This window comes from Vibrio sp. 661 (genome assembly GCF_033339315.1).
In the GTDB taxonomy this organism is placed as follows: domain Bacteria; phylum Pseudomonadota; class Gammaproteobacteria; order Enterobacterales; family Vibrionaceae; genus Vibrio; species Vibrio alginolyticus.
The window spans coordinates 1-57671 of sequence record NZ_JAWOUJ010000009.1 but is presented as its reverse complement, the minus strand read 5'-3'; the positions used below and the strand labels follow the sequence as shown (position 1 = coordinate 57671).

51 protein-coding genes and 1 pseudogene (1 of these 52 running past the window's edge) are annotated in these 57671 nt (G+C 44.8%); 30 read left to right on the top strand and 22 right to left on the bottom strand.

All coding sequences use genetic code 11. The features are described 5' to 3' along the window. The 12 genes in view from R7P69_RS15765 to R7P69_RS15710 are tightly spaced (at most 15 nt apart) and all read right to left on the bottom strand, a layout consistent with a single transcriptional unit that may run on beyond the window. On the bottom strand, window positions 1–1983 hold the 5' portion of the coding sequence (locus R7P69_RS15765) for an MMPL family transporter (RefSeq protein WP_238952243.1). 360 nt of this gene lie to the left of the window's left edge; 1983 of the gene's 2343 nt are visible here — the first part of the coding sequence; it begins with the start codon at window positions 1981–1983; its stop codon lies off the left edge, out of view. After that, on the bottom strand, window positions 1955–2575 hold the full coding sequence (locus R7P69_RS15760; protein WP_054575209.1) for a LolA family protein: 621 nt from the start codon (window positions 2573–2575) through the stop codon (window positions 1955–1957). The genes R7P69_RS15765 and R7P69_RS15760 overlap by 29 nt, the downstream gene beginning before the upstream one ends. Beyond that, window positions 2575–3021 (bottom strand): acyl-CoA thioesterase, encoded by a 447-nt coding sequence (locus R7P69_RS15755; RefSeq protein ID WP_054575208.1) that lies wholly within the window; start codon window positions 3019–3021, stop codon window positions 2575–2577. Before R7P69_RS15755 ends, R7P69_RS15760 begins: the two co-directional genes overlap by 1 nt. Then, complete coding sequence (gene hutH, locus R7P69_RS15750; protein ID WP_053815764.1) at window positions 3021–4574, bottom strand: HAL/PAL/TAL family ammonia-lyase; 1554 nt, start codon at window positions 4572–4574, stop codon at window positions 3021–3023. The genes R7P69_RS15755 and hutH overlap by 1 nt, the downstream gene beginning before the upstream one ends. Beyond that, window positions 4558–6264, bottom strand: a complete 1707-nt coding sequence (locus tag R7P69_RS15745) for a glycosyltransferase family 2 protein (protein ID WP_005382283.1) — start codon at window positions 6262–6264, stop codon at window positions 4558–4560. The genes hutH and R7P69_RS15745 overlap by 17 nt, the downstream gene beginning before the upstream one ends. Continuing rightward, window positions 6257–6625, bottom strand: coding sequence for a 3-hydroxyacyl-ACP dehydratase (locus tag R7P69_RS15740; protein ID WP_017634794.1), 369 nt, complete (start codon window positions 6623–6625; stop codon window positions 6257–6259). The genes R7P69_RS15745 and R7P69_RS15740 overlap by 8 nt, the downstream gene beginning before the upstream one ends. Before the next feature lie 10 nt (window positions 6626–6635). Beyond that, entirely contained in the window at window positions 6636–8036 is a 1401-nt protein-coding gene (locus R7P69_RS15735) for an AMP-binding protein (protein ID WP_158173735.1), read from the bottom strand. A 4-nt stretch (window positions 8037–8040) separates the two neighbouring features. Beyond that, a complete protein-coding gene (locus R7P69_RS15730; RefSeq protein ID WP_104978906.1) occupies window positions 8041–8601 on the bottom strand; it encodes a hypothetical protein in 561 nt (186 codons plus the stop codon). Then, a complete protein-coding gene (locus tag R7P69_RS15725) occupies window positions 8601–8858 on the bottom strand; it encodes an acyl carrier protein (RefSeq protein WP_005382279.1) in 258 nt (85 codons plus the stop codon). The genes R7P69_RS15730 and R7P69_RS15725 overlap by 1 nt, the downstream gene beginning before the upstream one ends. Before the next feature lie 15 nt (window positions 8859–8873). Further along, complete coding sequence (locus R7P69_RS15720) at window positions 8874–9134, bottom strand: phosphopantetheine-binding protein (protein ID WP_005382278.1); 261 nt, start codon at window positions 9132–9134, stop codon at window positions 8874–8876. A gap of 13 nt (window positions 9135–9147) precedes the next feature. Then, window positions 9148–9915, bottom strand: a complete 768-nt coding sequence (locus R7P69_RS15715) for a lysophospholipid acyltransferase family protein (protein WP_064353718.1) — start codon at window positions 9913–9915, stop codon at window positions 9148–9150. Next, entirely contained in the window at window positions 9912–10640 is a 729-nt protein-coding gene (locus R7P69_RS15710) for a beta-ketoacyl synthase chain length factor (protein WP_054865733.1), read from the bottom strand. Before R7P69_RS15710 ends, R7P69_RS15715 begins: the two co-directional genes overlap by 4 nt. A gap of 76 nt (window positions 10641–10716) precedes the next feature. On the opposite strand from R7P69_RS15710, the gene R7P69_RS15705 reads away from it, so the two are divergent. From R7P69_RS15705 to R7P69_RS15645, 13 genes are all read left to right on the top strand, one after another. Next, on the top strand, window positions 10717–11115 hold the full coding sequence (locus R7P69_RS15705; RefSeq protein WP_005382272.1) for a hypothetical protein: 399 nt from the start codon (window positions 10717–10719) through the stop codon (window positions 11113–11115). A gap of 27 nt (window positions 11116–11142) precedes the next feature. Continuing rightward, window positions 11143–12210 carry a class I SAM-dependent methyltransferase gene (locus R7P69_RS15700; protein ID WP_053307501.1) on the top strand — a complete coding sequence of 356 codons (1068 nt, stop codon included), beginning with the start codon at window positions 11143–11145 and terminating at the stop codon, window positions 12208–12210. Window positions 12211–12217: 7 nt separating this feature from the next. Continuing rightward, entirely contained in the window at window positions 12218–13462 is a 1245-nt protein-coding gene (locus tag R7P69_RS15695) for an NAD(P)/FAD-dependent oxidoreductase (protein ID WP_017634790.1), read from the top strand. A gap of 210 nt (window positions 13463–13672) precedes the next feature. Next, a complete protein-coding gene (locus tag R7P69_RS15690) occupies window positions 13673–14413 on the top strand; it encodes a transglycosylase SLT domain-containing protein (RefSeq protein WP_080960101.1) in 741 nt (246 codons plus the stop codon). A gap of 99 nt (window positions 14414–14512) precedes the next feature. Beyond that, window positions 14513–15721 carry a DEAD/DEAH box helicase gene (locus tag R7P69_RS15685; RefSeq protein ID WP_005382264.1) on the top strand — a complete coding sequence of 403 codons (1209 nt, stop codon included), beginning with the start codon at window positions 14513–14515 and terminating at the stop codon, window positions 15719–15721. A 253-nt stretch (window positions 15722–15974) separates the two neighbouring features. Continuing rightward, window positions 15975–16637 (top strand): potassium channel family protein, encoded by a 663-nt coding sequence (locus R7P69_RS15680; RefSeq protein WP_005388291.1) that lies wholly within the window; start codon window positions 15975–15977, stop codon window positions 16635–16637. Then, the gene (locus R7P69_RS15675) at window positions 16634–18001 is read left to right on the top strand and encodes a TrkH family potassium uptake protein (protein WP_025766961.1); all 1368 of its coding nucleotides are present in this window, start codon (window positions 16634–16636) and stop codon (window positions 17999–18001) included. Before R7P69_RS15680 ends, R7P69_RS15675 begins: the two co-directional genes overlap by 4 nt. Window positions 18002–18361: 360 nt before the next feature. Beyond that, window positions 18362–21346 carry a M6 family metalloprotease domain-containing protein gene (locus R7P69_RS15670; RefSeq protein WP_238952244.1) on the top strand — a complete coding sequence of 995 codons (2985 nt, stop codon included), beginning with the start codon at window positions 18362–18364 and terminating at the stop codon, window positions 21344–21346. Window positions 21347–21518: 172 nt separating this feature from the next. Continuing rightward, window positions 21519–22331, top strand: coding sequence for a sugar transporter (locus R7P69_RS15665; protein ID WP_213871763.1), 813 nt, complete (start codon window positions 21519–21521; stop codon window positions 22329–22331). 176 nt (window positions 22332–22507) lie between these two features. Beyond that, on the top strand, window positions 22508–23977 hold the full coding sequence (locus R7P69_RS15660; RefSeq protein WP_238952245.1) for a protein adenylyltransferase SelO: 1470 nt from the start codon (window positions 22508–22510) through the stop codon (window positions 23975–23977). 212 nt (window positions 23978–24189) lie between these two features. After that, window positions 24190–25188, top strand: a complete 999-nt coding sequence (locus R7P69_RS15655; protein WP_017634784.1) for a TRAP transporter substrate-binding protein — start codon at window positions 24190–24192, stop codon at window positions 25186–25188. A 70-nt stretch (window positions 25189–25258) separates the two neighbouring features. After that, a complete protein-coding gene (locus tag R7P69_RS15650) occupies window positions 25259–25933 on the top strand; it encodes a TRAP transporter small permease (RefSeq protein ID WP_005384308.1) in 675 nt (224 codons plus the stop codon). A 3-nt stretch (window positions 25934–25936) separates the two neighbouring features. Beyond that, the gene (locus tag R7P69_RS15645) at window positions 25937–27298 is read left to right on the top strand and encodes a TRAP transporter large permease (RefSeq protein ID WP_005382255.1); all 1362 of its coding nucleotides are present in this window, start codon (window positions 25937–25939) and stop codon (window positions 27296–27298) included. A gap of 33 nt (window positions 27299–27331) precedes the next feature. Here the strand turns inward: R7P69_RS15645 and R7P69_RS15640 are convergent, their stop codons facing one another. The 3 genes from R7P69_RS15640 to R7P69_RS15630 all read right to left on the bottom strand — a co-directional run bounded on the left by R7P69_RS15640 (window position 27332) and on the right by R7P69_RS15630 (window position 30740). Further along, a complete protein-coding gene (locus R7P69_RS15640; RefSeq protein ID WP_021034161.1) occupies window positions 27332–27514 on the bottom strand; it encodes a hypothetical protein in 183 nt (60 codons plus the stop codon). A gap of 78 nt (window positions 27515–27592) precedes the next feature. Continuing rightward, the gene (locus R7P69_RS15635; protein WP_005382254.1) at window positions 27593–28930 is read right to left on the bottom strand and encodes a sigma-54-dependent transcriptional regulator; all 1338 of its coding nucleotides are present in this window, start codon (window positions 28928–28930) and stop codon (window positions 27593–27595) included. 4 nt (window positions 28931–28934) lie between these two features. After that, on the bottom strand, window positions 28935–30740 hold the full coding sequence (locus tag R7P69_RS15630) for an ATP-binding protein (protein WP_238952246.1): 1806 nt from the start codon (window positions 30738–30740) through the stop codon (window positions 28935–28937). Window positions 30741–30779: 39 nt separating this feature from the next. Between R7P69_RS15630 and R7P69_RS15625 the strand changes: the two are divergent. The 8 genes and pseudogenes from R7P69_RS15625 (at window position 30780) to R7P69_RS15590 (ending at window position 40204) form a co-directional block, all read left to right on the top strand. Then, window positions 30780–30992 (top strand): annotated as a pseudogene (locus R7P69_RS15625) (hypothetical protein). A 274-nt stretch (window positions 30993–31266) separates the two neighbouring features. Continuing rightward, on the top strand, window positions 31267–32574 hold the full coding sequence (tig, locus tag R7P69_RS15620) for a trigger factor (protein ID WP_005382251.1): 1308 nt from the start codon (window positions 31267–31269) through the stop codon (window positions 32572–32574). Window positions 32575–32679: 105 nt separating this feature from the next. Further along, the gene (gene clpP / locus R7P69_RS15615; protein ID WP_005382347.1) at window positions 32680–33306 is read left to right on the top strand and encodes an ATP-dependent Clp endopeptidase proteolytic subunit ClpP; all 627 of its coding nucleotides are present in this window, start codon (window positions 32680–32682) and stop codon (window positions 33304–33306) included. Between the two features lie 70 nt (window positions 33307–33376). Next, window positions 33377–34657 carry an ATP-dependent protease ATP-binding subunit ClpX gene (gene clpX, locus R7P69_RS15610; protein ID WP_005382345.1) on the top strand — a complete coding sequence of 427 codons (1281 nt, stop codon included), beginning with the start codon at window positions 33377–33379 and terminating at the stop codon, window positions 34655–34657. A gap of 130 nt (window positions 34658–34787) precedes the next feature. Then, window positions 34788–37139: an endopeptidase La gene (gene lon, locus R7P69_RS15605; protein WP_005382343.1), complete on the top strand. Its 2352-nt coding sequence runs from the start codon at window positions 34788–34790 to the stop codon at window positions 37137–37139. 191 nt (window positions 37140–37330) lie between these two features. After that, window positions 37331–37603 carry an HU family DNA-binding protein gene (locus R7P69_RS15600; protein WP_005382341.1) on the top strand — a complete coding sequence of 91 codons (273 nt, stop codon included), beginning with the start codon at window positions 37331–37333 and terminating at the stop codon, window positions 37601–37603. A 201-nt stretch (window positions 37604–37804) separates the two neighbouring features. Beyond that, on the top strand, window positions 37805–39664 hold the full coding sequence (gene ppiD, locus R7P69_RS15595) for a peptidylprolyl isomerase (RefSeq protein ID WP_042524021.1): 1860 nt from the start codon (window positions 37805–37807) through the stop codon (window positions 39662–39664). Window positions 39665–39919: 255 nt separating this feature from the next. Then, window positions 39920–40204, top strand: coding sequence for a ComEA family DNA-binding protein (locus R7P69_RS15590; protein WP_031777211.1), 285 nt, complete (start codon window positions 39920–39922; stop codon window positions 40202–40204). Window positions 40205–40302: 98 nt separating this feature from the next. Here the strand turns inward: R7P69_RS15590 and rrtA are convergent, their stop codons facing one another. Beyond that, window positions 40303–40854 (bottom strand): rhombosortase, encoded by a 552-nt coding sequence (rrtA, locus tag R7P69_RS15585; protein ID WP_005382331.1) that lies wholly within the window; start codon window positions 40852–40854, stop codon window positions 40303–40305. A 3-nt stretch (window positions 40855–40857) separates the two neighbouring features. Here rrtA and R7P69_RS15580 point away from each other — a divergent pair, with 3 nt between their 5' ends. After that, entirely contained in the window at window positions 40858–41472 is a 615-nt protein-coding gene (locus tag R7P69_RS15580; protein WP_238952247.1) for a tRNA-uridine aminocarboxypropyltransferase, read from the top strand. Between the two features lie 6 nt (window positions 41473–41478). Here the strand turns inward: R7P69_RS15580 and R7P69_RS15575 are convergent, their stop codons facing one another. The 3 genes from R7P69_RS15575 to R7P69_RS15565 all read right to left on the bottom strand — a co-directional run bounded on the left by R7P69_RS15575 (window position 41479) and on the right by R7P69_RS15565 (window position 44706). Continuing rightward, on the bottom strand, window positions 41479–42801 hold the full coding sequence (locus tag R7P69_RS15575; RefSeq protein WP_017634779.1) for an anti-phage deoxyguanosine triphosphatase: 1323 nt from the start codon (window positions 42799–42801) through the stop codon (window positions 41479–41481). A gap of 15 nt (window positions 42802–42816) precedes the next feature. Next, complete coding sequence (gene yfbR, locus R7P69_RS15570; RefSeq protein WP_017634778.1) at window positions 42817–43401, bottom strand: 5'-deoxynucleotidase; 585 nt, start codon at window positions 43399–43401, stop codon at window positions 42817–42819. Between the two features lie 90 nt (window positions 43402–43491). Further along, on the bottom strand, window positions 43492–44706 hold the full coding sequence (locus R7P69_RS15565; RefSeq protein WP_005382322.1) for a pyridoxal phosphate-dependent aminotransferase: 1215 nt from the start codon (window positions 44704–44706) through the stop codon (window positions 43492–43494). A gap of 217 nt (window positions 44707–44923) precedes the next feature. On the opposite strand from R7P69_RS15565, the gene R7P69_RS15560 reads away from it, so the two are divergent. The 7 genes from R7P69_RS15560 (at window position 44924) to R7P69_RS15530 (ending at window position 52435) form a co-directional block, all read left to right on the top strand. Then, complete coding sequence (locus R7P69_RS15560; protein WP_005382321.1) at window positions 44924–46231, top strand: isochorismate synthase MenF; 1308 nt, start codon at window positions 44924–44926, stop codon at window positions 46229–46231. Continuing rightward, window positions 46228–47946, top strand: a complete 1719-nt coding sequence (gene menD, locus R7P69_RS15555) for a 2-succinyl-5-enolpyruvyl-6-hydroxy-3-cyclohexene-1-carboxylic-acid synthase (protein WP_136976370.1) — start codon at window positions 46228–46230, stop codon at window positions 47944–47946. Before R7P69_RS15560 ends, menD begins: the two co-directional genes overlap by 4 nt. Beyond that, window positions 47933–48760 carry a 2-succinyl-6-hydroxy-2,4-cyclohexadiene-1-carboxylate synthase gene (gene menH / locus R7P69_RS15550; RefSeq protein ID WP_005382319.1) on the top strand — a complete coding sequence of 276 codons (828 nt, stop codon included), beginning with the start codon at window positions 47933–47935 and terminating at the stop codon, window positions 48758–48760. The genes menD and menH overlap by 14 nt, the downstream gene beginning before the upstream one ends. Continuing rightward, entirely contained in the window at window positions 48753–49619 is an 867-nt protein-coding gene (gene menB, locus R7P69_RS15545) for a 1,4-dihydroxy-2-naphthoyl-CoA synthase (RefSeq protein ID WP_005382318.1), read from the top strand. The genes menH and menB overlap by 8 nt, the downstream gene beginning before the upstream one ends. A gap of 125 nt (window positions 49620–49744) precedes the next feature. Further along, a complete protein-coding gene (menC, locus tag R7P69_RS15540) occupies window positions 49745–50734 on the top strand; it encodes an o-succinylbenzoate synthase (RefSeq protein ID WP_138939404.1) in 990 nt (329 codons plus the stop codon). Then, complete coding sequence (menE, locus tag R7P69_RS15535) at window positions 50719–52146, top strand: o-succinylbenzoate--CoA ligase (RefSeq protein WP_238952248.1); 1428 nt, start codon at window positions 50719–50721, stop codon at window positions 52144–52146. Before menC ends, menE begins: the two co-directional genes overlap by 16 nt. A 100-nt stretch (window positions 52147–52246) precedes the next feature. Then, window positions 52247–52435: a hypothetical protein gene (locus R7P69_RS15530; RefSeq protein WP_017634658.1), complete on the top strand. Its 189-nt coding sequence runs from the start codon at window positions 52247–52249 to the stop codon at window positions 52433–52435. Here R7P69_RS15530 and R7P69_RS15525 read toward each other — a convergent pair. The 3 genes from R7P69_RS15525 to R7P69_RS15515 form a co-directional block, all read right to left on the bottom strand. Then, window positions 52432–53361 (bottom strand): YeiH family protein, encoded by a 930-nt coding sequence (locus R7P69_RS15525; RefSeq protein WP_137281813.1) that lies wholly within the window; start codon window positions 53359–53361, stop codon window positions 52432–52434. The genes R7P69_RS15530 and R7P69_RS15525 overlap by 4 nt on opposite strands. A gap of 114 nt (window positions 53362–53475) precedes the next feature. Further along, entirely contained in the window at window positions 53476–55350 is a 1875-nt protein-coding gene (locus tag R7P69_RS15520) for an MFS transporter (RefSeq protein ID WP_033906874.1), read from the bottom strand. Window positions 55351–55363: 13 nt separating this feature from the next. Continuing rightward, the gene (locus tag R7P69_RS15515; protein ID WP_005382308.1) at window positions 55364–55954 is read right to left on the bottom strand and encodes a TetR/AcrR family transcriptional regulator; all 591 of its coding nucleotides are present in this window, start codon (window positions 55952–55954) and stop codon (window positions 55364–55366) included. A gap of 392 nt (window positions 55955–56346) precedes the next feature. Here R7P69_RS15515 and R7P69_RS15510 point away from each other — a divergent pair, with 392 nt between their 5' ends. Continuing rightward, window positions 56347–57219, top strand: coding sequence for a Tim44 domain-containing protein (locus tag R7P69_RS15510; protein WP_005384268.1), 873 nt, complete (start codon window positions 56347–56349; stop codon window positions 57217–57219). The last annotated feature ends 452 nt before the right edge of the window (window positions 57220–57671 follow it).

Genomic DNA, 57671 nt, shown 5'->3' with positions numbered 1-57671 from the left:
GATTAATACCAGAAAGATCACAGCACTGGCGGCTGCCAATAGCTCCATGATTTTGATTCGGTATTCACCAAATAGGGTGGATATTTCTTCAGCTTTGTTTAGGTAGACAACATCAGACTGTGATTTGGCAAATGCCTTAACAACAACGGAGTCTTGCAATTGGTTTAACACCACTACCGTTGCCGATTTTCCTTTGATCTTACCCAAATGAAGAAAACGTACAGGCGCTGATACCGGGTTTTGCAAGTACTGTTCAACCGTAACAGGGATAAAGTCGGCGTCCATTTTGGGCTTTTTACTTAAGCCCAGCCCGGAAGTCAGTGGGCTGGATTGTGTCGCGTAAAGATCGCGAATCAATTGATAGTCTTGTTGCTGACGTTCCACTGAGCTCAAGTAGCGGCTCAGGCTCTGGTAGCTTTCGATGGTGCTGTCCGCTTTCCACGCTTCTAAAGTTGGTGTCAAAGACTCCAGCTTTTTCATTAGGTTTTCGTCATCGTCGGCGGTAACGACCAACATTTGCTGCGAAGATTGCATGCCACTGAGCGTCGTAATCAAGGTTTCTTGCTGCTTGAGATCGTTCGGCATCGTTTGCAGCAGACGAATGTCGTCATCGTAGTTCAATTGCAGCAAGAAAAAGCCACTCGCAACCACACATAACATCGGTAATCCGACTTTAATTCGAGGTTGATTCCAAAGCGTTAACCATTTCGCCAACAGTGATTGTCCCGGTAAAGTCGAAATGGAGCGCGATGGGTTACGAGCCAGTATCGGATACCAAGCCACCACGGTGATGTAAGCGGCAATCAGACCAATGGATGAAAACAGCGCAAGCTGCTGCAAACCAGGAAAGGGTGCCACTAACATGCCCAAATAGCCGATCAAACTGGTGATTAAGCCAAGTGTGATCGCTATGAAAATATGCTTTAACCCTTGCTCGCTATCCCATTCATTTCCCGCCGCAAGGCGTTCGGTTAGGTAGTGGAATGCGTAGTCGATAGACACGCCGATTAAACTTGCGCCAAACACTAAGCTGAACAGATGGACTTTTCCAAAAATCCACGTCGTAACGGACAACGCAACGAGCAAACCAATGGTGATGGAAAGCAGTGCGAGAGACAGTGGCATCACACTACGAAAGACCAACACGAACAATGCAATGATACCGAGCAGAGAGAACACACCGATGGTACTGATCTCCGATTTTGCACTTTGCGTACCAAAGTCGGCGTAAAATAGAACGCCTGTATGTGAGACTTCAGCGCCATATTTCTGCGCGACGCTTTGTTCTAGCGCTTGAATATCAGGGACGGCAAGCTGCCCAGTTAGGCTATAAGGCGAGTCTTTTAGTTCGGCAGTAATAAGCAAGTATTGAGCATCGTCTTTTTCGACGGACAGATAGCCGTTATCCAATCGGAAAGAGGACGATTGCTGGGTAACTTGGCTTAAATAATCACGAAATAGCAAGAAAGGATCATTTTGTAACTCTTGCCCAGTCACCCCAGAAAACGGGTTGTACAGAGACTGAATCACATGCTGCACTTGCTGTTCTGGATTTTGGCTTAAACGCTCTCGTTGTTCAGGCGTCAGCAATTGGAAGCGGTGCTTAAAGTAGTAACTCGCCCAAGCTTGCTGTTCTTGAGGTGAGATTTTTCCTACCACATCGCGAAAATGATTACTTTGGCGTAACCCCTTATCAAATTCAGCGGCCGCTGCAAAAAGGGCATTTTTGTCCGGCGCTGTGATCACGAAAATGACTTTGTCGCTCATACTTGCCGAGACCGACTCAAAGGCTTGCTCAGCCACCGGGTTTTGTTGGTTCTTCGGCAGCAGTTTTAAAATGTTGGTCTCAATCGGAGATTCTGCACTCCAAACCCATTGTTTGAGTAGCAACGCGCCCGCTAAAACAACGAGATTGAGCCAAACCAGAGCAAAGGTATGAGTGCCGAGACTGAGTTTAGAAACGGAATTGAGCGTCTTCGGCATCCGTGAGTTCCTGAGGTAGAGAGGTCTGGTTTGTAAACGTGATTTCGGTCTTATCGCCACGCAGCTCTTGTAGGGTTAGGCGATCAATGTGCGTTTTACCGGAAAGAGTGATGGATTGAAACACCGCATTTAATGGCGACTGTTTTGGCACTAAAACGAGCTGCCATTGATTGTTCTCAACTGAAAAATCGAGTGTGAATTGTTCTTGCAGTGCAGAAGTATCCCCGTGGAACACGGATAAAAACACATGACTAAAGTAGAACGCCATTGGGTTTTCTTGTGCAGAGATCGTTTTCGGTGCTTGGTCGGCAAAAGTCTGACGAAGTTTGTTTTCCGTCAATACCAAATTGACTGCGAAAGGTTCTGTTTGTTGCCACAACAAGCCATGTGTTTTGCTCAGTGTGAACTGACCTTTAGAGGTTAAAGGTTGACTAAACATTTCCAGATGACGCTGCTGCGTAAAATCTCCGCGTACGATTTCATGCTGAGACAACTGCTGTTGAAGCGATGCCAAATCCGTTACATTTACTGTCGGTGTGGCCAGTGCTGGAACAGAAAATATCAGCAAAAAAGAGAGTAACCACTTTTGCATTAGTCCAGACTCCCATGGTTGTGCCATTGCTCTACTTTATCTAAAAAGATTGCTGGAGAAACAAAGCACATCTCTTGCTTTTCAATGGATACGGCGACTTGCGTTGTATGCGCTTTGCACATACGTTGATTCGTTTCGGCGTCGTAAATCACGTAATCCACACGTAAGCGGTTTTCCCACTCAGTGAGTTGCGCGGTAATGCGAATGGTGTGATTAAACGGAATCGCCTTCACGTATTTAACGCGCGTGTCGATGATCGGCCACATGTACCCAGAGTCTTGCATATCGCGATAGCTGTATTGGATCTTTTCCATCAGCACACGACGCGCTTCTTCAAAATATCGAAAGAAGTTGCCGTGATAAATCACGCCCATCGGGTCAGCATCTTGGAATGAGGTGACCATAGTCACCTCCGCTTTTAATGGGTAGAGAACCTGCTCTTGCATTATACCTCCGCGTAGAGTGGCCAATGACGTTGCTGAATGCGTTCAATGAAATGGCGCAAATCTTGTTCCAATGGGCGATCTTCAATCACAAATTCAAACTCGTTCAGTACTGCGTCACGAATTACTCGCAAACTCTGACTCATGTGGTGTTCGTCCAATTCGTTATGACGGCGACGAATCTCAACCGCTTGAACGCTTGCTAGGAGTGAAGCCGCAGCAACTTGCTCTGTTAACTCAAGTACGCGTAAGCAATCACGAGCCGCAATGGTGCCCATGCTCACTTTGTCTTGGTTGTGACATTCGGTTGAGCGAGAAAAAACGCTCGCTGGCATAGTGTTTTTCAACGCTTCTGCCGTCCAAGCTGAGATACCAATCTGAACCGCTTTAAAGCCGTGGTTGATCGGTTTACGCTCGCCTTCTGCACCGGTTAAGTTAAACGGCAGGCCGTTATTGAACTTGTAATCCATCAGTTGCGCCATCTGACGGTCCAGCAAATCAGCTAAGTTGGCAATGTTCACTTTCAACGTATCCATCGCCATTGCGATATGACCACCGTAGAAGTGACCGCCGTGCAGAACGCGCTCGTTGTCGCCATCGATAATTGGATTGTCGTTGGCACTATTTAGTTCATTCTCAATCAATTGACGTAGCCAAGGCAGTGAGTCTTGCACCATGCCAATTACGTGTGGCGCACAACGCAGCGAGTAGCGATCTTGCAGTCGGTCGCTATTGCGTGGCGGACGCTCAGCATTGAGATCATCACGCAGCCAAGCCGCAACTTGCTGTTGACCAGGGTGAGGCTTTACCGCAAACAACGCTTCATCAAAGTGGAAGTCATTACCTTGCATACCCACAGAGACCATCGCGGTAATCTTGGTGCAAAGCTGAGCTAGGTATTCTGCGCGTTTGTAGGCAAGACAGGCGAGGGCAGTCATCACGGATGTACCGTTCATTAACGCCAAACCTTCTTTTGGTTTTAGGCGAATTGGCTCAATGCCCAGCTCTGCAAACACTTCTTGTGTTGGTCGCACATCGCCTTTGTAAAGCACTTCACGCTCGCCAATTAAGGTCGCCGCTAGGTAAGACAGAGGCGTTAAATCGCCACTTGCGCCCACCGAGCCTTCTTGTGGAATACGCGGCGCAATGTCGTGGTTGATAAGCGTAACGATTTGGTTCAACAGATCGTGAGACACGCCAGATACGCCTTGCGACAATGAACATAAACGGGTTGCCAGCACCGCGCGAGCTTGCTCATGAGAAAGGATTTGACCTAAGCCACAACCATGGAAGCGTGTAAGGTGCAACGGAAGTTCATCCACAAGAGCGGGTGGAATCGCCACAGTACATGAATCGCCGTAACCGGTAGTCACGCCGTAAATAACGCCTTCTTCTTTCAGTAATCGTTCCAGAAACGCCACGCCACGATCAATTTTCGCGGTAAATTCTGGCGAGGTGTTCATGTTTGCCTTTGCACCTTGAGCAATGGCAACGACATCTTCGATGGTTAAAGATTGGGCACCAAAAGTGATGTTGTGATTATTGTTGTTTGTCATGTGGCTGATTACTTAAAGTCCAGAAGTTAAAAAAGTTGTACCACTGTAACGGCGCTTGCAGTGTGTGGTGTTCTAATCTGTGGGCGTACTGTTGAACAACGTGTTCTAGTGCCTGCTGACGCTCCTTGCGCGGTAGCGTGATTTGGTCACTAAAGTGTTCAAAGTACACATTAAAATGCGGAGTGTTTGCTTCATCGTCGCGTAGGCCGAAGAGTAGATAAACCGGCGCTTTTAATACCGAGGCCAGCATGAATGGGCCTTGCGGAAATGGCGCTGGTTTACCAAGAAAATCTGCCCAAACGACACGATTTTCTTTGCTGGTAGAAGTGCGATCGCCAACGATCACCACCCATTCGCCTTGCTCGATTTTTTGTTGAAGCAGAATCGCGGTGTCTGGTCCCATTGAGCTGACTTGAATCAAATTCAGTTCCGAGTTTGGGTTTACCGCCTTCATTACCGCATTAAATTGTTCAGCGTGTTGGGTAAATACCAAGGCGTTGATTTTGACATGAGAGTGTCGACGACCAAGCGCGCGGCAGAGTTCGATATTGCCAAGGTGCGAGCCTAAAATGAGCACGCCTTGTTTTTTCTGCGCCATCTCTTCGAAATGATGCTGGCCGTGAATGGTTAGGTTATCGACGTTAAAGTCACCTTGCCAGGCAGCCAGTTTGTCGAGCATGGTTCGCCCAAAAGAAAGCAGATGATGATAGCTGTCCAACTGTTTTGGTAGTGCGATGCTCTGCTGCGTTGCGTAGTACTGCAAGTTTTGCAGGTAAACCTCAGACGCTTCACGGGCAGATTTACCCGTGAAGTGGTAGTAGCGCATGACTAATTTTAAAATCAGGTCAAACGCTTTTCTGCCGAACAAGCGGTAAACCGCGAGTAAGGTTTTGATGCCTAAAATCGTGCCTTGTTCTTTTCGTTTCGACCAGTGGGCATTACTGTCATCTGTGTTTTGGCGCTTTCTGGCGAGTAGCGAAGGAATGCGCGGCAACATGCCAAAAAATAGGCGAGTGTGCATCCAGCTTATCTTGACGTTGTCCCACAATGCGTCGAAGTGGGAAATGCCACCTTCAGGGTAGATCACGCGCGTTGGAACAAAATCAATGTCGACGCCTTCCCAATACATTCGCACTAGAATTTCGATATCAAAATCCATGCGTTTGCCGATGCTGTACTTGTTCAACACGGCGACCGTTTTCGCCACTGGGTAGGCGCGAAAACCGCACATGCTGTCTTTGATAGATAGTGACAAGGTTTCTATCCACACCCACACGTGCGTAGCGTAGCGACCATACAAACGGGATTTAGGTACGCTCTCGTCGTATATCGGTTGGCCCGAAATCAGGTTATCTGGTTTTGTTTCGCTGGCGCTGAGCAATTTCGGCAATGCTTCTAGGTCGTGTTGACCGTCTGCGTCGATTTGAATGGCGTGCGTAAAACCAAGTTGGTGAGCTTGATGTAGGCCTGCCATCACAGCGCCACCTTTGCCTTGGTTTTCTCTCAAACTAATCAGTTTTATCAGTCCTTGCTTGCTCAAAGCAGAAAGCGCTTGTTTGGTGTCTTCATTGCTGCCGTCGTCAACGGCCAGCACTGGCAAAGCGAAAGAGGATAACGACGCAACCACGTCTGCAATTGTGCTGCCGTGGTTGTAGCAAGGAATTAAAAAGCAGGGGCGATAATCACTCACGTGACTCACCCAGTTTCATTTTTCCTGACGAGTGAGTCACCAAGGTTTCACCGTTTGTCGATGTGTACTTAAAGGTCAATTTCTCGCGCTCATTGTCCCAAGATAGTGAGAGGCAAACGTCGGCGTTTGGCAGAATCGGCTCTTGAAATTTGATGACTTCCATTCCTTTAAATACCTTGGGAGTATTCAAATATTGAACGGCGTAGAACAGCGCCCAATCAATTTGAGTGACGCCGGGTAAAAGAGGGAAGTGATTGAAATGACCTTGGAAATCTAAGATGTCAGCATCCACTCGCAGCGACAGCTCCGCGGTATGGTCACTCACTTCAATATTCTGAATAGTTGGTTTTCTTTTTTCCATGTTACTAGCTTTATTGGAATAGTTTTTCAATTTCAGCAACTTGGCGTTTGCCTTGGCTGTTCAATGGAATTTCGTCGACCACTCGGAATTTTCTCGGGATAGCGATCGGTTCTAGCCAATTGCGCAGTGCCTTGCGAAGCTCAAGCCAAAATTTGCCTTTACCAAGTTCATTAAGCACATCGCTGCCTTGATCGTTAAGTACGATGATCGAGACTAACGTGAGGCGACCAGATTCTTCCATTGGGATCACCACGCTTTCTTGAACCCACGGCAATTGCTCTAAACGTTTTTCCACTTCGACAAGGGAAATACGCTTTTCTTCGACTTTGACGATTCGGTCAGTGCGTCCACGCAATTCAAAAGAAATACTATCATGGAAATAGCATTCATCCGCAGTTTGGTACCAAGTGTTTTCATCAATGTGTGGCGAGCGGAGCTTTAAACAATTTTCATGGTTAAGCTCGGCTTCAATACCAGGGAATAACGTCCAGGGAGTACTGGCTTCGTGCTGCTGACGGTAAGCGATGCCGCCGGTTTCTGTGCTGCCAAAAACTTCAATAGGAAGTGACCCAAACAACAACTGGCTGTGCTGCGCGGCTTGGTTTGGCAAGGGACCACCAGAAGAAAATACGCACCGAATCGCAACCGGATTGTGCTCTTCACTGAGTCGTTTTAGTAACGCAGGGCTGCTTACTAGCGTGGTGTCAGCATCAGCGTGATGGACAATTTGCTCTGGGAACTCAAGGTTGTGTGCTGAAAATGGACGTGCGGAGCACAAAGGCCACAATACGCGGAACAGCAAGCCGTAAATGTGTTGATGAGAAACGGTGCTTTCAACGTGTGTGCTGGCAACCGTGTCGCCCCACAGGTTATCTAGAATAGCAACTTCGATATCGAGCTGTTTCAGCGTTTTTGCAATGGCTTTTGGTGTGCCGCTTGAACCCGAAGTAAATAGCGTTACTGGTATTTCTGCCAGGTTTAATTCACGCCAAAAATAAGGTTGTTTGGCCTCTGGCTCGTTAATCATGGTGGTTTCTAGCAATGATTGACCTTCGATCAAAAGCGAGCTCACCAATTCTGGAACCGAGACATCGGCATCATGCAGCAACAAATCGTAGTACTCACTGAGCTCTTTGAGTGCTTCTGGTTGGTAATTACCAGGTAATACAATGGATTTTCCTGCATAACAACAAGCAAAAAAGCCAACGGCAAACAGGTAGCTGTTGCCAAAACACAACGCAATGTTTTGCGTTGGTTGGGTTTCTAGCTGCTGAGTAAGTGTTGCGACGTGCTGCTGGAAATCACCCCACGTGATAACCGTGTCGCGATCGTAAGAGACTGGGGATTGCTCAGACCTCTCCGCGATGAACAAGGTCGCAAGGGAGGTAAAGCTCGAATACGTTGTATTCATACGATTAGTGTTCCTTTCGAACAAATTGACGCACGATCCATTCTCCAGCGAACAAGCCACCAGCAAGTAAGTAGCTGATGAGGCCGTTATAAAGCGTCCATATTTTTACTGGTAGGAAACAGGTATAGAGTGCAACGGCAGCGTTGAGCGTAAAAAAGGCGCACCAAACCATCGTCACTTTGCGAGTGTAAGCCACGCCACTAGCCGGAAGGTCGGGCTCTTGCAAGCGAGCAAGCCTCTCTATGAACGATTGCGGCTGTTTTAAGCTCAGTCCAAATACACACAGCATACATAAATTGACAACGACAGGGTAAAACTGAAGCCACCCATGTTGTTTAAACACCATGCCAAGCGTAATTAGGACAATGCCAACAGCGCCCGTAACGAGCGCCAAGAACTTAAACTCTTTTAGTGGGGTCTTATTTGCGACGAAAACACGCAAAAGTAACGCAGCAATTAACAAGCCCCCAACTAAGTTCAAGCCAAATTTATCTATACCGAAATAGACGGCGAAGGGGTAGGCAAACAGTACAATTGCAGACAGACCAGTCAGCAATTGGCGCATTAACTTTCCTTCAATAACTCAGTGACAGCGTTAACCACATCGTCAACGGTTCTTACTGCACTAAACTCTGCTGGCTTGATTTTTTTGCCAGTGACATTCTGTAGGTGTACGACCAAATCAACGGCGTCAATGCTATCAAGATCGAGATCTTGGTATAAGTGCGCATCTGATTGAATGTCGGCTGCGTCAATTTCGAACAGCTCAACAAGCGCATCTTTAACTTGTTCAAATACTTGATCTTTATTTACATCAGTCATGAATATACCTACAACTTATTCATTAGTTTGAGAAGAAACGTATTTCGCTAGATTTGCTACAGACGCAAAGTGTTCGCGCGTATTTGAGTCGTCGGCATCAATAACGATGTTGTATTGTTTTTTTATTGCGAGTCCAAGCTCAAGCGCGTCGATAGAATCTAAGCCAAGTCCATCACCAAAAAGTGGTGCATCCGTTTCAATATCATCTACGGTTAAATCTTCAAGGTTTAAAGCATCAATAATAAGTTGCTTAATGTCGTTGTGTAACTGTTCCACTGGGACCTGCTTATTAATAAAAGTTTTCTGGAAAAATGTTTTCAGCTAGGTGCTGTTGTAAGCGTCGCGCCGCTATTGTCGGCGACGTAGTTTGCTTTATAAAGGGGGTAATCTCAACTTTATCCTTAACTTCAACCCTGAAAAAGGGCTTTGTTGCCGGTACTTGATACCATTTTTTCTCTTTTGTGAGGAAACTTGGCGTTACCGTAATATGGACAACTCTTAAATCTCGTTCTGTTCTTACCGCAATTTGTGCTGCACCGCGTTGTAATTTCGGCTCTACACCTGGTGTTGTTCTTGTTCCTTCAGGAAATATAAGCAACACGTTGCCTTTGTTAAATCGTTCATCACAAAGTGCTAATAAATCATCCGGTGCTTCATTGGGAATATATCCGGCTGCTTTTACGATGTGCTTCATAAAAGGATTCGACCATATTGCCGATTTTACTAAACAGTCGCAGCGATTTAATTGTGAAGCAATGAGAACGTAATCGATTAAACTAGGGTGGTTGGCAACAATTAAACAATTACGATCTTGTTGAAGAATATCGGCACCAATAATTTGATAATCGATTGCGCCACTCAACTTCATCAATTTACAAAATGTGTTGAATGAATATCGAATCGCACCCTGAACTTTATATTCGCGTTCCGTTTGGTCTGAAACAAAAATACGAATGGTCGGAATAACAATGAAGCTCAGTACTAAACCACCTAACCCAAATACTGAAAAACAAAAGCCTGTTGCTAGCACACGCCAATACTGATTTAAGTGAATCATTTTTTGTGCCATTCCCAAGCTTGATGCGGAGCGAAAATAGTCCACTGGCTTTTATCTAACAAGTATTGTTGCAAAAATACTAAACCTTGAGGAAGAGGATGACCGGAACGTTCTGCGTTTATGGAGCTTTGTATCGCGAAATTGTCTCCATGAGAAAGTATTAAGCCAAGTCCAAACCCTTGGTATTGTTGGTTTTCATATTCTAAATAAGAGTCAGGCATAGGCTCATCAAAATCAACAAGCAGTACTTTTTTGTCAGGATTGTCGGACAAAAACAGCCATGCTTCTAATATTGCGCTTTGGAATGTGTTTTCTGCCGCAGCGATAGAAGTTAGGGGAATGGGTTGTTTAGTTGCGATAGTGGCAAGCCCTGCGGCGGTATTGTGCACCGATTGAGAAAAAGCCATCGGAGACGCCTCTTCTCCATTAATTATATCTTCAACTAGTGCGACGCTGCGATGCAGTTCACCATGACGGCTTGAAAATACAAGGTAATCAACTTGATGTTGATTAAGCATTTCGATTGCAGTTTGTACCGCCAGTTTACTGAGTGGGCTCATTCTTCTGCGCATCATCGCAGGAATATTTGCAACATTGATTTTGCCATCTTCTGGCCATTTTATCTCTGTTGCCCATTGTTTCCATTCATTGGATTCGGATAAACCGAATGAATTCGCTGTCCACGCATCAATATTGAACGAAATGTTGATCTTCGAGTTTGGCATATTGGGTTAAATTGTTTATTTTACAGCTCGATACAAATTGGGGTTGACCCAAATTCACAATAAAAAGGAAATTATCATGTCGCGTTTTAAGCTGTATGTCTCGTTATTATTAACTTTGCTTCTTGTTGGTTGTGGACGAGTACAACCTGTAATGAATGTGGAGGATACTCCAGTTGCTTATGATCTTCAAAATAAACAAGTAAAAATGGCCATAGTGCAATCAGCAACTAACCGAGGCTGGACGATCGAAGAAGTAAGCCCTGGTGTTCTTATTGCAAAAATCCACGTTCGTAAACACTCTGCAGAAGTAAAAATCCCATACAATAATAAATATTACTCAATTATTTATCTCAACTCAGTAAATCTCAAAGCAAGTGATGGCAAAATCCACCGCAATTACAATCGTTGGGTAAACAACTTGAATGTTGATATTCAGCGAGCTATTGCATTGTTGGGCAATCAATCTCAACAATAAAACTATTAATTGCAGTTAGGTTTTTCCGTGTTAAATCAAAATAATGACCCTTTTAATGCTTTTGAAGCGAAGACAGAAGCTCAGAAGTTATCTTTTGCACCAATCGTGTTCCAGACCGCCAAAACGCTTCGAGATTTAGGTATTTTAGCCGCTTTAGACAGCGCTGGCGCACAAGGCATGAGTGCCACAGATATTGCCGAGAAAACGGGAGTATCAGAATATGGTGTTAAAGTACTGTTGGATATGGCGATTAGTGCGCATATTGTTTTATGGGAACGACCTAACTATTCGCTTGCAAACCTTGGTTTTTACCTTCTTCATGATGGTATGACGAATGCAAATATGGATTTTACGGCAGATGTTTGTTACGCCGCGATGATGCATTTGACGGAAGCAATTCAAGAAGGTAAACCGTCAGGTTTGAAAGAGTTGGGCAATTGGGAGACCATCTATCAAGGTCTATCGACGTTACCAGAACAAGCCAAACAGAGCTGGTTTAAGTTCGATCATTTCTATTCGGATCGCTCGTTCCCACTTCTGCTTAAAGAGGTATTTGCAAGCAAGCCAAAGCATCTTGTGGATATTGGCGGAAATACGGGAAAATGGGCGATTCAGTGTTGTAAACATGACCCTGACGTTCAAGTGACGATTGTTGATTTACCGCAGCAATTAGAAGTAGCGATGAAGAATGTTTCAGAAAACCAGTTCGTCGAGCGTGTACGTCCATACCCTGCAAACATGCTTGATAAAGCACAAACATTGCCGGAGCATGCTGACGTTTGGTGGATGAGCCAGTTCTTGGATTGCTTTTCCCCAATTGAGATCCTCAATATCCTTAAAAAAGTTAAAGCCCAGTTAACGAAGGGAGATACTATTTACGTATTGGAGCTGTTTTGGGATGCTCAAAAATACGCGGGAGCTTCCTATAGCCTTAATGCCACTTCTCTTTATTTTACCTGTTTAGCTAACGGTAATAGTCGCTTTTATCGCAGTGATGATTTCTTAGAAATTGTCGAAGCGGCAGGTTTATCTGTCGTTGAAAGAACCGACAATATTGGCCTTGGTCATACCTTATTAAAACTACAAGCAAACTAAATTCAGAATGAAAACAGAGCTCAAGCAAGTTGTTGTCGTAGGAGCGGGGCCATCAGGTTCAACCGTTTCTGCCTTATTAAAATCGCGTGGCATAGATGTTGTTGTCTTAGAAAAAGCGACTTTTCCACGTTTTTCCATAGGAGAAAGCCTACTCCCTGCATGTATGGAAGTTGTTGAACAAGCAGGAATGACTCATGCAGTAAAGCAGTTTGGTTTCCAGTATAAAGATGGTGCTGCATTTCGTCGTAATGGCGTATACACCCAGTTCGACTTTACAAACAAATACACACCAGGACCGGGCACGACGTTTCAGGTTCAACGTGCCAACTTTGATAAAGTATTGGCAGATAGCGCTGAAGAGCAAGGCGTAGAGATTCGTTATCAGCATGAGCTGCTCAACCTAGTGTTTGAAGGGAAAAAGTCTCGATTAGAAGTGCTCGACTCAAATAAGAAGGCTTATCAAATCGAAGCAGATTTTGTGCTGGATGCAAGTGGCTTTGGGCGTGTTTTGCCACGCTTGTTGGAGCTAGAAGAACCTTCTTGTCTTCCGCCTAGAAAAGCGATCTTTACCCATATCGAAGATCATATCTCTCCCCAAGAGCCGGAATACGATCGCAACAAAATTTTAATTTCAGTTCATCCTGAAAATCACGACGTATGGTACTGGTTAATCCCATTCTCTAATGGTACCTGTTCGTTTGGTGTGGTGGGTGAGCCAGAATTTTTCGAACAATACCCAGAAGATAAGATTGCAGCGTTGCAGCAGTTAGCCAATGAAGAGCCGGGTTTGGCTGCTTTATTGCGAAACGCGAATTACCCGAATCCAGCAGGCGAGTTGGGTGGCTATTCTGCTAACGTCAAACGTTTAGCGACAGAGCACTACGCGTTGCTTGGTAATGCTGGTGAGTTTCTTGATCCTGTATTTTCATCGGGTGTCACTATCGCCATGAAATCGGCAGAGTTTGCAGCGGACTGCGTGGTTCGTCACCTGAATGGTGAAAAGGTTGATTGGCAAGAAGAGTACTCGCAACGCTTAATGGTGGGAGTGAACACATTCCGCACTTATGTGGAAGGCTGGTACAACGGCACGTTGCAAGATGTGATTTTCTATCAAAACCCGAACCCACGTATTAAACAGATGATTAGTGCGATTTTGGCTGGATATGCTTGGGATACGAATAATCCTTACGTAAAACAAAGTGAGCAGCGTTTGTCGACGCTTGCAGAACTGGTTCGGGAAGCTGAACTGTAAGAATATACATTCGCTTATCCGAGAATCAGTAAGCCCAGGTCTTACCAAAAAATTGGTAAGACCTTTTTAATGCCTCTTTACTTTTACTTCTAGCGTGTTGGAGACACATTGACCACTTACATCGGTGTGTATCGAATTTGAGAATTTTTATGGTGACATTGATCACATCTAGAATTCCTGTTGCTGATATTTATATTAAATTTGTAGGAAATGGATTACATTCTGGGAGTGTTCCCTACATCCGGCTTCGTTGTGAAAACGGTTTATAAGCAACTGTATAAGTTAGTAAAGTTCCAAAAACTACATCAAAAAAAAGACAAGTTTCTTACCAAATCAATTCGCTTGGTGAGTTCGAGCCATCGACTACGCCAAACGCTTCCTCTACTTTCTAAAATTGTCGAAGAACATGACGCATCAACGGTCTCTTCGATTGCAGATCCCGAGAACGCGGTCGCGTGGGGAGGTAAAGTTTCTCCAGAGTTCAAATCTAAAGTCATCCGTATTAGTAAAGAGCTAAAGATCAATCCTAATCATCTTATGGCGTGCATGGCATTTGAAACTGCTGAAACTTTCAGTCCAAGCATCAAAAATGGTTCCGGAAGCGGGGCTACAGGGTTAATTCAATTTATGCCCTCTACCGCAGAATCATTAGGAGTGAACACAAAGACTCTTGCGAGAATGAGCGCGCTTGAACAACTTGACTATGTGAAAGCGTACTATTGGCCCTATCGAAATAAAATTAATAGCTTAGAAGATGCTTACATGGCCATTCTCTACCCTGCTGCGATTGGTAAACCGCCGTCTTTCGTTTTGTTCAGACAAGGCTCAATTGCCTATCGACAGAATGCAGGTATCGACCGCCACAAAACGGGGAAAATCACGCTTAATGATGTTTCCTACAAAGTGAGGAAAAAATTAGAAAAAGGTTTGCAGCCCAATTTCATGGGCTAAGATTGTGTCATGTTCCTAGTTTTTCGCGCATGAATCCTTCTGTTACTTCACGGGGATTCTGATACACTACGCGCCCATTTCCTCTGTTGAGACCTTTCTATGCCATTTTCTAAGCTTGGTTTAAGCGCATCGATTGCTGATGCAGTAAAAGCGCTAGGTTATGAAAAACCCACTTCTATCCAACAAAAAGCCATTCCAATCGTATTGCGTGGCCGCAATTTAATTGCAGCAGCGCAAACGGGCACAGGTAAAACGGCCAGTTTTGTTCTGCCAATCTTAGAAAAGCTTAGTCGAGGCGAAACGCAACGTAAAAAACGCGCTCGTGCGATTATCCTAACGCCAACACGCGAACTTGCGCTTCAGGTTCATCAAAGTATTGAAGCTTATGGTAAAAACTTACCATTACGCTCAATGGCGATGTTTGGTGGTGTGGATTATGCACCACAAAAACAAGCCTTGATCGAGGGGGTCGATATTGTGGTAAGCACGCCTGGGCGCTTGATTGATCTGTACGGTCAACGCGCGATTCACTTTGATGAAGTGGAAATGCTAGTGCTTGATGAAGCCGACAAAATGTTGGATATGGGATTCATCGATGCGATCGACAAAATCGTCGACTGTATGCCAGAACATGTGCAAAGTTTGCTGTTCTCAGCGACGTTATCTAACCCTGTTCGTGACTTGGCGAAAAATGCGATTATTGATCCTGAAGAGATCACGATTGCAAAGCACAGTGCCTCAAAATCAAATATTAAACAGTGGATCACGACCGTCGATAAAGACATGAAGTCGTCGCTGTTAAGTCACTTGCTTAAAGAAAATGACTGGTCGCAAGTACTGGTATTTATTGAAACTAAACACGGCGCAGCCAAACTGGTAAGCCAACTTGAGAAACGTGGCATTGTGGCAGAAGCATTCCACAGTGGCCGTAATCAGCGTGTTCGCCAGGAATTAATAGAAAAGTTTAAAGCGGGTGAAATCCAGTACTTAGTCGCAACCGGCGTTGCTGCGCGCGGTATTGATATTGATAATCTGCCAGTTGTCATCAACTACGATTTACCTTACCCAGCGGATGAGTATGTACATCGTATTGGTCGTACAGGTCGTGCTGGCGCGAAAGGTGAGGCGATATCACTGGTTTCAAAAGACGACTTTAAGAACCTCTGCATGATTGAAAGTCGTTTAGGGCACTTGCTAGAGCGAGTGGAAATTGAAGGTTTTGCGCCAAGAAAGCCAGTACCAATTTCAATTTTAAATTACGTGCCTAAGAATAAACGTAAACCGCACGATAAGCGCGAATCAAAATAGCCAGTTTATCCCATGATCTAAAAGCCGCATTCTTGCGGCTTTTTGCGTTTTAAGGCATCCAATTATGTAGCCATCGCGACGGTTTCTATTCGGTAATGAGGAAAAAAGTTAATCAGTGTCATACGCTTAACACGTAAAGTGAATCAAGGTGCGTTAAGCTTTTGTCAATTATCTGTCCGCAGGTTTGCACAAGGTAAGGAATGGGCGCAAACTTTTTTGCTTGCTAATGAATGCATAATAAGATGGGGCACAAATGAAAACAGGTGATAAGCAATTCGCCGTTATTGGTCTTGGCCGATTTGGTTTGGCAGTGTGTAAAGAGTTACAAGATTCAGGCGCTCAAGTTTTAGCCGTTGACATCAACGAAGACAGAGTTAAAGAAGCCGCCAGTTTTGTTAGTCAGGCGGTTGTGGCTAACTGTACTCACGAAGAGACGGTTGCTGAGCTCAAACTTGATGATTACGACATGGTGATGATTGCCATCGGAGCGGATGTCAATGCCAGTATTCTTGCGACATTGATTGCTAAAGAGGCGGGAGTAAAGTCAGTATGGGTTAAAGCCAACGACCGCTTCCAAGCTCGTGTTCTGCAAAAAATTGGCGCAGACCACATTATCATGCCTGAGCGTGACATGGGGATACGTGTCGCGCGTAAAATGCTCGATAAACGGGTTCTTGAGTTCCACCCATTAGGCAGTGGCTTAGCTATGACGGAGTTTGTGATTGGCTCTCGTTGGATGGGTAAGACACTAAGTGATTTGGCTCTGTGCAAAGTCGATGGCGTGCAAGTGCTAGGGTTTAAACGGGGCCCAGAAATTACCAAGGCACCTGACCTTAATACCACACTAGAAATTGGTGACCTAATTATTGTGGTCGGCCCTCAAGATGCGCTCGCAAATAAATTAAAATCGCTATGACGTATTTTCATCAGAAAGGTGTTTTTTACGCACCAGATGGTAAACAAGAGAAAGCGAAAGGCAATGAACCGCGAATTATATTGCTCAGTTTTCTCGGTGTTTTACTGCCTTCTGCGGTATTGCTAACCTTGCCAGTATTTTCTGTTACGGGCCTGTCGATAACGGATGCTTTGTTTACCGCAACGTCCGCTATTAGTGTGACAGGGCTTGGTGTTGTCGATACTGGGCAACACTTTACGCTTGCGGGTAAAATCTTGCTGATGTTTTTAATGCAAATCGGTGGGTTGGGGCAGATGACGTTGTCGGCGGTCTTACTCTATATGTTCGGCGTGCGTTTGAGTTTGCGTCAACAAGCGCTGGCGAAAGAAGCATTAGGGCAAGATCGGCAAGTCAATCTAAACCGACTAGTAAAGCGGATTGTTGTTTTCGCGCTTGTTGCAGAAACGGTCGGGTTTATTTTTCTCTCTATCCGCTGGGTCCCTGAAATGGGCTGGCAGACTGGTATGTTTTACGCCTTGTTTCATGCAATTTCTGCATTTAACAACGCTGGGTTCGCGCTGTTTTCTGACAGTATGATGAGCTTTGTGAATGATCCGTTGGTTATCTTTACACTGGCGGGGCTATTCATTTTTGGCGGGCTTGGTTTTACTGTTGTGGGTGACATCTGGCTAAACTGGCGCAAAGGTTTCCACTTTTTGCATCTTCACACCAAAATCATGCTGATTGCGACACCGATATTGCTCTTAGTCGGAACGATGATGTTTTGGTTACTTGAGCGAAGCAACCCAAACACAATGGCGTCTTTACCTGCAACAGGGCAATGGTTGGCGGCATTCTTTCAATCTGCGAGTGCGCGAACGGCAGGGTTTAATAGTGTTGACTTGGCGTTGTTTACCCAGCCGGCCTTACTGGTCATGATTGTTCTGATGTTAATTGGAGCGGGTTCCACCTCAACGGGGGGCGGTATTAAAGTTTCCACATTTGCTGTTGCGTTTATGGCTACGTGGACCTTTTTACGCCAAAAGAAACATGTGGTTATGTTTAAGCGAACCATAAATTGGCAAACTGTGACTAAGTCATTGGCAATTATCGTTGTGAGCGGAGCCATCCTGACAAGCGCAATGTTTTTATTGATGCTTACCGAGAAGGCCAGCTTTGATAAAGTTATGTTTGAAACCATTTCCGCATTTGCCACAGTGGGGCTCACCGCCGGCTTGACTGCGGAACTTTCTGAACCTGGTAAATACATTATGATCGTGGTGATGATCATTGGTCGTATTGGGCCGCTCACGCTTGCCTACATGTTGGCACGTCCTGAACCTACCTTGGTCAAATACCCAGAAGACGCCGTTCTTACAGGTTAATATAGCGTTAAACAATGGCCGCGCGACCATTACGAGCATTGATTAATAGCAGTGCTCGTACATTTATAGAATATGTGGAATGTTGCCCAGTTTTACCTACAAATTCGTAGAAGTTCATTTCTTCTTCCTTTCGTTTCGATAGTATTCATTCACTCAATTTATATTCTCAGAAGCTACGCTCATAACAGCGTTTTGGAATCCGACGCTTTTGTAGTGTGACACCAAACTACGTCGTGTTATCTGAGCGAATTGATACCAGCCTTCGTCAATAGTCACTCAGTCTTACTCTATGCCCATAGGGTTACTTTGTGTTTGTTGTGCTTGGTATTAATTAACGAATCGAAAAGATGGAGTCGTACTTTGAAATTCAACACACTCGCCATGGCTATGCTAACTGCGCTTCTTGCAGGGAAGAGCATGGCAACTACTCCGCCATCACCGGTTTGGCATACTATTGCGTTGAGCGATGGTAGTTCCAGTGAGGCAATTCTACGTGGAACGGCAGATTTCCACTGGTTTGAAGATAAGCAGGGCAATGCCTTACTTCAGGAAGACGGCGTTTGGTTTTTCGCGCGGATTCAGCGCGAGTCAGACACGCCAATATTGATCTCGACAGGTGTGGTGAAAACGCAGTCGAGTGAGCCACCTGAGTCGGCGAGGTTTCGCCCGGATTTACAAGTTAAACCGCAATTATCTTCTCTAAAAACCATTGAGCCGATGGCACGAAAAAACCTACTGCGTTCGGCGCAAGGTTACCAGGCGATGAGCAGTTCAACGGTGAAGCAGCAGCCCCTATTGGTTGTGCAAGTTTCGTTTGATGACCAAGCAATGGTGCATGATTTTGAGCAACGCGTATTTAATACCAATGGTCAAAGCGTTGTGGATTACTTTGATAAAAACTCTCAAGGTAAATTCAAAGTTGTTCCTGCACTTGAGAGTTACGGCACCGCCAATGACGGTGTGATAGATGTGACTGTGGCACAAAGCCACCCTAACTGTCACTCTAGTTCTACTGATAAGACATGCACCGCCAAGTTGAATGCGGTTTTCACCGAGGCTTATCAAAAACTGGATCCATACTTTAATCTTTCGGCCTACGACAGCAATCAAAATGGTACCGTAGAACCGTCAGAACTCTCTGTCATGTTTATTTTTGCGGGGGGCGATCGTTCAACAGGGGTTCTCAACCGTCCTGCTATTTGGCCGCACAAATTCTCTCACGATGATGTCACACTAGATGGTAAAAAGATCACAGACTATTGTGTGTTCGCTGACTATCAAGTTGATCATCAAGCGACCTTGGGCGTGATCGTACACGAGCTTGGCCACTTAATGCTTGGCTTACCGGATTTGTACGCAAGGAACAGTGATGCCTCGATCGGCTCTTGGGGCGTGATGGGTGGCGGTTCATGGGCGCAGAAACCGGGAGATTCATACGCTGGTGACACTCCGGTGAACATGAGTGCATGGAGCAAACACGCTGCTGGTTTTGTTGTACCAACGGTAACTCATGAAAGTCCAGCGCCTATTTCTGTGAACAACGACGATGTCAAGCTGGTGTATCTCGACCCGTACTTGAAAGAGTTTGGCCCACGTGTTTACTTGGAAAATCGCACCTTTAGCGGTTACGACCGAGCATTGGCGGCTGAAGGTATCCTGGCGACGTCGGTCAATGTCCAGAACCGCTTTAATGATGTTGGCGCGATGCAGGTTCAAATCATGCAGGCTGATGGTCTGAATGAGTTAGAAAATGATGGTAGGAGTGACGCTGACGATTTATACCCTAATGGTGGCAATGTCATTTCAGATACATCGACCCCGGGTCTGAGAACGATCACAGGGTTTGATACTGGGGTTCGTATTTCCAACATTGCCAGCAACACCAACGGTGGTAGCTTTTCTCTTGAGCATACAAACGAACCTAATAAATCAGCATGGCTGAACTCTCTTCATCAAGGTTATGTGTACGCGAGTGGGAGTAACACTCTGGCGGTGTCACTGGACTTGAATAGTGATACAGAGCTTGATGGCCTTCAACTTTATGCGCAAAGAGATAGCGCTCAAAGTGACATGACTTATCGAGTTTGGCGATTCCCATTTTCTGGAAACATTGGCTATCGATTAATATTGAATCAAAACAACGCTGAGCTTTTACAGCAAGGTAACTTCCAAAAGTCATCTCGAATTTTATTCCCCCAACCAAGCCAATTGAGTGCGGGTCAGCATTTATTGGTCGTTGAATTGGAAGGCGGTCAATTTGATGCAAACTTTGATTTCGGTCGCTTGCTAAAAACTGAAAAAGCCTCCCTACCTGTAATGTGGACTGGTGATTACAGTGAGATTGGCACGTTTGGTCTAGAAAAAGCCGGGTTCTCTTATATTCCGTTTGCAGCATTATTAAATGTGGATGCGAGCAACTTGGTTGAAGCGAAATCTGATTCGTTACAAACCAATAAAAATACGCCAATCAAACTGAACCTGATGGACAATGATTTCATGGCGGTAGGGTATCAGTTCAATGTGGACATTGTGCAGAAGCCTGAGCACGGCACCATCTCTGGCAACCAGTACCAACCTGAAGCTAACTTCGTTGGTCTGGACACTTTCCAATATCGTTTGTTGTCGGTTGATGGTGCGTACTCATCTTCAATCGTGAATGTGCAGGTGGAAGTGCTTGGCAGCAACGAAGCGCCAGTGGCCGTGATTGATGTTGATAATAAAGACATGACGGTTGGGCAGCGAGTCACGTTGTCTGCGTTAAATAGTACGGATGCTGATGGTGATGTGTTGAGTTATAAATGGGAGCAGTTGGCTGGCACTTCAGTTTCTCTTGGCAATGCAACCAGTGTTAGCACAAGCTTTACGGTGCCTCAAGGTGCAAAAGCGGGTGAGGTTCTGACATTCCGTTTAACCGTGACTGATCCTAGTAATGAAACGTCCAGTGCTACCGTCGATTTAACCATGAAAAACGCAGCGCCACTTACGCTTGCAGATACGGCGACCGTTGCCGTTGGTGAAAGTATTCTGATTGATGCAGCGAGCAATGATTCGGATGTGAACGGCGATAAACTGGTTGTAGAAAGCGTACAGAACGTAACGGGTGTGGGAAGTGCGAGTGTAGAGAATGGCAAAATCCGTTTTCAAGCACCGGATAGCCCTACTGACGGCATCAAGCTGCAATATACGGTTTCAGATGGTCATGGTGCCACTGCTACGGGGGAAGTTATCGTGACGGTTGTTGCTTCTTTGAAGACAACGACATTCAAGAACTCTGAAGGTAGCGGCAGTGTTTCTTATTGGGCTTTGATGTTACTTGCAACATTAGGCTGGCGACGTCGCGTCTAAAACGGTATGGAATTGCTGTATAAGCCACTCACATTGAGTGGCTTATTTTTTATCTGATTTATTTTGGTTTCGTTCTCATTATCTTATGAGATGTGTTTCTCATTATTTTTAAAGCGATTTTTCTACTCTGCGGTTACCCTAGGGGCCGATTTTTATGAACTAAGGATGTTATATGTCTACCGAGGGCTTTTCTGTTTCGGAAATATGCCGAGAAGCGGCAGTTATGGTCAGAAGGAATCTACTCGCAATTGTTATTGCTTGTATTCCGTTGATTATTGTGCACTCAATTTTTGCTTTTATGTATCCTGAAATGACGGGGCAAGATCAAGCGAACGTTCAAGAAGGCAATGTCTCAGGATTTTATTTCGTCACAATTATTTTGTACCCACTTGTTGCCGCTATGGCGGCTGTGCGTGTGCATCGAATTTATTTAGTCGGCGATTACATGCACTCGGCGTTGGATGTATTTCGTTTGTCAGCTCGAGAATTCCGTTTCATAGGCTGGTGGATACTGTTTGGACTGATGATGATGCTCGTTATTGGTATCCCGATCTTTGTGTTGTCGTTTATCTACATTGCAGAAAGTGGTGAAGCCGACTTTGTTGCTATGGCTATTATCACAACGATTGCAAGCATTCCTGGCTATTGGGTAATGGCGCGATGGTCATTTGTGTTGCCAGCGACAGCAATGGATCATCAGCCGCGCAGTTTGCGTCGTTCGTGGAACCAGAGCAGAGCATACAACAAACAAGTATTCATTTTGATGGGACTAATTCCATTGGGTGCGGGCTTGCTCAGTCAGCTGATCTTTAGCCACTTTACGAATCTCTTTATGTTGAGCCTCGTCGGTGTGGCCTATGGTATTTTTGGCGCGTACCAGCTGGCATTGTTATCGTTGAGCTATAAAACGGTAGTGGATATCGAACGCGCTCGTTTTGATACGCCATCACAGCCACCAAAAACGGGTGAAGAATTTTCCGCTTAACCCTTTGATCGTTTTTACATGCTACCTCCGTTTAGGAGACGGTCTGCGGCAGGTTGATACCTTCCTGCGGCTTTCGCGTTAGTCACGCAAAATACCCATGTCCATTTCATGGCTGAATGACAGGGACATTCACACGTATACTCACAACAGTACTTCTTTTTATTAAGGAACCCTACATGTCCATTTGGCAACGGGTCAATTTCACCCATCGCTTTAGTCAATTACCGTCAGCGTTCTATACGTTGGTCGAGCCACAACCCTTGGACAACACTCGCTGGGTCGCTTGGAATGGTGAGTTTGCACAGCAGTTTGGTTTACCAGCAGAGCAAAACGATGAGTTATTGGCGGTTTTTTCTGGGCTAAGTGAATTCGAACAATTTCGTCCTCTTGCGATGAAATATGCAGGCCATCAGTTTGGCGTTTACAACCCAGATTTGGGCGATGGACGTGGATTATTGTTGGCAGAAATTGAGCATCAGAATGGTACTTGGTTTGATCTTCACCTCAAAGGTGCAGGGCTAACGCCTTACTCGCGAATGGGGGATGGGCGAGCGGTATTACGCTCGACTATCCGTGAGTACCTGTGCAGTGAAGCCATGGCGGGCCTTGGGGTTCCCACGACACGTGCTCTCGGTATGATGGTCAGTGATACACCTGTTTATCGAGAAAAAACGGAATCGGGCGCTTTGTTACTTCGAATGGCTGAAACCCATGTTCGATTCGGTCACTTTGAGCATTTCTTTTACACCAACCAGTTAGCAGAGCAGAAGCTGTTGGCGGATAAGGTGATTGAGTGGCACTTTGCTGATTGTGCATCGGCGGAGAAACCATATGCCGCAATGTTTGACGCCATCGTGACTAAAACAGCCGAGATGATCGCATATTGGCAAGCTTTTGGTTTTGCGCACGGTGTGATGAATACCGATAACATGTCAATTCTTGGGCAAACTTTTGACTATGGTCCGTTTGGCTTTCTTGATGATTATGAGCCGGGATACATTTGTAATCATTCAGACTACCAGGGTCGTTACGCATTTGATCAACAGCCTAGAATTGCGCTTTGGAACCTGTCAGCACTGGCGCATGCGTTATCGCCACTCGTTGAACGAGAAGATTTAGAATCGTCGTTGAGTCAATTTGAAGTTCATTTAAGCCAGCAGTTCAGCCGCCTCATGCGTGAGAAGTTGGGCTTAAAAACTAAGATAGCGGAAGACGGGCGTTTGTTTGAAGCTATGTTTGAGCTTCTTCACCAGAATAAAACGGACTACACTCGCTTCTTCAGAACACTTTCAAACCTTGATAATGCGCCTTCCCAAGCCGTAATCGATTTATTTCTCGACCGAGAAGCAGCGCGAGCTTGGCTTGATCTGTATTTAGCTCGGTGTGAACTAGAGGTTGATGAACTAGGGGGCCTGATTTCAACCGAACAGCGTTGCAAACAGATGCGTCAAGCCAATCCCAAATACATCTTGCGTAACTACTTGGCTCAGTTGGCGATTGATAAAGCGGAAGAAGGGGACTTTAGCGAATTACACCGATTGGCCGAACTGTTAAAACGCCCATTTGATGAGCAACCCGAGTTTGATGATTATGCGAAATTGCCGCCGGAATGGGGGAAAAAAATGGAGATAAGCTGTTCTTCATAAGTGGGTCATTTTCCACCCATTTGTATCTTTTTCTTGGGTGGAATTCACTCGTTACACTTCGGATTCATGTTAATGGACTGTGTTAATTTATTGAAATGCATATAAATTTTAACATGGTCCATTAATTGCTCTTTGTTGAACATCCGTACCCATCGCCTAACACCTAGTTACTCATGGACGGGATGGGATGTGATTCAACAAGGAGAATAATAATGTTTAAGCCTCTAACTCTACTATCTGTCTCTGCACTTGCTGTTACCAGTTTTAATGCTGCCGCAAATTGTGACCCGGGTGAAACGGTCATCAAGTTTAGCCATGTAACGAATGCGGACAAACACCCTAAAGGCATCGCGGCTTCGTTACTTGAAAAGCGCGTCAACGAAGAGATGAACGGTAAAGTCTGTATGCAGGTGTTTCCTAACTCAACACTTTATGATGATGACAAAGTGTTGGAAGCGCTACTGAATGGTGATGTTCAACTCGCTGCTCCTTCTCTTTCTAAGTTTGAGAAATTCACCAAGAAGTACCGCCTTTTCGATCTCCCTTTCTTGTTCGATGATGTCGACGCGGTTGACCGTTTCCAAAACTCGGAAGCGGGTGAAAAGCTGAAAAACTCAATGAAACGTCGTGGCCTACAAGGCATTGCGTTTTGGCATAACGGCATGAAGCAAATGTCAGCCAACAAGCCGCTCATTTCTCCAACTGATGCTGAAGGACTTAAGTTCCGTGTTCAAGCCTCTGATGTACTCGTTGCTCAGTTTGAGCAGCTAGGTGCTAACCCACAAAAAATGTCGTTCAAAGAAGTTTACGGCGGCTTGCAAACTAAGGTTATTGATGGTCAAGAAAATACTTGGTCAAACATTTACGGCAAAAAATTCTTCGAAGTTCAAGATGGCATTACGGAAACGAACCACGGAATTCTGGATTACTTAGTTGTGACGTCAAACGACTTCTGGAAAAACCTACCAGATGATCAGCGCGAGCAGTTAAATACCATTATTCAAGAGGTAACTGCGCAGCGTAATGCTGAGTCAACCAAAGTAAACCTTGCGAATAAGAACAATATCATCGAAGCCGGTGGTGTGGTTCGTACTCTAACGCCAGAACAGCGCCAAGAATGGGTCACTGCACTTCAACCAGTATGGAAGAAGTTCGAAAAAGACATTGGTTCTGACCTAATCGAAGCCGCTTTGGCGTCTAACCAAAAATAATAACACCTAGCACATTTAGCCCTCTCAAACTAAGGGGGCTCTTTCCCTCTACAGACGACGTGATGTAATTATGGAACAGACTTTTTTTGCCAAGGCTGGACGAATCACCGATGCCATTGAAGAGACTTTGATTGCTTTCTTCTTGGGTGCCATGACCTTGCTGACCTTTGCCAATGTCATCTTTCGTTATGTCTTTAACGACAATATTCTTTGGGCGCTTGAGCTCACCGTTTTCATGTTCGCATGGATGGTGTTGGTTGGCGCATCTTATGGTGTGAAAAAACACTTTCATATTGGTGTCGATGTCATTATTAACATCGTTCCGGAAGGTAAACGAAAAGCCCTGGCGCTTTTTGCAGCAATGTGTTGCTTAGCCTTCTCTATTTTGCTGTTAATTGGCGCTTGGAACTACTGGTATCCGTTCGCTACTGACCGAGCGTGGTATGAAACGGACGATATTCCGATGCCTGAAATACTCCAGTTCATGGCCGACTGGCTAAATGAGGGAGAGCGTTATGAAAAGCTGCCACGTTTTATTCCTTACTTCGCTTTGCCACTTGGAATGGCGCTACTAACGTTTAGATTTGTTCAAGTCACGTGGCAAATCGCTACTGGTAAGCTCGATCGCTTGATTGCAGGACATGAAGCGGAGGAAGAGCTCGAATCTCTTAAAGCTGAGATGAGTGACGCTGAAGACGTAATGGCTCCAAAGGCCTCGCAAGACGCTAAAAACAAGGAGCAATAAGCCATGGATATCTTATTTCTATTTTTGATGGTAATTGGCTTTATGCTGGTTGGCGTGCCAATTGCTATTTCGCTGGGCCTTTCCAGTGTTCTTTTCCTTTTAATGCATTCGGATGCCTCTTTAGCGTCAGTTGCTCAAACGCTGTTTAATGCATTCGCGGGCCACTACACGCTATTGGCTATTCCATTCTTTATATTGGCTTCAAGCTTTATGTCGACGGGTGGCGTAGCAAAGCGGATCATTCGTTTCGCCATTGCCATTGTAGGCTGGTTCCGCGGCGGTTTGGCGATGGCTTCGGTTGTCGCGTGTATGATGTTTGCCGCGTTGTCAGGTTCCTCACCTGCAACGGTTGTTGCCATAGGTAGTATTGTTATCGCAGGTATGATCAAAAACGGTTACTCAAAAGAGTTTGCCTCTGGGGTAATTTGTAACGCAGGTACGCTAGGGATTTTGATCCCACCTTCGATTGTGATGGTGGTGTATGCAGCCGCAACGGATGTGTCAGTTGGACGTATGTTCCTTGGTGGTGTGATTCCCGGTTTGCTGGCGGGTGTCATGTTGATGATCGCGATTTACATTGCCGCGAGAATCAAGAACCTTCCAAAACAACCTTTTGTTGGTTGGAAAGAAACCTTCGATGCCGCCAAGGATGCAAGCTGGGGCTTGTTGTTGGTCGTCATCATTCTTGGTGGTATCTATGGCGGTATCTTTACGCCGACAGAAGCCGCTGCGGTTGCTGCTGTGTACTCATTCTTTATTGCTAACTTTGTATACAAAGACATGGGGCCATTTGCAGACAAGAAAAACACTAAACCTGCGCTCGTTAAAATCTTCCAAACCTTTGTTCATAAAGACACCAAACACACCCTGTATGAAGCGGGTAAACTCACCATCATGCTTCTGTTCATCATTGCTAATGCCTTAATTTTGAAGCATGTTTTAACGGAAGAACGCATCCCGCAAATGATCACCGAGTCGATGCTCTCGGCTGGTCTCGGACCAATCACTTTTTTGATTGTGGTGAACGTCTTGTTGTTGATTGGTGGTCAGTTCATGGAGCCATCAGGCTTGTTGATCATTGTTGCGCCGCTCGTGTTCCCAATTGCGATTGCATTAGGCATAGACCCAATTCATTTGGGCATAATGATGGTGGTGAATATGGAGATAGGAATGATAACGCCGCCCGTGGGTCTTAACTTATTTGTGACCGCTGGTGTTGCCAAAATGTCGATGATGAATGTAGTGAAGGCAGCATTACCCTGGGTTGGAGTGATGTTCTTATTCCTAATTATCGTCACATATGTACCATGGGTTTCGACTTGGTTGCCTACTACCTTGATGGGGCCGGAGATCATTACCAAGTAATGGAAGCCAGAAAGTAGAAAGAGGTGTGAGAATTCACACCTCTTCGTCTATTGACTTGTAACAAGTTTTGCGCGGGTCTGAATTAATTCGACGTTCATAGTGTCGCCACCTCTTTTTATTTTTGCGACGCTCTTCACCGAATCTTCTCTCTTCTTGATAGCAACCGTCTACGAGCACGGTATCTGTAACAATCGGTATTCTCACTTTTTCGTTCATATCTATAACAACCATGATAAACCCGTTGTTAAAAATTATGATTCAAGTTGAATATAATGCCAGCTATTTGAACGTGTTTTATTTGTAAAGGTCTTTATTTATTTGGTAGCGCTGCATCTTGTCGTAAAGAGTTTTTCTTGGCACATTCAATTGGCACATTGTCTGTTTAATACTACCGTTGTTTTCTAATAAAGCGCCTTCAATGGCTGCTCTCTCAAACTCCGCCACTTGCTCTGCAAGGCTTGAGGAAGACTTAGCGACTGGGTTTGATTCTCCCAACTGAATTAACTTACCCAATAGCACAAAACGCTCTGCAGCATTTCTGAGTTCTCGAACATTGCCAGGCCAGTCATGGCTCATCAGTTGCGCTAGATCTTGGGGTGACAAGCTAGGTGAGCTTTTGCCATAACGTGAAGCTGCTACCAACAGAAAGTGGTGAAAGAGGGCTGGAATGTCTTCTTTTCGTTCGCGTAGTGGCGGGAGATCCAAGGTCACGACATTGAGCCGATAATAGAGATCCTGACGGAAAGTACCTTCTTCAGCTGCGTGTTTTAAATCGACCTTTGTTGCGGCAATCACTCGAATATCTAAAGGCAATAATTCATTTGAACCGACACGCTCAATCACGCGCTCTTGTAATACCCTCAATAAACGAATTTGGGCTTGGATAGGCATCGACTCGATCTCATCCAAGAAAAGTGTGCCGCCTTGTGCAAACTCAAATTTACCGATACGACGGCTTTCGGCGCCAGTGAATGCGCCTTTTTCATGGCCGTAGAGTTCACTCTCAATTAAGTTCTCTGGAACCGCTCCACAATTTACGGCGACAAAGTTTTGGTTCCGGCGAGAGCTTTGCTCATGTAAAGAACGAGCGATTAACTCTTTCCCTGTACCGGTTTCACCAAACAATAAAATATCGGCGTCGGTATCGGCGATTTGGGTGATGGTCTCTCGTAATATTTGGATGCTAGAGGTTTCACCAATAACTCGTGGACCAAGGGTTTTACTGGCTTTAAGTGACAGGCGCAGTTTTTCATTTTCATTGGTTAGTTTGCGCTTCTCAATCGCCCGCTTAACCGTTTCAACCAAATGTTCTGGCGCAAAAGGTTTCTCAATAAAGTCGTAAGCGCCTTGATGAAGGGCTTGCACAGCCATGGAAATATCACCGTGTCCAGTGATCATGATGACGGGTAAGTTTGCATCGCGTTGAGTCAAAGTTGTCAGCATATCCATACCAGAAATGCCCGGCAAACAGATATCAGTGACCACGACGCCAGCTTCTTCTCCTTGCTGCATCGCTATTAAAGCCGATTCTGCATCCACAAAAAACTTGGCGTCGATATCCGCCAGTTCAAAGGTCTGTTCTATAGCGATTCTGAGATCGGCCTCATCATCAATAAAAAACACCTGACACATGATCTTATCCTTTTGATGGTTCAGTGTTGTAAGAAGTGATAGGTAAACACAATGAGAATCGAGCGCCGCCTTGTTCTCGATTATGGGCACATAATTTTCCATTCATACTGGCTAAGATTTGTTGCGAGATAGAGAGGCCCAAACCTAAACCGTTCAGTTTAGTGGTTAGAAACGGTTCACATAAATCAGAAAGTGAGAAAGAGCCAAGCCCTGGGCCATTATCATCAACATGAATCCAAACCAAATCAGTGTGCTCATCGTGTTCTACAGATAATTCTACCTGTTTGTCTTGTTGCTCTTTGAGTGCTTCTATCGCATTAGTCAGTAAATTGACCAACACTTGCTCCAGTTGAATAATATTGATCTGCACTTCAACATCATGCTCTGGCAAATTTGTTTCTAACGTGACGCGCCCTGATTTAAATGCGGGCTTCATCAGTTCTTTTACAGAGGCAATAACAGGGAACAGTCGAGATTGAGCCAACTCGTCACCACTGGTTTTTTTGGCGAAAGAGCGAAGTTGCTGACTGATATTTGCCATACGGTCAGTGAGAGCAGAAATGCGAGTGAGATTATCTTCCACTCGCTCATATTTTTCTTTTTTTAGAAACAGCTTGCCGTTCTCCGCAAAGCTACGAATTGCCGCAAGTGGATTATTCAGTTCATGGCTGATACTGGCTGACATTTGTCCTAACACCGCGAGTTTCGCTGCTTGCACCAATTCATCTTGAGTAACGCGTAAAGTTTGCTCGGTATCGATACGCTGTGCGATCTCAGCTTGCAACTCGGCAGTCCGTGCCATGACTTGATATTCCAACTTTTGATTGGCTTCTTGTTGAATTCGTTCAATTTGCAAGTGACGCTGTTGACGGTGATAGATAAGCTGACCAATTAAAAACAAAACCATGAATGCTAGAGTGAGTACAAAGATGTAACCCATGGTGAACCAAACGATCGACTGTTTAGGAGACAGCACACGAATTGTCAGTTTGAGTTCGGGAAGGGGCAGCGAAGAGACCACCAAGGTTCCTTTATTGTATGGGTAACCCTGTTTAAGCTCAGAATGCACCTCGTCCAAACTACCTACTAATCCAAGCGTTTCAATTGGCGCATCAAGATATTGTTGGCTTGCCCAAACTTGCTTTTTCTCTTTTTTTGTCAGTGGTTGTAAGCTTTTGAGTAGCCATTCACTTCGGCTACTCATGAAAACAATTCCGTATGGGTCGCTGGCGACAAAAACACTGTTAGGTTGCTGCCAGTTGTCCTCTATCTTACTTAGGTCCATCTTCACCACGACGACACCAAGTACACCGCCAGCGTATACGATGGGATAAGAATAGTAGTAGCCACGTTTACCAGATGTTGAGCCCAGTGCGTAGTATTGGCTTCTTTTGCCTACAATGGCTTGTTTGAAATAAGGGCGAAATGCAAAATTCCGCCCGATAAAGGAGCGCTGTTTACGCCAGTTGCTGGCCGCGATCGTTGTACCCCATTGATCGATTAAGTACGTATCCGCTGCTTCAATCACGCCATTAACGGATTCTAAATACCGATTAGTGATTTCCAGTTGCGCACTGTTGTTGGGGTGCAGAAGCGCTTGATAAAGTGGATCATCTTTAGCGAGAAGATTTGGGATATGGGCGTACTTATCGAGTTTATTTTTTATATGGCCAGAAAATTGCTCAAGCTGTGATTGGTGTTTATCAAGTAGAGATTGATAACTGGTCTGCCAAACCCAATGGCCACCGATAATTGCGCACAGGAAATAGAAAGCAAAAAATGTCAGCAGAATCCGTTTTTTTTGCGACATCCTTACACTCCTTACAACTTCCTTTGGTCACGTAAGAAAATGTTAATAGTTTGTAGGAAGGATTAGGGATTTAGTTTTCAACTCTGTGGAGTAAAACAAGAGCAAGATCTCTTTTTAGGCTTTTCGATAAAAAAACCGGTCGATTCTCTTGAAAAAGTCGCTATTGTCCCCATTCTAGATATGCTGGCGATGCTTAGACGGTGTCTGAATCGCATTTTTGAAGAAAAAATGGGTCAGCATTCGAGAATTTAGCGCAGACAATGTCCACATAGTGGCTATTGGCTCGACAGGGTTGCGACAGATCGCTAGAATGTCGCGTCTAAAAATTCTGTCCTGAGGCTAATAGGAGATACCTTTGGTTATTTTATCGAAGATATCACTGATTAGTCCGGTACTGACAACCAGTATCGATACTCGATTTTAAATTAGGTGTTCGGACAGAACACTACACAAGGATGAAGCGTAAGCTCCTCTGAGTTTCGCTCATACGCTCGGAAAACCGAGCCACTTTAGAGGTTTATATATAATGCAAGTTACTGTTGAAACGCTAGAGGGCCTAGAGCGCCGTCTAAACATTACTGTTCCAGCTGCAAACATCGAAGACGCTGTAACAGCTGAACTACGCAACATCGCTAAAAACCGTCGTTTCGATGGTTTCCGTAAGGGTAAAGTGCCTCTAAAAATGGTTGCTAAGATGTACGGCAAAGCAGTACGTCAAGACGTTCTTGGTGAAGTAATGCAACGCCACTTCATCGAAGCTATCGTTAAAGAGAAAATCAACCCAGCTGGCGCTCCAACTTTCGCTCCTGTAGAGAACAAAGAAGGTTCAGACCTAGTTTTCACTGCAACTTTTGAAGTTTACCCAGAAGTTGAGCTTAAAGGCCTAGAGAGCATCACTGTTGAAAAACCACTAACAGAAGTTAAAGATGCAGACGTAGAAGAGATGATCGATACTTTACGTAAGCAACAAGCAACTTGGGTTGAAGTTGAAGAAGCAGCAGAAGATGGCAAACGCGTAAGCATTGACTTCGTTGGCTCTATCGACGGTGAAGAGTTCGAAGGTGGTAAAGCTGAGAACTTCCCTCTAGAAATGGGTGCTGGTCGCATGATCCCTGGTTTCGAAGACGGTATCGCAGGTAAAACTGCTGGTATGGAATTCGACATCGACGTGACTTTCCCAGAAGATTACCACGCTGAAAACCTAAAAGGTAAAGCAGCTAAGTTCGCAATCAAAGTGAACAAAGTTGAAGCTCGTGAACTACCAGAACTAAACGACGAGTTCGTTGCTAAGTTCGGTGTTGTTGAAGGTGGTGTTGAAGCACTTAAAGCTGAAGTTCGTAAGAACATGGAACGCGAACTTAAGCAAGCTGTTAAGAACCGCATCAAAGAGCAAGCGATTGACGGTCTAGTTGAGCAAAACGACATCAACGTACCATCAGCGCTTATCGAGCAAGAAATCCAAGTTCTACGTCAACAAGCTGCACAACGCTTCGGTGGTAACCCAGAAGCTGCTGCTCAGCTTCCACGTGAACTGTTCGAAGAACAAGCTAAACGTCGCGTAGTTGTTGGTCTTCTACTAGGTGAAGTAATCAAATCTGAAGAGCTAAAAGCGGACGACGAGAAAGTTAAAGCGCTAATCGAAGAAATGGCTACTGCATACGAAGATCCATCAGAAGTTATTGCTTACTACGAGCAAAACGAAGAAATGATGAACAACATGCGCAACGTAGCTCTAGAAGAGCAAGCAATCGACGCGATCATCGCTAAAGCACAGGTTTCTGAGAAAGAAGTAGGCTTCAACGAGCTACTTAACCAACAACAACCTGCTGCTTAATAAGCAATATCTTGCGTAGAAGGTTGACTTAACGTTAACTATTCTGCTAACAATGGTCCGTATGATAGTCATCATCCGGGCCATTTATTTTAGGGACATAAGAATATGAGCTACCAAGAAAAAAATGCAATGTCGCCAATTATGGACGCGCTAGTACCAATGGTGGTTGAACAAACTTCCCGAGGCGAACGTTCTTACGACATCTACTCACGTCTGCTGAAAGAGCGCGTGATTTTTTTAACGGGTCAAGTGGAAGACCACATGGCAAACCTTGTCGTGGCTCAGCTACTTTTCCTAGAATCTGAAAATCCAGATAAAGATATTTTCCTATACATCAACTCACCAGGCGGCAGCGTAACAGCAGGTATGTCTATTTACGACACCATGCAGTTCATTAAGCCAAATGTGAGCACAGTATGTATGGGTCAAGCATGTTCAATGGGTGCCTTCCTGCTTGCAGGTGGTGCGCCAGGTAAGCGTTACGTACTGCCTAACTCTCGTGTAATGATCCACCAACCATTGGGTGGTTTCCAGGGTCAAGCTTCTGATATCCAAATCCATGCTCAGGAAATCCTGACGATTAAACAGAAGCTAAACAAGTTGTTAGCAGAACATACAGGCCAACCTCTTGAAGTCATTGAGCGCGATACTGATCGTGATAACTTCATGTCATCAGAGCAGGCTGTGGAATACGGTATCGTGGATGCAGTGTTAAGCCACCGTGGCGAGTAATTTGCCAGCGCATTTTGGCAAAAATTGATATACACTCATTCATGAAGAGTAAAGGCTAAGAGGTTAGCGAATGACAGATAAAAGCAAAGAAAGTGGCAGCGGTAAATTGCTGTACTGTTCTTTCTGCGGCAAAAGTCAGCACGAAGTTCGCAAGCTAATCGCAGGTCCGTCAGTGTACATTTGCGACGAGTGTGTCGACTTATGTAACGATATTATTCGCGAAGAAATCAAGGATGTTCTCCCTAAGAAAGAATCTGAAGCGTTACCAACGCCAAAACAGATCCGTGAACACCTTGATGACTATGTGATCGGGCAAGATTACGCGAAAAAAGTGCTCGCAGTTGCGGTATATAACCACTACAAGCGTTTACGCAATGGTGATACAACGAGCGAAGGTGTGGAGCTTGGTAAGAGTAACATCCTTCTAATTGGTCCTACAGGTAGCGGTAAAACACTACTTGCGGAGACATTAGCTCGATTCTTGGATGTGCCATTTACAATGGCAGACGCGACGACACTAACCGAAGCCGGTTACGTAGGTGAAGACGTTGAAAACATCATCCAAAAGCTTCTGCAAAAATGTGATTACGATGTAGCTAAAGCGGAACGCGGCATCGTTTACATTGATGAAATTGATAAGATTTCACGCAAAGCTGAAAACCCATCTATTACGCGTGACGTATCTGGTGAAGGTGTTCAGCAGGCGCTACTAAAACTTATCGAAGGTACGGTTGCATCGGTTCCACCTCAAGGTGGTCGTAAGCATCCTCAGCAAGAATTCCTACAAGTGGACACATCTAAGATCCTGTTCATTTGTGGTGGTGCTTTTGCTGGCTTAGACAAGGTGATTGAGCAGCGTGTTGCAACAGGTACAGGTATTGGCTTTGGTGCTGAAGTTCGTTCGAAGAATGAATCGAAGACGGTAGGTGAGCTATTTACTCAAGTTGAACCTGAAGACTTAGTGAAGTACGGCCTCATTCCAGAATTCATTGGTCGTCTACCTGTAACAACAACACTGACTGAGCTTGATGAAGAAGCGTTGATTCAGATCCTATGTGAACCGAAGAACGCACTGACCAAGCAATATGCAGCATTGTTTGAGCTAGAAAACGCCGAACTTGAATTCCGTGAAGATGCGCTGCGCGCTATCGCGAAAAAAGCAATGGAGCGTAAAACAGGTGCTCGTGGCTTACGCTCGATTCTTGAAGGCGTGCTACTTGAAACCATGTACGAATTACCATCTGCAACAGACGTTAGTAAAGTCGTGATTGATGAGTCCGTCATTAATGGCGAGTCAGAGCCACTGCTTATTTACAGTAACGCAGACAATCAGGCAGCGGGAGCAGAGTAAATTCAGCCATAATGAAAAAGGAGGTAAGTAATTACCTCCTTTTTTTATTTCTCTTATTGAATCCAAACAATTAGCCCCCATATACTGCCTTAAGTAATACGTTAAACGTGAAAGCGGAAGAGAGAATTATATGAACTTGGAACGTTCCGAGCGTATCGAGATCCCGGTACTACCTCTACGTGACGTAGTGGTCTACCCACACATGGTTATTCCATTGTTTGTTGGTCGTGAGAAATCGATTAGCTGTCTAGAAACGGCGATGGAAACCAACAAACAAGTTCTTCTTGTGGCACAAAAGCAAGCGGATACTGACGAGCCTACGGTTGACGACCTATTTGACGTAGGTACGGTAGCCACCATTCTCCAGCTCTTGAAGCTTCCGGATGGCACAGTAAAAGTATTGGTCGAAGGCCAGCAGCGAGCAAAAATCAATCACTTTAAAGAGAGTGACTTTTTCCTAGCGGAAGCTGAATTTGTTGTTACGCCAGAATTGGATGAGCGTGAGCAAGAAGTGATTGTTCGCAGCGCGATTAATCAGTTTGAAGGGTTCATTAAGCTAAACAAGAAGATTCCACCAGAAGTGCTAACGTCACTTAATGGTATCGACGAAGCCGCACGCTTAGCGGATACCATTGCGGCTCATATGCCGTTAAAGTTGGTGGATAAGCAGCAAGTGCTTGAAATTGTTGACGTCACTGAGCGTCTGGAATTCCTGATGGGCCAGATGGAATCAGAGATCGACTTGCTGCAAGTTGAAAAACGAATTCGTGGTCGCGTTAAAAAGCAAATGGAAAAATCTCAGCGTGAGTATTATCTGAATGAGCAAATGAAAGCGATTCAGAAAGAACTTGGTGAGATGGAAGACGCACCAGACGAGTTCGAAACGCTACAGAAGAAGATTGACGAATCAAAAATGCCTCAAGAGGCACGTGAAAAGACAGAGCAAGAGCTGCAAAAGCTTAAGATGATGTCTCCAATGTCTGCTGAAGCAACAGTGGTTCGTAGCTACATCGATTGGATGGTCAGCGTTCCTTGGGCTAAGCGCTCAAAAGTTAAGAAAAACTTAGCGAAAGCAGAAGAGGTTCTTAATGAAGATCACTACGGTCTAGAACGCGTCAAAGAACGTATCCTTGAATACTTGGCGGTTCAAAACCGTATCAACAAGCTAAAAGGTCCTATCCTTTGTCTTGTTGGTCCTCCTGGTGTAGGTAAAACGTCTCTTGGTCGTTCAATTGCTTCAGCTACAGGCCGTAAGTATGTTCGTATGGCGTTGGGTGGTGTGCGTGATGAAGCGGAAATTCGTGGTCACCGTCGTACTTATATCGGCTCATTACCAGGCAAATTGATCCAGAAGATGTCGAAGGTTGGTGTGAAGAACCCGCTGTTCTTATTGGACGAAATCGACAAAATGTCTTCCGATATGCGTGGTGATCCGGCATCGGCTCTACTAGAAGTACTTGATCCTGAACAGAATAACTCGTTCAACGATCACTACCTAGAAGTGGATTACGATCTCTCTGACGTTATGTTTGTTGCGACATCGAACTCGATGAACATCCCGGGTCCATTGTTAGACCGTATGGAAGTTATTCGTTTATCTGGTTACACCGAAGACGAGAAGCTGAACATTGCAAAACGTCACCTTGTTGATAAACAAGTGAAGCGTAATGGCTTGAAAGCGGATGAGATCGTCATTGAAGATTCTGCGATTATTGGCATCATTCGTTACTACACGCGTGAAGCGGGTGTCCGTAACTTAGAGCGTGAGATTTCTAAGATCTGCCGTAAAGCGGTGAAGAACATCTTGCTGGATAAGGACATCAAGTCAGTAACGGTAACGATGGACAACCTAAAAGAGTACTTAGGTGTTCAACGTTTCGATTACGGTAAAGCGGATGAAAGTAACCGAATTGGTCAAGTAACTGGCCTAGCTTGGACCGAAGTGGGTGGCGATCTATTAACGATTGAAACTCAATCAATGCCAGGTAAAGGTAAGCTGACACAAACGGGTTCTCTTGGTGATGTGATGCAAGAGTCTATCCAAGCAGCAATGACAGTGGTTCGCTCTCGTGCAGAAAAGCTAGGTATCAATACTGACTTCTACGAGAAGAAAGATATTCACGTACACGTCCCGGAAGGCGCGACACCAAAAGATGGCCCAAGTGCGGGTACAGCAATGTGTACAGCATTGGTTTCTTCTCTGACAGGCAACCCTGTGAAAGCAGAAGTAGCGATGACGGGTGAAATCACACTGCGTGGTGAGGTTTTACCTATCGGCGGCCTAAAAGAGAAGTTACTTGCGGCACACCGTGGTGGCATTAAGACAGTGCTAATTCCAAAAGATAACGAGCGTGATTTGGAAGAGATTCCTGATAATGTTATCGCGGATCTGGAAGTTATCCCTGTACAGTGGATTGATGAAGTACTGAAAGTCGCACTAGAGCGAGACCCGACGGGCGTTGAGTTTGAGTCTCAAAAATAGTGATGTGTAGCAAAAATAAGTAAAAGTTTACGCTGATAAGCCCAAAAAGGCTTGTCAGCGTTTTTTTTGGGCGCTAAGTTAGTTTCGATAGCTGCCAGCCCTTGATGAATAAGGGGTGGAGCATATTTTCTTAACAATGGAACGAAAGTCATCACAAAAATAATCACAGATGACACAAAGGGGAAATTACAGTGAATAAAACTCAGTTAGTAGAACAAATCGCAGAAAATGCAGATATTTCTAAAGCGTCAGCGGGTCGTGCTCTAGATGCATTCATCGAAGCAGTAAGCGGAACTCTTCAATCTGGTGATCAAGTCGCTCTAGTTGGCTTTGGTACATTCAGCGTTCGTACTCGTGCTGCACGTACTGGTCGTAACCCAAAAACTGGTGAAGAAATCCAAATCGCAGAAGCAAAAGTACCAGCTTTCAAAGCTGGTAAAGCACTGAAAGACGCTTGTAACTAATCACGGCGTTATTTCTGTAACCGGCCATTTGCTTAACTTTTGCTCAAACAATAAGTTTCGAACAAAAATTTACAAACTTCGAGCCGAACTTTCTTAAATTATGCGCATCATACTGATGCGCATTTCTTTTTCTGATATTATTGCGCCATTATTTCTATTAGATAGAAGCAGTAGGCTTCAATTGTGGAGAGCAGTTAAATTATGATGGATCGACTACGCGAAGGCGTGAATAGCATCGCGGTCAAAATTATCCTTGGACTTATCATCCTGTCTTTCGTATTTGCAGGTGTAGGTAGCTACATCGTTGGTGGTAGCAACAACTCTGCAGCGAAAGTCGGTAACACTGAGATTCCTCGTGGTGAGTTCGAGATGGCATACCAAAATGAGCGTAACCGTATGCAAGCTCAGTTGGGTGACTACTTCTCTCAAATGCTGGCTGACCCTGCATATGTTGAATCTTTCCGCAAATCCGTTTTAGATCGAATGATCAATGACGTGTTGCTTGACCAACAAGCTGAAGCTTTGGGTCTGCGAATCAGCGACACTCAAGTGCGTAGCATGATTCTAGACATGCCTCAGTTCCAATCTAATGGTCAGTTTGATCAAGAGATCTATCAAGCTTCTTTGCGTCGTGCAGGCTTTTCGCCAGACTCTTTTGCTGAGTACATGCGTCGTGAATTGGTTCGTGAGCAACTGCTGAATGCGCTACAAAACAGTGAATTTATTCTGCCGGGTGAAGTACAAGCAGAAGGCAAGCTGTTCACTCAAACTCGTGATATTCGCACGATTCAGATCGACTTAGCGGAGTTTGCGAAAAATATTGAATTGACCGACGAAGAAATTCAAGAGTACTACAAAGCAAACCCAGACAACTTTACACGCCCAGAGCAGGTTAAAGTCTCTTACATCGAACTGTCAGCTGAAGCGCTAAAGGAACAAGTTAATGTTTCTGATGCTGAGGTGAAAAAGTACTACGACGAGCACTTAAACAAATACTCTTCAGAAGAGCAACGACGTGTCGCTCACATTCTTGTAGAAGGGGACGATGAAGCAAAAGCGCAAGCTATCCTAGATGAGCTAAACGCGGGTGCAGATTTTGCGACGCTTGCTCAAGAGAAATCTGACGATTTTGGCAGCGCTGAAAACGGTGGTGACCTAGGTTGGATTGAGCGTGATGTGATGGACCCTGCTTTTGAAGAAGCGGCATTCGCACTGAAGAATCCTGGCGATACGTCGGGTCTAGTAAAGTCGGACTTTGGCTATCACATTATCAAGCTTGAAGAGCTAAAAGATTCTGTGGCGAAGCCATTTGAAGAAGTCGCTGCTGAAATCAAACAAGAGATGGTCGACCAACAAGCGATCGATCAATTCTACGAGTTGCAAAATGAGCTTGAGCGCGTAGCGTTTGAATACCCAGACTCATTGTATGATGCTTCTCAAGCGGTTAACCAAGAAGTGAAGACAACGGACTTTATTTCTCAGGTTGATGCACCTGAAGTGCTTCGTAGCCCTGCGGTAATGCAAGCTATCCTAAGCCCTGAAGTTAAAGAAGATGGCCTAAACTCTGAAGCTATCGAAGTTGCGCCTGAGCATATTATCGTTGTTCGTGTTGAAGATGCGCGTGACGAGACAGTTCTTCCACTAGAAGAAGTGAAAGATCAGGTTGTTGCAGAGCTATCTCGTGTTAAAGGTGAGCAAGAAGCGATGGAACTTGGAACACAAGTCGTTGCGGCATTGAAAGAAGGTAAGACGAACGAGCTTGCTGAAAACAATCTTGCCTTTGGTGAACAAGAGACAGTAGATCGTCGTTCTCCGTTGGCAACAACGGTATTCGCGATGGCAAAACCAGTCGATGGTAAACCAGTATACGGTCAGTCTAAAGATCTTGAAGGTAACATCATTATCATCGAGCTTGATGCTGTAAACGCAGAGCTAGATAGTGAGTTAGAAGATCAAGTTGCGATGCAAATGCAGCGTGCATCTTCTCAGCAAGATTTATCATCTGTACTAGCCGTACTGCGTGCAAATACTGACATTGAGTACTTTGTTGTGAGCAACTAAGCACAATTAGTGTAATTTGTATGTTGAATAAAACGGACCGCATAAGCGGTCCGTTTTATTTTTGTCTTTATGAACTTCAATCATCAATAGGCATTACTTAAATTAGTGCGCGTTTAAGTGATAGCGGCCGTTGTGAATTCCGGGTCATCTCAGTTTGTTAAATGCATAACCATATTGCTTTCCATTGCAAACTTGATAGTGACTCGCTCTCGACGACTGTTTTTAGCCTACTATTTTGGAGATTGTATGTTCAATATGAAATGGATTTTGACATTGTGCTTATTTGTTTTTGCACCTTTTAGCATGGCTGCGGATTCAGCCACTGACAAATATGAAGGAATTGAAATTACTGTAAATATCAACACGGCCACTGCTGAAGAAATAGCGACCATGTTGAAAGGTATAGGTGAGAAGAAAGCGCAGAGTATAGTGGACTACCGCGAGGAACATGGCCCTTTTAAAACGGCAGCAGATTTGAAGAGCGTAAAAGGCATAGGTGAAGCGACAGTTAAGAAAAACGAAGACCGCATTTTACTGTAGCTTGATGTATTGCAGATATTGAGTCTGAATTCAGAACAATATCTGTTTCCCTATTACTGCTTTCCCGAACCAGCCCCTCTTTCGTGGTTCGGGATTTTTTATCCGAATAAACGACGGCGAAGGCCTTTTTCCAGTAAAGCCATTACTAACCCACCGAGTGCGCCAAACATATGAGCATCAATAGCAACGTTTGCACCGATAAGCTCAGCAGTACTGCTGGATGGGCCATAGACCTGCTCCCATGCTACTTTGGCGATTAGTCCTCCAACTAACAACACACTGCTTCTTCTGCTTTCAAAGACTTCTCTGAGCGCCCAAAATCCAAACAATCCGTGTAATACGCCGGATAAACCCACGTATACCGACATGTTGGTAAACAAATTCAGCGCACCAACACATGCACATAAGATTGAAAAAACGATAAGGAAGTTACGAGTGCTTGGGCGAAAAATAAAAGTAATGATCCACAATCCGGCGAGGTTCATTCCTAAGTGCGCAAAGTTGGTATGTGTGAGATTTCCTGTTACGATTCGCCACCATTCACCATGGCGTATATTGTAGCTGTGCCACTCGGTTAGGCTTGCCATTGGTTCAAATTGAAGTATCAAACAGATCACGCTGATAATACTCAGCAAGGTATAAAGGTTCACTCTATGTCTCGTTATTGTTCTCGTTGTGGAAAATCGCAAAAAGCGTGTATTTGCCAATGGATTGTACCGCTGGCAAGCGAGGTAGAACTTATCATTCTTCAGCACACGAGTGAAGAACATCGTCCGCTTGGTACGGCACGGATTCTCAATTTGAGTTTAGATAACTGTATTTGTTTGATAGGAGAGGACTTTTCTTGTGATGATGCCTTAAATCACTTATTAGCGGATGAGTCATATCAACATTTTGTTCTTTACCCATCAGAAGAGTCACGATGCATTTCTGAAATCACTCAAGCGAGTCATAGTGTATCTAAGAAAATACGTTTGATTTTGCTCGATGGTACGTGGAAAAAAGCGTACAAAATGTGGCGACTCTCAAGCAACTTACATCCACTCCCAACCGTGCAGTTGCCTAAGCAACTACAAGGGCACTACACCATTCGTAAGGCGCCCTCTGAGAATAGCTTATCGACAGTCGAGGCTGGTTATCATTCGCTTCGCTTGCTTGAACCCGAGCGAGACTTTACACCGCTGATGCGTGCGTTTGAAAAGATGATCGAATTCCAAATCGCCCAGATGCCTCCGGGCGTTTTTGAAAAGAATTACTTGAAAGGTTGAGTGTTACTAAAGAACGATGGAAGAGAAAAGTTGGCGGTGTAGCTTTTGCGCGTGACCATCGGTCATTGCAGAAATATAATCGGCGATGACCCTCATTTTATTGCTCTCGCTCTTCGCCTGACACCACAGATCTCTTGTATGAACGGGTAGTAATCGCTCTGGGTCTGCTGTTAACGCTTCAAAAATATCCATAATAATTTGCTGACCCTTATACTCAACGATCTGGACCTGCGGGACTTGGATAACGAAGGTGCTGACAAAGTGCTTGAGTACGTCAAGTGCACGTGCCATCTGTGGTTCTAAACACGCATTCCAAGACAGTAACGGGTTATTAAACGGCTCATCCACCGTTTTGATTGAAATGCTGGTCAGTAGCGCGTTAACCATACCACCGATAGCATCTTTCCGCTCATGGTGCTTACCGCTAAATAGCATCTGTCCGATGGAATCGATATGAGCTTCAAACCACGGGTCGCCACAGTCCGCTAATTGACTTGCTGCGCCTTCTTGCCATTGCTGACGTGTCACCATACCAAGTACGATTGCATCTTCTAAATCATGAACACCGTAGGCGATATCATCTGCTAGCTCCATGATTGAGCAATCGAGTGATTTAAAACGCGTTTTACTGTGCTCAAACTCCGATTCTGGCGTTGAACGCATCAGACTAAGCAATGCCTTGTCGTTGTCAGAAAGCGGTGCAATTACCCAATCAAATAAGTCTTTATCACAATCATAAATGCCTTTAGCTGGGCTCCAATCTTTTGCTTTTAGTTTACGTTGATGCTCGGCTGGTTGAGGCAACTTGACGGAGCGTGTTTGACTAATGAGGGCAGGGTACTTAATCAAACCAAGCAGTGTGCGGCGTGATAAATTCATTCCGAAATGCTCAGTATAAGGCTCTAACTTAGTGACGATACGAAAGGTTTGGGCGTTCCCCTCGAAGCCGCCATGTTCGCGCATTACGTAGTTTAGAGCGACTTCTCCCCCATGACCGTATGGAGGATGCCCGATGTCGTGAGCCAAACATAATGAATCAATTAAGCTGTCTGATGGTAATAGATCGCGGAACTCTGGCTGTTTTTTCTTTAACTGGGCGACGATACCGGTCCCTAGTTGCGACGCTTCTAAGGAGTGTGTTAACCGACTGCGGTGAAAGTCTTCCAAGCTATTGCCGTGTACTTGGGTTTTTGCTTGTAGGCGTCGAAATGCAGCCGAGTGAAGAATACGCGCTCGGTCTCGTTGGTACGGGCTCCGATGGTCGTCTCGACGGATTTTATGCTCATCATCATGGCGCTCTTGCCATTGCGGGTGTAATTCAAACGACACGATTATCTCCGTAAGCTAACTGATTTCATCTAACGATAATTCGAAACTTGGGGCAAAGGTATTGAGAAAGTAATCCATTTCAGGCGTTCTGCGTTCTTGCAAAGTGACGTCTAAGCGTTTTTTTGCCAGAGCGAACTCATGGTTGCCGGCGCTCAGTTCTTCAAGACATTTTAAATAGGCACAGATGGAATCGGCTTGCTTAACGATTTTTGCGTCCTCTTCGTGTGCAGAGTGAGAAAGAAGATAGGGGGCAAAATCATCGTGGAACTCTTCCGGTAACATTGAGAGTAATTTTTGTTCCGCTGCCGATTCTATCTTCTTATATTCTTTGGCAATTTCAGGGTTGTAATACTTCACTGGAGTTGGAAGATCACCCGTTAATACTTCACTGGAATCATGGTACATGGCAAGAATAGCGATGCGTTCTGGATTAAGGTTGCCGCCGAACTTTTTGTTTTTAATTAGGGCAAGGGCATGAGCGACAAAAGCAACTTGTAAGCTATGCTCTGAAACGTTTTCTGGTGAGACGGACCGCATTAAAGGCCAGCGTTGGATCAGCTTCATTCGAGCCAGGTGGGCGAAAAAATGGCTTTCTTTCATGGCTTTCTCCGTTTCTGGTGTAAAAAAGGAACTCACTAGGAGTTCCTCTAAGCATATGAGAGATCAGCACTAATTACTACCAGTGATTCATTACTGGCTGTAGGTTGATAGGAATCTTTCAAAACGTCCAATGGCGATTTCTAGATCTTCAACGTGCGGTAGTGTCACGATGCGGAAGTGGTCTGGTTTTGGCCAGTTAAAACCGGAACCTTGCACCAGTAAGACCTTCTCTTGTTTTAAGAAATCTAAAACCATCTGCTGATCGTTCTTGATGTTGTACATTTTAGTGTCGATTTTCGGGAAGAGGTACATCGCACCCTTAGGTTTGACACAAGAAACACCAGGAATCTGATTGATCAGTTCATACGCTCGGTTGCGCTGCTCTAATAAGCGTCCGCCTGGTAAAATCAGTTCATTGATACTCTGGTATCCACCTAACGCGGTTTGAATGGCATGTTGCATTGGTACGTTTGCACATAAACGCATCGATGAAAGCAGCTCCAAGCCATTCACGTACCCTTGAGCCAGATGTTTAGGCCCCGTTAGGAACATCCAGCCACCACGGAAACCACAAACACGGTAGGCTTTTGAAAGGCCATTGAATGTCATGACTAGCACGTCTTCAGTGAGTGTGGCGACTGAGGTATGTGTTGCACCGTCGTACAACACTTTGTCGTAGATCTCATCTGCGAAAATGATCAGTTTGTGCTGGCGTGCTATCTCAATCACTTCAAGTAGGAAGTCACGGCTGTATACCGCACCTGTCGGGTTGTTCGGGTTGATCAGAACAATGCCACGTGTCTTTGGTGTGATTTTCTTTTTGATGTCTTCAAGGTCTGGGTACCAGTCAGTTTCTTCATCACATAGATAATGAACCGGCTTACCACCAGATAGTGCAACTGAAGCTGTCCATAACGGATAGTCTGGTGCTGGGATCAGCATTTCGTCGCCATTGTTTAATAGCGCTTGCATAGCCATTACGATCAACTCAGACACGCCGTTACCTACATACACATCTTCGACATCTAGCGAGCGTATACCTTTACGCTGATAGTGTTGGACCACAGCTTTACGAGCAGAGTAAATGCCTTTGGAATCACAATAGCCTTGAGAAGTCGGCAGATTACGAATCACGTCGACTAAAATCTCATCAGGGGCGTCAAAACCAAATGGGGCAGGGTTACCAATGTTTAGCTTTAGGATTTTATGCCCTTCTTCCTCCATGCGCTTAGCATGTTTGAGTACAGGACCCCTAATGTCGTAGCAGACATTGTCGAGTTTTGACGACATCCCGATATTTTGCATTGTTTAATTCCTAAAAATTCGTTAATTTCTTTATTAAAATACAATAATTTGTTTTTTATTAGAATATATATCTGTAAATAATCTGTCTGCTGGTTAAGTTTTGCTCGCTTGCTATCACAGGATTTTGCAAAAGATCGCATACGACCTTGATTTGCTTTGGGTCTAAACTTAGAGTAGCCGTCAGTTACCATTTATCCTCACATACAACGAGGTTGATTTGTCACAGTTCCATCAAGCCGTAAAGAGAATTATCGAGCGAGTTCAGCAATCGGAAGGCAATCAAACACGTCTGGTCGAGCCCCTTAGCGAGAAACCTAATTTCTCATTTATTGATTGGCTTGATGCGCAACCACTTTTCCCTAAGTTTTATTGGCAGTCCCGCGATACACGTGAAGAGGTCGTTGCACTAGGGCAATTGCACGCTTTTGTTGAGCCAGGTCCTGCTTATACCATTCTAGGTGAAGGGCAAAGAGTCTGGGGCGGGCGCTCTTTTGATGGACAGCATGAGAAGAATCGTCGCTGTATGCCCTCTTTTTTCTTTTTGCCTCAAATTGAGTTAATTCGTTTTGACCAACAGTGGTCTCTCGCAGTTAATATTTCAGAAGACAAAGCGCGAACTCTAGCTGGGTTGAATAAACTGGTTTGTGAGGTCGCGACCTTAGCTCCAATTTCGTCTCACATCCGCTCTATTGTTCACACGCCAAGTCAGCCTCAATGGAATGAGTTAGTTCATAAGGTTCTGACTGGTATAGAGAATGATGATTTTAAGAAAGTGGTTTTAGCGCGTCGCTCTACCGTGCAGCTTGATAACACATTAAGTGCTGCACAGCTACTTAAAGCAAGTTACTTAAATAACCATCATAGCTTCCATTTCATGCTGAGCTTAGACAGTAAGCACAGTTTTATGGGGTCTACGCCAGAACGTTTGTATTCTCGCGTAGGGCATGAGCTACATACCGAAGCGTTAGCAGGTACGATTGGTCGGGGAGACAATGCCACTCAAGATATGGAGTTGGCGAATTGGTTATCCCAAGACCAAAAGAACCTCAACGAAAACCAGTATGTGGTGGACGACATCATTGACCGTCTATCACCACATTCTGAAGTGGTTGAAGTGGAAGCTGAACCGAGTTTGGTCAGACTACGAAAAGTGCAGCACCTTAAGCGAAATATTCACGCTAGTCTAAGAGCGGGGATAAATGGTGTTCAGTTGTTATCGGCGCTTCAACCAACAGCGGCGGTTGCTGGCTTACCCCGACAAGAGTCGATGCAATTTATATTGGATAATGAGCCGTTTGCACGCGGCTGGTACGCGGGGTCAATGGGTTACATAAGCCATGAACGAGCAGAGTTTTGTGTCGCAATCAGAAGTGCGCTTGTGCTCGGTGAGCAAGTACAACTGTTTGCGGGCGCAGGGATTGTTCCAGGCTCCATTGCAGAACATGAGTGGGCAGAACTTGATAAGAAAATGTCGACGTTACTTACGCTGATTTCTGATCATCCGCCATTGGGAGTCGCATCATGAGTCATGACCAAGCGGTGCTCAATCGAGTTTGGTCAGAAACCATATTGATTGAGCTTCAGCGATTTGGCGTTAAGCATGTTTGTATCGCTCCCGGATCTCGTTCTACGCCTTTAACTTTAGAAGCGGCAGAACAGTCCGACTTTTCCATTCATACTCATTTTGATGAGCGTGGATTGGGCTTTATGGCTCTTGGTTTAGCGAAAGCTACTCAGGAACCCGTGGCAATTATCGTTACCTCTGGTACGGCAGTGGCGAACTTATTACCGTCGGTTGCCGAAGCCAAACTTACTGGTGAAAAACTGGTGCTGCTGACAGCAGATCGTCCAGTAGAACTTGTCGGCTGTGGTGCAAACCAAGCGATAAATCAATTGGGTATTTTTTCACATCATGTTTCGGCCAGTTTGAATTTACCAAGCCCAAATTTAGCAACGTCGCTTAACTGGTTGCTGACCTCTGTTGACGAAGTGATGTTTACTCAGCAATTGCAGGGTAGTGCCGTTCATATTAATTGTGCATTTCCAGAGCCTTTGTATTCCAACGGCGCAAAATCGGATTATCAAACCTACTTAGATTCGGTCGCCGGATGGCGAAAAGGAAGCGGCACTTATACTCAGCGTTTTAGCCATTTGTCACAGGCAAACATCCCGCCTTTTTCGGACAAAAAAGGCTTGGTTGTGATTGGCAGCTTACCGCTTGAACAAGCGAAGTCGGCGCAGGCATTTGCACAAAAGATGGGATGGCCAGTACTTGCAGACCCGCAAAGTGGTCTCAGTTCGGATTGGGCGTATTACGATGTATGGCTTCAACTTCCCGAGTTCGCAAACGAGCTTGAATCTTGTGAACTTATTATCCAATTTGGTAGCCGAATCATCTCCAAACGTTTGAACCAATGGATTGATAAACAAGTATCGAAAAATCAACAAAGTAAAGACGTTCAGTATTGGTATGTCTCACCTTGTATGGACCGGAATAACCAAAATCATCTGGCGCAAATGCACTGGGTTGAGCCTCCTAAAACGTGGGTTTCTCGCATTAGTTTTGAGAAGTCAATATTTGCTGGGTGGGCTGATAGGTTAGCGAATGACGTTAAGCGAGTTCATCAACGTATCGAAGAAGCCTTCCTATCTGATTCAGCGTCTGCCATTGACGAAATTGCGTTGGCAGCAGACATCAACGAGCGCACAAAAAACGTAGATGTTTTCTTGGGTAATAGCTTGTTTGTTCGGCTTGTTGATATGTACGGAAAATTGGATGGTGTAGAGGTTTTCACTAATCGAGGCGCGTCAGGGATTGACGGTTTGTTTGCTGCGGCATCAGGCGTGCAACGGGCAAGAGGTAATCCGTTACTAATGTATATCGGTGACACAGCAGCACTTTATGATCTCAATTCTCTGGCGCTATTTTCTCACAATAAACTGCCGGCGATACTTGTTGTTACTAATAATGACGGCGGTGCGATTTTTGATATGTTGCCAGTACCACCAGAGCGCAGAACGACATATTATCAAATGCCTCATGGTTATCAGTTTGAACACGCGGCAAAGCAGTTTGGTTTGGCGTATTTGCATGTTTCTACACTGGAGCAATTCCAATCATCTGTAAAAGAGCATTTATGTCACGGCCAAGGAACGTTGCTGGTCGAGGTTCAAACCCCATCTAACCAAGCTGCTGAGACACTCAAGGCATTTAATAAGAGTCTGAATGCTTTACTTTGAACGTTTCCCTGTATTAGAAAAACACCAAAGTAGAACGTTGCCCACTTTGGTGTTTTTGCATGGCTTACTCGGTAGCGGTGCCGATTGGCTCGCGTGTTTAAATGCATTACCCGAATATGAACGTGTTACGGTTGACCTCCCTGGTCATGGGCATAGCCAATCTATTTCTTGCAGCGATCTGAATGATTGCTGCAAACTTCTTGGTTCCACACTATCTTTATTATTTCCCTCACAACAACCACTTATTTTGATTGGTTACTCTATGGGCGGCCGCATTGCGATGCATGGTATTGCCCATCAATGCTTTCCAGATCTCAATATTGCAGGCGCGATTATTGAAGGGGGAAACTTCGGGCTTCAAACTGAGTCAGAGAAACAGGTGAGATTAGAGAATGATGCTCGCTGGGCAATGCGTTTCAAAACTGAACCACTTGAACGTGTTTTGAACGATTGGTACCAACAAGCGGTGTTTTCTTCACTAAACCATGAGCAAAGACAAACATTCATTGCGAAGCGAAGTGATAATCTTGGCTCAGCGGTGGCGAATATGTTGATGACGACATCGTTAGCCAAACAGGCATATTTGTTGCCCTCACTGCAAAAGCAGAACATACCAGTGTATTACTTGTGTGGTGAGAAAGACCAAAAATTTAGCCAACTGGCACAACGTAGCGGGTTGGCGTATCGACAAGTTGAAGGCGCTGGTCATAACGTCCATCAAGAGCAGCCCAAACAGTTTGCGATACATACCAAGCAAATAATTCAGTCTCACTTTGGTGAGAGTAACGAGAACAATGGGAATCACCATGGCTAAAACAGTAGGCATTTCTGAAGAAGAACTTTACGCTCCGGTTCAATGGAAAGATTGCGGCGAGAAATACGAGGACATTCATTACCATAAGTCTGAAGATGGTATCGCGAAAATCACCATTGCGCGTCCTCAAGTGCGTAATGCGTTTCGTCCTCAAACGGTAAAAGAGATGATTGATGCGTTGGCAGATGCGCGTTACGACTCTGGTGTTGGCGTGATCATTCTGACAGGTCTAGGTGAAGACGCATTCTGTTCTGGCGGTGACCAGAAGATCCGTGGCGACTACGGCGGCTACAAAGATGACCAAGGTACGCACCACCTAAACGTATTGGACTTCCAACGTGATATTCGTACTTGTCCAAAACCAGTGATCGCATCGGTAGCTGGTTGGGCTGTGGGCGGTGGTCATGTTCTGCACATGATGTGTGACCTCACGATTGCAGCTGACAACGCTCAATTTGGTCAAACAGGCCCTAAAGTGGGTTCATTTGATGGCGGTTGGGGTGCATCTTACATGGCTCGCATCGTAGGCCAAAAGAAAGCTCGCGAAATTTGGTTCCTATGTCGTTTCTACAATGCTCAAGAAGCGGTAGACATGGGCCTAGTAAACACAGTTGTACCACTAGCGGATCTAGAGAAAGAAACCGTTCGTTGGTGTCGTGAAGTTCTGCAACACAGCCCAATGGCATTGCGTTGCTTGAAAGCTGCGTTGAACGCGGACTGTGATGGCCAAGCGGGTCTGCAAGAACTGGCGGGTAACGCGACTATGATGTTCTACATGACAGATGAAGGCCAAGAAGGTCGTAACGCATTCAACGAGAAACGTCGTCCAGACTTCGATAAATTCCCTCGCAACCCATAATCCGTCTAAATGAGGAGCGTGTTAGCTCCTCTGTTCCTTTTTTCCTGAGCGCCTCGCTCTCTGGGAGGCTGGTGGGATTGCTCGTCAGAACGCTCAAATATAAGGCATTACATAGGACTTGAATTATGCGTGAAGCGAAAATTTATCGTTATAGCTTGCCCATGGATAGTGGTGTCATCCTACGTGACAATAAGCTAACTGAACGTGTTGGTTATGTTGTTGCGCTTTCCGAAGATGGTAAAACAGGGCTTGGAGAAGTCGCTCCTCTTCCTGGTTTTAGCTTAGAGAGCACCGAAGATGCGGGTGTTCAACTACAAGAACAGGCGGAACGTTGGGTAGCAGAGTTGGATGTGGATTATGCCAATATGTACCCGTCGGTTGCGTTTGGTTTATCGATGGCACAGCTTGAATTAGCTGGTGGCTTACCACAACAAGGTAAATACCAAACAGCGCCACTATGCACTGGCGACCCAGATGAGCTCATTCCAAAGCTGAACGAAATGGAAGGTGAGAAAGTCGCTAAGGTGAAAGTTGGACTTTATGAGCCAATTCGCGATGGCATGCTTGTGAACCTTTTTCTTGAATCAATCCCTCAATTAACGCTTCGACTCGATGCCAATCGCGCTTGGACACCAGAAAAAGCGCAGCAGTTCGCTAAGTACATTGCTCCGTCTCTGCGTCAACGAATCACGTTTCTAGAAGAGCCGTGCCGCTCTCCTGGCGATAGTCTCTCTTTTGCGATTAATACTGGTATTGCTATCGCTTGGGATGAAACATTGCAAGATGCGGTTCGTCGTGAAGATTTCCGTCTTGAAGATCTAACTGGTGTGAAAACGATCATCATCAAACCCACACTCATTGGTTCGGTGGATTTTTGTATTACACTGATAGAGAAAGCGAAGTCACTGGGGATGAAAGCAGTGATTAGCTCGAGCATTGAATCCAGTCTCGGTTTAACTCAATTAGCGCGCTTTGCCCAATGGCAGCTGCCTGATGAAGTTCCAGGTTTGGATACGATTGGCTTATTCAAAGCTCAGCTAGAGCAGGGCTGGCCTAAGTGTGAACTTCCCGTTCTTCCTCTAAAAGACCAGGAGATTGTGTGGCATTCTGCGTAGACAATATTGCGAAGGCACCATGGAAATATTGGGCTCAAACGAGCCCTTTTTCTATTGCACTCAAGACATCAACAGAAGTATTAAACTGGCAACAACTCTCGAAGCGTATTGACCAATACACTCACTATTTGAATGACTTGGGTGTAACTCGGGGGGATGTGCTGACTTTGGTTGGCAAGAACCAAGTAGAAACACTGTTGTTTTATCTTGCCTCCAAACAGTTAGGCGCGCTCGCTGCGCTGACCATGGAACAACCACTAGATAAGTTGCAGAGTAAGCTTGCTACACTTTACAGGCCTGATCAAACTCGGTTTATCTGGTTTTCTCAGGAGTGCGCTTCGATCTTTTCTGAACATGATATACAAAAACTCAAGGCAACATTGCTTTCACCGCCTGTAGTATCACAGCAAGAGAGTGATTCGTTGACTGAAGATAGCTATCATCATGACCGGCTCGCTTCAGTAGTATTTACTTCTGGCTCTACAGGGGAGCCTAAAGCTGTGGTTCATACACATCGACAGCATCTTGCGTCTGCAGAGGGCTTGTTGCAGGAGTTCATTTTCACTCAGCAAGATGCTTGGCTGTTATCGCTTCCGCTGTATCACGTCTCTGGATTAGCGATTGTCTATCGTTGGCTATATGTCGGAGCAACACTAAAAGTCGGTTCAGGGAAACTTGTTGATGATGTTCAGGGCGTATCACACGCTTCTTTGGTTGCGACTCAGCTCAAACGGTTATTGGATGATGATGCACATTTGTCATTGACACATGTGCTACTGGGCGGCAGCCACGTTGATCACGAGTTGGCACTACGAGCAACAGGGCAAGGCATTGAGACATGGTTAGGTTATGGGATGACGGAGGCGGCCTCTACCGTTACCGCAAAGAGAATTGACAGCACCAGTAATGCTGGACATGTATTGAAGCACCGTAAGATAAAATTAGTTGACCAACGCATTTTTGTTGGCGGTAAGACATTAGCGGCAGGGTATTTCCATCAAGGACATGTTACCCCATTTCTGGATGAGAAAGGCTGGTTTGACAGCAAAGATCTTGGCGAGTGGCAAGGTGATGAATTAAAGATAATCGGCCGTGCCGACAATCAGTTTATCTCTGGTGGTGAGAATATCCATTGTGAAGAGATTGAAGCCGCTTTGAACCAAATTGATGGTGTAGTGCAGAGTATAGTGGTTCCAGTCGAAGACGCGGAGTTTGGTCATAGACCAGTAGCTGTGATTCAGACCAATGGATTGCGCAGCAAGTCGGAGTATGACCAGCACTTGCAATCAAAGTTAGAGAAGTTTAAATGGCCAGTGGAATACCATGTAATGCCACAAACTCTACTAGAAGGTGGGATCAAAATTTCACGTAAGGCCGTGAAAGAGTGGCTGCTGTCATCAATTCAGCATTAGTCAATTTTGCTATGTATTAGTCATAAAGAGAATTTCGTATCCTTATAACTCTGAATCATAATTATGCTTCTTAGTGGAGAGAAAATGCATAAGGTTCAGGATGGCAAAGCTAGTTTTAATTGCGGCAGTAGCACTACAAATTGGTATCGCGATAAGTAGTGAAGGGCTAGCCCGCTCTCTTGCAGAGCTAACGGCATTTTTGATCGCTATAGCGTTGGTCGTTATATACAAAAATAGCAAACGGGAAATACCGTCCCCTCAACGCGATAAGCAGACCACCAATATCTAAAACAGTAACCAACTTAGAGAAGTGGTAGAAATTAGCACCCACAGAGTCACACCAAACAACAGCGGCTTAGCTCCAGCTGACTTTAGTTTTGAAATTGAAATGCTGCAACCTATCAAAAACAGACATACAACCAACGCTTGCTTTGCTCCAATGAAAATGCCGTGATAGACCATTTCAAATTGAGGAAAGAAGTCGCTAAACGCGATAGCTGCACAGTACCAAAAAATGAAATAAGGGATAGCTAGTTTTTTCTTTCCATTCTCTTTTGGGCCTCTTGAAAAGATGACGGCACTGATCAAAGCAACAGGAATGATCCATAAAGCGCGCGCGAGTTTCAATGTTGTTGCCGTAGTTAGCGCTTCTTCCCCATAGGCCGAGGCAGCCCCGACAACAGAAGATGTGTCATGAATGGCAATCGCAGCCCATGTGCCAAACGTGTGTTGATCTAGCCCTAAAGCATGTCCAATCACAGGAAACACAAAGAGTGCAATGGAGTTCAGGACAAATACCGTTGCCAGTGCTAATCCAATCTGCTCGTCTTTCGCTTTAATCGCCGGTGCCACAGCAGCAATTGCGCTACCACCACAAATTGCAGTACCTGATGAGATTAAGTAAGCGGTTACTCGCTCCAATTTAATTACCCTGGCAATGAGAGTGCCCATGATCAGTGTGCCTGTAATAGTGGCGATGATCAGGCCGATACCATCCGATGTGACTGCAAGTGCTTGCTCAAAGTTGATGCCAAAGCCTAAGCCAATAATCGAGTAAGACAGCAGCTTTTTAGTAAAAGAAGCGATGGGCAGCTCGGAAGGCACAAAACCAAAACTTGCGAGTAGAAAACCGATAACTAGAGCAATGGGAGAGGAGGCAAGAGGGGTTAGACAAAAAAGTAACGCCAATCCAAACAGGAGGTAGTTTCTATTCAAGGTTTTTATTCGCTGTTGTGAATGAAAGGGAGAGTATATCGCACTGGGTGTGGTCAGTTTGTCTTAATGATTTGAACACATGTTCAGTTATCCTAAACATGTGTTCAAGTGTATTTATCGCCAGTCGCCTCTAAGTTGATGCACTTTATCGAACATTGTTTTTGCCGTTGCTTCATTTGGTGGCACCGGTTGTCCTGCCTCAATTTCTAGCTTTGACCAAAATCGAGTCGGTAAGCCACAGCATGCGCGACCTTTTGCGCGGCTGAAATAGCTTCCCCATAAGCCTTTAAGTGCAACAGGTATGACGGGTACTGGGCTACGACGTAGAATGATATCAATACCGCGCATGAATTCATTCATTTCACCATCTGAAGTTAATCTTCCTTCAGGGAAAATACAGACGATATGACCTTCGCTTAGCGCAGCTTCCACATCGTTAAATGCACGTCTGATAGAGCTTCTGTTACTCGCTGAAATTGGAATTACCCCAGTTCGACGTAAAAAGCGCCTTAATGGAGGTAGGTTGGCGTAATCTTCCTCCATCACAAAACGAATCAACCTTGGGCATACGGCACTAAGTAGCAATGCATCCATGTAGCTTACATGATTACATACAATCAATGCCCCACCATGCTCGGGTAGGTTGTGTAGATTCTTATGCTTAACTCGATAGATGGTGTGCGTAAGCATCCACATGACAAAGCGAACTACAAAAATAGGAATTTGCAAAAAGATGTAAGCGGCGACTAAGAAATTTAAAACGGCTAACAATGCAAACAGCTGAGGAATTGTCATCTTGATTACACTTAGGCACACAATACCTAAGACAGCGCTGCCGACCATAAACAGAGAGTTAAAAATGTTGAGCCCTGCGATGACTTGAGCACGTTCGGTTTCCTTTGCTCGATGCTGCATTAATGCGTAAAGAGGCACGATAAACAAACCGCCCGAAGCGCCAATCATCAATAGGTAGAAAAATAATGGCCAAAAAGGCTCATATCTAAAGAAGTCTACAAAGTTATGGAAAGTAGGTAGATCATTGGGAATGGAAGTGGCCATTAGGTACCCAAATACCGTAATGCCAAAGGCACCAATTGGCACAATACCGACTTCGATACGATGGTTTGAGATCCAATTGCAAAGTAGCGACCCTAGCGCGATACCAATGGAAAATAGAGCGAGCAAGAAAGACACCGCACTCTCGGTGCCATTTAGGTAAATCTTAGTGAAATTCGGAAATTGTGTTAGATATGCGGCGCCTAAAAACCAAAACCAGCTTATTGCCATTATGCATTGAAAAACAACTCGATCGGATTTGGCGATAGAGAGCGTGTGTTTGGTTTGCTTGTATGGTTGCCAACGAAAAGAGAGATTGGGCGCGCTGGCTGCAGCAAAGGGGATTGAGCGGCTCGACAAGTAGCCTAACAATGCGAAGATCACGACACAAAATGCGGCAAGGTATTTTGCGTTGTCTGCAGAGGCTATAATCCCAGCGCCTAAGGTGCCAATAAGGATGGCGATAAAGGTACCTGCTTCAACAAGAGCGTTGCCGGGCACTAACTCTTTAGCATTTAACTTTTGAGGCAAAAGGGCATATTTAACTGGGCCAAAAAATGCTGACTGTGTGCCCATTAAAAACAGTAGCAATAAAAGCACACCATAACTTTCGGTTATGAATCCGATGGCACCCAAGAGCATGATGGCTATTTCAAATAGTTTAACCTTACGAATAAACCATGACTTTTCATATTTGTCGGCTAATACGCCAGCGGAAGCAGAGAACAGAAAGAACGGTAGAATGAACAAGCCTGCCGCAAGGTTGATGAACAAATTGCTCGAAATAGGTAGTGCACTGGAGCCAGCGAATGCGACAAACAACAGCAAAACGTTTTTAAAAATATTGTCGTTGAAAGCGCCAAAAAACTGAGTAATGAAATAGGGCAGGAACTTTCTCTGCGTAAGTAAGGACGGCTGTCTGTCGGATGACATGGATAATCCTTTGTTACCAGTTCGTGAGGTAGTTGGAAAGAAGATTACTGATCAATTCTTTGCCATCAATTGGTTCACTAGAGAAAAACTTATCATCAACACTGAGTAAAGTAATGCCATGTACGCCAGACCAAAGGACTCGACTCGCTTGAATCACTTCGGATTCAGTACGATGTGGTGCGATTTGAGCCAATAGTGACTCTAGCATTCCCGTCATACCATCGATACGTTTGGCATGCCATTCCGGAAGTTCTGCTCCATTCATGTTGTGTTCGAACACTAACTGCCAACGGTATGGGTGTTTTTGAGCAAAATCGTGGTAGCAATAAGCGAGTTCAAAAAGCGCTTGATGGGAGTCTTTGCTGTCATTAGTTGCTTTGCGTGCTTCTTGAGATAACTCATCTAAAGTTTGAGCGACAACATGAAGCAACAACAAATTATAATTACCAAAAACATTTACCAATGTGCTTGGCACGTAACCAATCATGTTAGCGATTTTACGAAGACTGAGTTCGTGGTAAGAATTCTCATCTAAAAAGTTTTTGACCGTTGTTAACGTCAAATTCACTAACTCTTCTCGGGTGTGATCGTTTCTGCGTGCCATATTCTCAAACTACTTTATTGAACATCGTTCAATATGATAGTCAGCTACGTATTAACCGTCAACAAGGCAATGTGTCCAAGTGCCCTCAAGGTGTAGGATTCTGAGCTGTGTCACTGATTCTAATTCAAGTAAAACAATCTGGAGTATTAGTGAACTTATTCCATACTTTTTTTACATTGATCAAGCGCCTTCAGCTGAATTGTAAGCAGTGTGAGCAGTCTGCATTTTTGGCAATATTCTGATACATGTCAGCTTCTATAAGCTATTTTCATCAATCGGTATACAGAGTATGATGACTTAAAAATCATCTTTGGCGTGCTACTGTTTGAAACAACGATTGTTTCGTCTTGAAAATGGGGCACTATCTTAGATAGCTAACTTTAAGGATAACGATGAAACGTTTATTTTCTATTGTTGCTTTGTTGATGTTTACTGTTGCTGTAACGCCTATCGCGGAAGCGAAGAAGTTTGGTGGCAGTAAGTCTTTCGGTAAGAGCTACAAAACCGCACCAGCACCGAAACAACAGCAACAAAACACCAATACGGTCGGCAAAGATCAGACGACAAAGTCTTCAAGTAAGAAAGGCCTTATGGGTGGTCTGCTAGGCGGACTTCTTGCTGGTGGTCTACTTGCTGCATTCTTTGGCGGTGCTTTTGAAGGTATCCAGTTTATGGATATCCTAATTATTGGTTTGATTGCCTTTGTCATCTTTAAACTAATGCGCGGTATGCTAGGTGCGAAGCAGGGCAGTATGAACCAGCATCGTCAACAGCCTGCATTTGGTGGCAACGCATCTAAGTTTGAGCAACCAAACATGCAAAACTTTGAGCAACAACCAAACACAAATAATGGTGGCTTTGGTGGTTTTGGCGCTCAAACAGACGTACCACATAACTACCCACCGGGTTTTGACCAAGCAGCGTTCATTAATGGTTCTCGTGAACACTATCGAATCCTGCAAGGTGCGTGGAATCACAACCAGCTAGAAACTATTGAAGAATATGTTTCTCCAAGCTTGTTTGAAGACCTAAAAGCAGAGCGCGCGAAGCTCGACGGTGAGCAGCATACTGACGTAATGTACGTTGATGCGGAGATCGTCCGTGCTGATTACGATGCAAATAAAGCACAGCTTAGTCTGCAGTTTAGCGGTCGTTACCGTGACACAGTAGAAGGTGTTGAAGAAGAAATCGAAGATATCTGGCACCTAGAGCGTGACTTGACTGCGCCTAATGCGCCATGGTTAATCGTTGGCATTCAAGGCTAGTCACCTTTAAACCAATTTAGTCACTAGTAAAAATCCCGCATCCCCTGCGGGATTTTTTGTATCTATCATTTATATTTCTTGTACGTGTTTTTATACAAACATCACTAATTGAGTCCGTTTGGTAATTTTGCGAGCCCACTTTTTCTAGTAAGTACTCAAGTGTTTTCCTAGTTATATTGAACATTTATATTAAGGCCATACGAACTAACAAAATCAAAATAGCTAGTACATTGTTTGTAGGGTAAAGATCTGCTCCTCAGCCTTTTGTTTGTGGAGTTTCACATGGGGTTGGTTGCTTTAGTGAGATTGAGTATAGGTTATACCAATCGTAGTAAATAACTGGTCATTCTAGCTTGTTAAAATACTCGATAACTACGTTGCAATTTTTGATTGTAGAATAACTACTTATCGAAAAATTGCGCCTTGTTCTCAAGCATTTTCCCTACGCTATT

Coding starts and splice junctions, on each gene's coding strand:
- R7P69_RS15645 (WP_005382255.1), top strand. CDS start 25,937: ATGGATATCTTATTTCTATTTTTGATGGTAATTGGCTTTATGCTGGTT.
- R7P69_RS15705 (WP_005382272.1), top strand. CDS start 10,717: ATGTCGCGTTTTAAGCTGTATGTCTCGTTATTATTAACTTTGCTTCTT.
- R7P69_RS15735 (WP_158173735.1), bottom strand. CDS start 8,036: ATGAATACAACGTATTCGAGCTTTACCTCCCTTGCGACCTTGTTCATC.
- R7P69_RS15580 (WP_238952247.1), top strand. CDS start 40,858: ATGTCTCGTTATTGTTCTCGTTGTGGAAAATCGCAAAAAGCGTGTATT.
- R7P69_RS15660 (WP_238952245.1), top strand. CDS start 22,508: ATGTCCATTTGGCAACGGGTCAATTTCACCCATCGCTTTAGTCAATTA.
- R7P69_RS15760 (WP_054575209.1), bottom strand. CDS start 2,575: ATGCAAAAGTGGTTACTCTCTTTTTTGCTGATATTTTCTGTTCCAGCA.
- lon (WP_005382343.1), top strand. CDS start 34,788: ATGAACTTGGAACGTTCCGAGCGTATCGAGATCCCGGTACTACCTCTA.
- R7P69_RS15590 (WP_031777211.1), top strand. CDS start 39,920: ATGAAATGGATTTTGACATTGTGCTTATTTGTTTTTGCACCTTTTAGC.
- R7P69_RS15710 (WP_054865733.1), bottom strand. CDS start 10,640: ATGCCAAACTCGAAGATCAACATTTCGTTCAATATTGATGCGTGGACA.
- R7P69_RS15755 (WP_054575208.1), bottom strand. CDS start 3,021: ATGCAAGAGCAGGTTCTCTACCCATTAAAAGCGGAGGTGACTATGGTC.
- R7P69_RS15675 (WP_025766961.1), top strand. CDS start 16,634: ATGACGTATTTTCATCAGAAAGGTGTTTTTTACGCACCAGATGGTAAA.
- R7P69_RS15640 (WP_021034161.1), bottom strand. CDS start 27,514: ATGAACGAAAAAGTGAGAATACCGATTGTTACAGATACCGTGCTCGTA.
- R7P69_RS15520 (WP_033906874.1), bottom strand. CDS start 55,350: ATGTCATCCGACAGACAGCCGTCCTTACTTACGCAGAGAAAGTTCCTG.
- menC (WP_138939404.1), top strand. CDS start 49,745: ATGCGTGAAGCGAAAATTTATCGTTATAGCTTGCCCATGGATAGTGGT.
- yfbR (WP_017634778.1), bottom strand. CDS start 43,401: ATGAAAGAAAGCCATTTTTTCGCCCACCTGGCTCGAATGAAGCTGATC.
- R7P69_RS15565 (WP_005382322.1), bottom strand. CDS start 44,706: ATGCAAAATATCGGGATGTCGTCAAAACTCGACAATGTCTGCTACGAC.
- clpX (WP_005382345.1), top strand. CDS start 33,377: ATGACAGATAAAAGCAAAGAAAGTGGCAGCGGTAAATTGCTGTACTGT.
- R7P69_RS15695 (WP_017634790.1), top strand. CDS start 12,218: ATGAAAACAGAGCTCAAGCAAGTTGTTGTCGTAGGAGCGGGGCCATCA.
- menH (WP_005382319.1), top strand. CDS start 47,933: ATGCTTTACTTTGAACGTTTCCCTGTATTAGAAAAACACCAAAGTAGA.
- R7P69_RS15740 (WP_017634794.1), bottom strand. CDS start 6,625: ATGGAAAAAAGAAAACCAACTATTCAGAATATTGAAGTGAGTGACCAT.
- tig (WP_005382251.1), top strand. CDS start 31,267: ATGCAAGTTACTGTTGAAACGCTAGAGGGCCTAGAGCGCCGTCTAAAC.
- clpP (WP_005382347.1), top strand. CDS start 32,680: ATGAGCTACCAAGAAAAAAATGCAATGTCGCCAATTATGGACGCGCTA.
- R7P69_RS15530 (WP_017634658.1), top strand. CDS start 52,247: ATGGCAAAGCTAGTTTTAATTGCGGCAGTAGCACTACAAATTGGTATC.
- R7P69_RS15630 (WP_238952246.1), bottom strand. CDS start 30,740: ATGTCGCAAAAAAAACGGATTCTGCTGACATTTTTTGCTTTCTATTTC.
- R7P69_RS15635 (WP_005382254.1), bottom strand. CDS start 28,930: ATGTGTCAGGTGTTTTTTATTGATGATGAGGCCGATCTCAGAATCGCT.
- R7P69_RS15515 (WP_005382308.1), bottom strand. CDS start 55,954: ATGGCACGCAGAAACGATCACACCCGAGAAGAGTTAGTGAATTTGACG.
- R7P69_RS15680 (WP_005388291.1), top strand. CDS start 15,975: ATGAAAACAGGTGATAAGCAATTCGCCGTTATTGGTCTTGGCCGATTT.
- menD (WP_136976370.1), top strand. CDS start 46,228: ATGAGTCATGACCAAGCGGTGCTCAATCGAGTTTGGTCAGAAACCATA.
- R7P69_RS15730 (WP_104978906.1), bottom strand. CDS start 8,601: ATGCGCCAATTGCTGACTGGTCTGTCTGCAATTGTACTGTTTGCCTAC.
- R7P69_RS15690 (WP_080960101.1), top strand. CDS start 13,673: ATGGATTACATTCTGGGAGTGTTCCCTACATCCGGCTTCGTTGTGAAA.
- R7P69_RS15650 (WP_005384308.1), top strand. CDS start 25,259: ATGGAACAGACTTTTTTTGCCAAGGCTGGACGAATCACCGATGCCATT.
- R7P69_RS15725 (WP_005382279.1), bottom strand. CDS start 8,858: ATGACTGATGTAAATAAAGATCAAGTATTTGAACAAGTTAAAGATGCG.
- hutH (WP_053815764.1), bottom strand. CDS start 4,574: ATGACAAACAACAATAATCACAACATCACTTTTGGTGCCCAATCTTTA.
- R7P69_RS15685 (WP_005382264.1), top strand. CDS start 14,513: ATGCCATTTTCTAAGCTTGGTTTAAGCGCATCGATTGCTGATGCAGTA.
- menB (WP_005382318.1), top strand. CDS start 48,753: ATGGCTAAAACAGTAGGCATTTCTGAAGAAGAACTTTACGCTCCGGTT.
- R7P69_RS15655 (WP_017634784.1), top strand. CDS start 24,190: ATGTTTAAGCCTCTAACTCTACTATCTGTCTCTGCACTTGCTGTTACC.
- R7P69_RS15665 (WP_213871763.1), top strand. CDS start 21,519: ATGTCTACCGAGGGCTTTTCTGTTTCGGAAATATGCCGAGAAGCGGCA.
- R7P69_RS15510 (WP_005384268.1), top strand. CDS start 56,347: ATGAAACGTTTATTTTCTATTGTTGCTTTGTTGATGTTTACTGTTGCT.
- ppiD (WP_042524021.1), top strand. CDS start 37,805: ATGATGGATCGACTACGCGAAGGCGTGAATAGCATCGCGGTCAAAATT.
- R7P69_RS15715 (WP_064353718.1), bottom strand. CDS start 9,915: ATGATTCACTTAAATCAGTATTGGCGTGTGCTAGCAACAGGCTTTTGT.